This is a genomic window from Methylomonas sp. Kb3, from assembly GCF_002834115.1.
Taxonomy (GTDB): domain Bacteria; phylum Pseudomonadota; class Gammaproteobacteria; order Methylococcales; family Methylomonadaceae; genus Methylomonas; species Methylomonas defluvii.
Genome location: NZ_PIZT01000069.1, coordinates 1 through 56,428, shown reverse-complemented (window position 1 = coordinate 56,428; position 56,428 = coordinate 1). Strand labels below are relative to the sequence as shown.

Sequence of the window (56,428 nt, the reverse complement as noted above, 5' to 3'; positions counted from 1 at the left end):
AGGGAAAGGCCTGCGCACTCTTCTTTAAACACATTCTGTTGATGCAGCGGTACCGGATAGTAAACGGCACAACCAATCTTCTGCTCTTGCAAGGCTTTCATGACCTCGTCGCGGCGGTCGGACAACAAGGTGTATTGATGATAGACATGCACACCAATGCCGTCTTCATAAGGCGTAGTCAAGGGCAAATCGGCCATCAGATCAGAATACAAATGCGCGGCATGGCGACGAGCGGCATTGTATTGATCGATGCGTTTTAACTTAGCGCGCAACACCACGGCCTGTAGCTCGTCCAGCCGGCTGTTGTAGCCTATCACGTCGTGGTAGTAGCGCACGTCCGACCCGTGATTGCGGTATTGCTTGATCTTGGCCGCCGTCGCGTCGGAATCGGTCGTCACCAAGCCGCCGTCGCCGAAGCAGCCCAGGTTCTTGCTGGGAAAGAAACTAAAACCGGCTGCATTGCCGAAACTACCGGTTTGCTTGTTGTAGACGGTCGCGCCGAAGGATTGCGCGCAATCCTCGATCAGTTTCAAATCATGTTTTTCGCAAATGGCTTTGATGGCCGGCAAATCGGCAGGTTGGCCGAACAGATGCACCGGCATCACCGCCTTAGTTTTGGCTGTGATGGCTTTTTCGATATTTTCCGGGGTGATATTGAACGTGCCCGGATCGATGTCGACAAACACCGGCTTGGCGCCGACGTATTTGATTGCTTCTGCGGTGGCGATAAAAGTAAATGCGCTGGTAATGACTTCGTCGCCCGCGCCTATGCCTTCCGCCAATAAGGCTAAATGCAATGCATCGGTACCGGACGCGCAACCGATGGCATGTTTAACGCCCAGGTAGGCAGCGGCTTCTTTTTCAAAAGCCTGCACATTCGGCCCCAGGATAAACGCGCAATTGTTAAGGGTTTCGGTGAAACCGCCGACGATTTCATCTTGAATTTCCGCATACTGCGCTTGCAGATTGACCATGGGGATCATAGTGTCAGCCCTTTATCGATGGGTTAAAAATTTGGTGATTTCTATTGCGGTAGCCAGGGCTTTGCGGCCCGCTTCGCCGGGAACCAGCGGATTTTCGCCGGTCTTGATGCAATTGACAAAATGTTTAATCTCATCAAGCAAGGCATCGCCGCTTTCGAATACCGATTCCTCGGTGACGATTTCCGGAATACCGGGGAACATTTCTTTATCGCCGGTTCTATGTTTAATCAAAACCCGATTCTGAAAATCCACGGAAATATAGGAACAAGGACGGAACATGCGCATCTTGCGTTCCATTTTCATGCTGATGCGGCTGGCGGTGACGTTCGCCACGCAACCGTTTTTAAAGGTTATGCGGGCATTGGCGATGTCGGTACCTTGGGTTAATACGGCGGTGCCGCTGGCATCGATTTTTTCCACTTCCGAATCGACCAGCGCCATGATGATGTCGATGTCGTGAATCATTAAATCCAGCACCACGCTCACGTCATTAGCGCGCGGATTGAACGGCGACAAGCGGTGCGACTCGATAAACAGCGGTTTGTCTTCCATTTTCTCCAAACCGCGTACGGCCGGGTTGAAGCGTTCCAAATGCCCGACCTGCAGAATGACGTTCTTTTCCTTGGCAATCGCGATCAGCTCATCGGCTTCTTCCACGGTAACGGTGATCGGCTTTTCCACCAGTACATGCGCACCGGCATTCAGAAAGTCTTTGGACACGCTGTGATGGTAGCTGGTGGGCACCACAACACTCACCGCATCGACTTTGCCGAGTAAATCATGGTAATTCGTCAACGCTTGAGCGCCGTTTTTTTCGGCAACTTGTTGCGCCGCCTCGGCATTGATGTCAACCACCGCCACCAACTCGCAATCCTTTAACGATGCGTATTTTTCCGCATGAAATTTTCCTAAATATCCGGCACCTATCACGGCACATTTCAGTTTATTCATAAACGACCTAAGCTTGATTCGCGGTTTCCCAGCCTTTGACAGACGCGCGCCGGGCATAAAACCGTTCATTGTAACATCAGATTCTGTGTTGAATAAGCCGCACCAGCATTCGCAAACGGATCGGCGAATGGTTAACCCGGCCCTTAGATACCATTCGCCTTTATGCCCTTGAGAGTACTGAGTCTATCGAAGGACAAACCACTCCAGGCTTTGACGACCTCAGCTCAAACGAGGCGCCAGGGATAAGTTGAGCCCGTTGAATAAGGCCAGCCCCATGCATCAACTTGAAATGCCTACAAAAGCAACTAACCTTGCCTCGATACGAAGATTCTGAAAAAAATGTAGTCCTAAGCTTACACACAGAGACAGTTATGCATCCAAGAAACCAGCGAATAGCTATCGCCCTGCTCAGCCTGGCAGCCCACGCCAACGCGCATGCCACCGCTGCGGAAGACGAACATATCCGCCAGATTGTGCAAGGCGTGCTGAAGGAAAAGGACCAGAAAATCGAACAACTGGAAGCCCGTATCAAACAACTGGAACAAGAAAGAAGCGGCGCTGTAGCGGCAGCGCCGAGCCCGGCAGTCGCTAAGGCCGGCGAACCCGCCCCGGCACCGGTGAAAACGGCTGCGAACGGCAAACCTGAGCCAACCGTGGACACCAAACTCCAGGCCCTGGACAAAAAAATTGCCGCATTAAAAGAAGCGGCCGAAGCCAACGGCCTGCAAATGAGCGGTTTTTTCGACATCAACGCCAAAACCGGCAACTCTACTGACCAGACCTTTAGCGTCGGCTCGGTGGAGTTGGACCTGGACTATGTACACGACGACCATTTCGGCGCCAGCTCGGCTTTAGTGTTATGCGGCAACTCATCCAACGCCGACTATGGTGCGCCCGGTGCGGTATTCTGCGGTAACAGCGGCCCCGGCGCGCTGAGTGGCGGCAGCACAATGGCCGGTATCGCCGTCGCGCTGGTCGACTACCATATGTTTAATGATCGTATTCCGCCGCGCGGCCGGATTTTCAATAACAAAGGCCTGCACATCCAGGCCGGCCGTTTCGACTTACCGTTCGGCAACGATTACCAAAACTTCGCTAACAAAGACCGCATCACTGTTACCGCACCGTTGACCACCTCCCGCATGCAGCTGGGCGGTTACAATGCCGACGGCATTCGTTCCTACGGTGCCTGGGATATATTCAACTACTCGGTATTCTGGACCGACGCACTGTACGCCAATGACGGCCATACCGTCGGCGGCCGGGTGGGCCTGGCTATGGGGCAAAATACCTACAAAATCCACAACACCAATCCGGAAGGTATCGAAATCGGTGTCTCCCATCTGAGCGAGTTCGATGGCGAAAACCGCATCCGCAATACCGTTTACGGCGCGGACCTGAGTATCGGCTACGGCATGTGGCGTTTACAAAACGAATTCATGCTGCTGAATGCGCATCAACAGGTGTTTTTGGAACAAGACGCGGATGGCAACCCACTGCCTGTCATCATCCCAGATCCAAACACCAGCCCGTTCGGCAAGGGCCACCAATTGGGCTACCACTCCACGCTGACCGTGGATTTGGAAAGCCTGAGCAAACAGCCCATTGTGGTGTTCGCCCGCTACAGCCGCTGGCAGCCTTCGCAAGACCTTGGCTTGGACTTTGATGGCAGCACCGTGGCGATCAACGATCTCTCCATGCTTAGCCTCGGGTTTAACTACAAATTCAGCGATCATTTACGGGTCAAATTTGAATACAACGATTCGCTGGGCACCGAAACCGCCGAGCGTTATTTCGACAGAAAACTGGGCATAGCCCAAATCGTCATGTCTTTCTAATCATGAACAAGCTCCTATACAAATGCTTATTGGCCGGCGGCACCGGCGCACTTTTGCTGTTGTTCGTCAGTGGCGCGCATACCGCCGACGACAATCCGCACCTCATTTCCAAGCAATCGCCGCAAGCCGGGTGTAGTAATTGCCATACGACGACGCCGGAAATCAAAGAGGACGGCATTTTACACAGCAAAAATATATCAGCCGATCAAACCACCTTTAGCAAGGACGGCGTGGCCATGTGCTCCTCGTGCCATAATCCGAACCAAGGCCACAAAGTGGGTTTGAATATCGACTTTCCGGTACCCGCCGACTTGCCGCTTAACGAGGAAAACGACATTACCTGTCTGACCTGCCACTACACGCACGGCAAGCTGGATAGCGACCGGCCGCAAGCCAGCCACAGCTTCATGGATAAACTGATGAACGCCGAAAGGCTGAAAAAAAGCTTTTTACTCCGCCGTAACAACAGCGACGGCGAGCTCTGTTTAACTTGTCACAACGTCAACTAAGGTTCCTGAAAATGAACAATACCGTTACCAAACGTCGCCAAATTTTTATCAAAAGGGATTTTCAAGGCCGTTTCATCCTCGGCGCTTTTGCACTGATATTGCTGGCCGGATTATGTTCGGCCCTACTGATTTATTGGATGACCGGCGGCGATCTGCAGGCTCAATCCCAGTCGGCGCACGCCAATATCGTTAATGCGGCGGAACGCCTGGGCGTATCGATTTTAATCGGCAACTTGGTGGCTATTTTGGTTGCCGGCGGCATTGCGGTGAGCACCGTTCTTTACGCCTCGCATAAAATCGCCGGGCCCTTATATCGCTTCGAAACACTCTGCCAAGAGGTCGGCGACGGCAAGCTTGATACCGTCACGCACTTGCGAGAAAACGATCAGCTACAGGATTTGGCGCTGTCGTTTTCGAATATGGTTGCCAAACTACGCAACCGCCGCGAGCATCGCGCACGCTTAATTGCCGAACTCAACCGGCAGATCGGTTTGTACGCCTTAAACAACGGCGACGCCCTGTCAGAAGCCCAACACCATGCCGTTGCGGCAATGACGGCGTTGGTGACTGATTTAGAAAAACTTGAAAAATAATTACCCAAAAACCTCATGTTTAAAAATATCTCAATCAAATCTTCGCTGATCTTAATTGCTTCCGCTTTGGCATTTGCCAATCTGCTGTTTGTGTTGTCGCTGTGGCATGCATTTCAGTCCATAGACGACAACTTGCAAGCAGCAGCGCAAAAACAAAACACCTCGGACTATTTGTCTCATGTGCGTTTTCATGTCGTGCAGATTCAACAATTTCTGACCGACGTCGGCGCGACGCATGATGATGGCGGCTTTGCCGAAGCCAAAGAAAACCTGGACGCCGCATTGTTAAATCTGGACAAAGCCGAACAATCTCACCCGGCATTGCACGCGCAAGTCGAAACATTGAAGCGGAAAATTCAAGTAATGCACGATGCCGGCGTAAAGATGGCTTGGGATTACATTAAGTTGGGCACCGAGGCGGGCACCGTTACCATGAAGGCGCCGGGCTCAGGTCTTGACGACACAGCTGCCACGCTGACCGAAGAATTAATCAGAATTACCGAGCAACTTGATCGGGAGCTTGCCCTCGCCAAACAACAATTAAGTTCGTCTTTGCACGATTACAGCCTATCGCGTATTGCGTTTTCCATCGGGTTGCTACTGTTTGTGACGGTCTGTTTGAGCATGCTTTATTTCAAAATAGAGCCGCCACTGACCGAGCTGCAAAAATCGCTGTATCTGCTTAGACAGGGCGGCGGCGATTTGACCCGGCGCATTCCGCACGAAGGCAATGACGAAGTCGGCATTATCGTCACCCAGTTCAACGAATTTTTAAGCGTGTTACATAGCCTGATGCGGCAAGTGGCGACGGAATCCAAACAGTTGAACACTGCCTCGAACCGCTTGAGCCAAATGTCCGAGCGGGTACAAGAGGATATTTTGAAACAGCAGATGGGCACGGATCAGGTCGCGGCAACGGTAACGGAACTATCCGCGACAGTGACGGAAGTGTCCAACAACACGGCTAACGCCGCGCAAACGGCGCAGAAAAGCAGCGTGGCCGCCAACCACGGCAAGGCGGTGGTGACCAATACGGTGCAATCGATTCATGCGCTGTCTAACAATATCGACAGGGCCAGCACCGTAATCGGTAATGTCGAGCAAAACTGCGTGAATGTCAGCTCGGTGCTGGATGTGATTCAGAGCATCGCCGATCAGACTAATTTATTGGCGCTCAATGCGGCGATTGAGGCCGCCAGAGCCGGCGAACAAGGCCGTGGTTTTGCGGTAGTGGCGGACGAGGTGCGGACACTGGCCAGCCGAACCCAGGATTCCACGCATGAAATTCAAGCGATGATAGAGCGCTTGCAGCAAGGCTCGCGGGAAGCGGTGAAAGCCATGTCGGAAAGCCGAAATCAGGCTAAGGAGACCGTTGAAGTCATCGAAAGTACCGGCGAGTTGCTGGATAATATCTCAAGCATGGTGGCGCAAATTTCCACGATGAATACGCATATTTCCGACGCGGTGAAAGAACAAAAAATCGTCGTCGAGCACATTAATCAAAACATCAATTCGATTAATGACGTCACCATCAACAACTCGAAGGACGCCGAGCAAACCGCGCAAGAAGCCCATCATTTGCAAAAAATCGCCGGTAATTTACACACCACGATTTCCCAATTCAAACTATAAGCCACCCAGCGCGCTATTCGGTTTGCCTGCAAGCCAATAGCGCCTTACAACTCAAAAACCTCCGCCAAGGGCAAAATCAACTCCGACAAACTCAACAGGGGCAAATCTTCCTCAACCCCAAAAACGTCGGCATTGGCATAGCGACCGTCTGCGCCCAGAAAAAAACGCTGAACATAATTTTCCAACGGGTCGATGACCACATATTCCCTCACGCCGGCACGCTCGTAGAGCGCTTTTTTTTCCCGCATATCCTTCAGCGCCGTGCTGGGGGATAAAACCTCTACCACCAAATCCGGCGCCCCGTGTATGGCTTTTTCGCCGATCTTTTCCGGGTTGCAGACCACTAACAAATCCGGTTGCACCACGTCATGCTCGGAGAGAATGACGTCCACAGGGGCGATGAAAGGCTTGCAGGGCTTACCTTTTAAAAATTGTTCCATCCGGCTAAAAACACGTCCAGCAACCGTCTGATGTTTGATGCTGGGTGCGGGACTCATATTGTAAGGAACGCCGTCGATTAACTCCCAGCGCTCGTCGTCCGGCCATCCCGTATAGTCGGCGATACTGAAGGTTTGTACCGACGCTTTAGGCACGCTATTCATTCTTCGCCCCTACTGAACATCCAGCTTAATCCAGCGCAAACGATTGGCGTTACTGACGACCGTGACCGATGACATGGCCATGGCCGCGCCGGCAATCATTGGGTTGAGTAACAAGCCAAATAACGGATACAGCAAACCGGCCGCGACCGGAATGCCGATAGTGTTGTAGAAAAATGCACCCAACAGGTTTTGCTTGATATTGGCAACCGTCAATGTCGACAGCGCCATTGCCTCGGACACCTTCAATAAGGAGCCTTGCAGCAACACAATGTCGGCGCTTTCGATAGCCACGTCGGTGCCGGTGCCAATCGCAAAACCGACATCCGCTTGCGCCAGGGCCGGCGCGTCGTTGATACCGTCACCGACCATGCCGACAATTTCGCCTTGCTGTTGCAAGGCTTTTACCACGGCGGCTTTGTCTTGTGGCAAGACTTGCGCTCGGACTTCGCTGATTCCGGCTTGCGCCGCTATCGCTTGCGCGGTGATCTCGTTGTCGCCCGTCACCATCAGCACGCGGATACCCTGCTTCCGTAATTGCCGTACCGCTGCGGCGGAATCGGGTTTAATCGGGTCTGCGACCGACACGATGCCAACCACCGAATTTTCGACGGCCAAAAACATTGGTGTCTGGCCTTTTGCCGCCAACTCGGCCATTTTATCGCGATGCTTGCTATCGTCGATGCCATGTTCCGCTAGCAACGCGGCATTGCCGAACAAACATTGCCGATCCGCGATGCGGCCGGCGATACCGTGCCCGGCCACGGCCTGAAATTTTCTGACCTTCTCCAACTTAAGCTGTTTTTGTTCGGCAGCCGCCAGTATCGCTGCGGCCAAGGGATGTTCGGACCCCGATTCCAGACTGGCGGCATACTGCAACACCTGGACTTCGTCGACATCGCCAAAAGCGATCACTTCAGCCAGACTGGGCTTACCGGCAGTGACGGTGCCGGTCTTATCCAGAATCAGGCAAGTCAACTTGCCGGCGCTTTGCAAGGCTTCGCCTTTGCGGATCAATATACCGATTTGCGCGGCACGACCGACCGCGACCATCACCGAAATCGGCGTAGCCAAACCCAATGCGCACGGGCAAGCAATTACCAACACCGTCATCGATGTGACAAACGCATAACCCAGAGCCGGGTCTGGGCCAATACTCAACCAGATTAAAAAAGTCAGTACCGATATGCCCACCACGGTGGGGACAAATACCGCGGAAATCTTGTCCGCCAGTTTGGCAATCGCCGGTTTGCTGTTCTGCGCTTGCCGCACGCTTTGAATAATCTGCGCCAAAGCGGTATCGCGGCCAATGCGGGTCGCGCTAAATAAAAAACTGCCTTGCTGATTGATGGTGCCGGCGGCGACACTGGCACCTTCCATTTTCTCAACCGGCATCGATTCGCCGGTCAGCATGGATTCGTCGATAGTGGAATGTCCTTCCAACACCACACCGTCCACGGCGATTTTTTCGCCGGGTCTAACCCGCAAGGTTTCACCAAGACCGACTTGCTCAATAGGAATATCGATCTCTTGTCCCTCTCGCACCACCCGAGCGGTACGGGGTTGCAAACCGATCAGCGCGCGTATCGCCGCCGAGGTTTTACCCCGCGCCCGAGTTTCCAGCGCACTGCCCAGATTGATGAACGCCAAGATCACCGCCGAGGCCTCGAAGTAGGCATGAGCGGACAGTGAAGGCAGCTGGCCGGAGTAATCAATGACGATACAGGAGTACAACCACGCCGAGCCGGTACCCAGCGCGATCAAGGTATCCATATTGGCCTGCTTGACCAGCAGCAATTTAAGCGCGCTATGAAAAAAATGTCCGCCGGAATAAAACATCACCGCCAGCGTCAGCAAGGCCACTTCGGACCAAAACACCGTGCCGGCGGCACTACCCATCGCCGGAAACAAGTCCAGATGCGCGCCCGCCATTAAGGGCAGGCCCAATACACCGGCCACGCCTGCCTTGCGCAGCAAATCGCGATAACGCTCTTCTTCCTGCTTTTCCTCTTCGCTCGGGTCTTCCAACCCTTCCATCACCGCCGCATCGTAGCCGGCGGATTTCAAGGCCTGCTTCATGGCTTGATGGTCCGGATTGCCGCCGACAGTGGCGGAGTGATCGGCAAAATTGACGGCAACGGACTCGACCCCCGGTACCGATTGCAAGGCTGTTTCCACCGCGCTGACGCAACCGGCGCAACGCATGCCGAGTATGGAAAGGCGTATTTCCTGTTGCTGATTAGTCGATTGCTCTAAAGTCATGATGAGGATTCCCGAGTAATACCGTTTTGATCTGCGCCCAAAAGCGGACGGCCGCCGATGCGGGCTTTATTCGACCTTGAAACCGGCGTCGGTGATAACGTCTTCGATTTCATCCAAGTCGGTTTGCGCCGGATCAAATTCGACTTCAACCCGCTTGTCTTTGTGCGAAGCCTGCACCGTTACCACACCGGCGATGGCCGACACTTTACTGACGATGCTGTTCTCGCAACCGCCGCATTTCATACCGCTTACTGTCAATGACGCTGATTCGGACATATAAATCTCCATATGATTGAAATTGAGACTGGCCGGCCATTCTCGACTTAAACTATTTGAACATGGTATAAGGCGCGACCTATTCTCATGATAGTGCAATGATCGGGAGCCCGTAAATAAATGACAGATTTTCTGATTGGCAGACAGCAAATCCTGGACCGCCATCTGGACACTTTCGCCTACGAGATTTTATTCAGAGGCAAGGATTTCGATCTCAGTTTGAAAGATGGTGCCGCCAACGCCACTAATCAAGTCATCACCGATACGCTGTTGGAAATCGGCCTGAACGAACTGGTCGGCCCGCACAAAGCCTTCATTAATTTCACCACGCAAAACATACTCGACAAAACGCCGCTGCATTTGCCCAAAGAGCGCATCGTCATTGAAGTGCTGGAAAGCGTGGCTATCGATGACAACATCGTCGCCAACCTGAAAGAATTATCGCAACTGGGCTACACCATCGCTCTGGACGACTTCGTCTTGTCACCGGAGTGGCTGCCCTTGCTGGAATTTGCCGACATTATCAAGCTGGATGTGATGGCCGACGGCCTGGAGGGCACCCGGCAACTGATCGAACAGCTAAAACCCTACAAACTCAAATTGCTGGCGGAAAAAGTCGAAACACATCAGGAATTTGAAACCTTGCGCGAATGGGGCTGCGAGCTGTTTCAAGGGTTTTTCTTCAGCAAACCGAATATCGTGGAGGGCAAGCGGTTAGGGGTCAGCCAAACGGCAGCCATCCAATTGTTGTCCACCGTGAATAAAGCGGATGCCAGTTTCGCGGAAATAGGCAAGATTATCTCGCAAGACGTCGGGATGAGTTTTAAGTTGCTGCATTATTTAAATTCCGCATTTTTTAGCCTCCCGCAAAAAATAGAATCCATTCAGCATGCCATTGCCTGCCTGGGGCTGGTCGAGATCAAGCGCTGGGTCAATATTCTGGCCTTATCGTCTATGTCCGGCAAACCGTCCTCGGTGCTGCAAAACGTGCTGATCCGCGCCAAAATGTGCGAATTGATAGCGCGAGAACTTAAAGACGATCAGGAGCATTATTTTTTAATTGGTATGCTGTCGGGTTTGGACAGCTTGCTGGACATGCCGGCGACCAAAGTATTGGAACAATTGCCGCTGGCGGAAGATGTCGACGATGCCATTTTGAAATATCGCGGCAACGCCGGCGAAGCGTTACAATTCTGCATCGCCTACGAGCGCTGGGAGCCGGGCCTTAGCACCTTTCGTGATATAAATCCCGAGCGTATCGCCAACATCTATCTGGAGAGCATAGATTGGTGGGCGACGCGCATTTTACCTTTCTTGGCAGCTTGAGCCATCTACCCTACCGACATCATCATGAAATTGAGACTGACTTTATTCTGGCTAGGCTGTCTGTTCGCGGCCCATCTTTACGCCACCGAACTAGGCGTGGTCACGGCGGAACAACTGCTAAGCATGCAGCAAAACCACAATGCGCTGGTCGTGGATGTACGTACCGCGCCGGAATGGCAAGCCACCGGCGTCATCGCCAACAGCCAGAAACTGGAATCGTTTGACAGCAACGGCCACTTCGACCAAGAGAAATGGTTAGCCAACCTGGAAAAACTGAAATCGTCGCCGGACCAACCCGTTATTTTGGTCTGTCGTTCCGGGAATCGTAGCGGCAAGATCGGCCAAATCCTCACCGAGCAACTGGGCATGAAAAATGTCTATCATTTATCCAATGGTATCCAGTCATGGATCAAAGACGGCCACCCGGTTAAAGCCGATTGTTTGACTACAGCTTGTAAGTAATATGTCCCTGAACACGCTCAGTAACCAAACCATCGCGCTGGCCGGCATCGCCCAGGCCTGCTCCTTGGTGCATCAGCTTGCCGGCACCGGCACTTGCCCAAACGCGGCGCTGGAAGCCAGCATCGCCAGTCTGCTGAAAATCGACGCAGACAGCGTGGTCGATGTCTACGGCGGCTTGATCGGTGTCGAACACGGCTTACAACAGCTTACGACGCAACTCGGCAGCCGGGTGCTGGCCAGCCCGGAGCAAGCCCGTTACGCCGCGCAGATCGTCTATTTGCAAAAACAACTGATCAAGCAGCCGGATATGCAAAACACCATACAGGCTGGTGTCAGTAAGGCCCAGGCTCAAGCCGAACATTTCGGCATACTGCATGAAAATGTGCTGGCCAATCTGGCCGACGTGTATCACAGCACGATCAGTACCCTGCAGCCACGAATCATGGTACAAGGCGACCAGCAATATCTGGGTAATCAAAGTACTGTAAACAAAATTCGCGCTTTGCTGTTGGCAGGCATTCGCGCCACTTTATTGTGGCGGCAATGCGGCGGCAGCCGTTGGAAGTTATTGTTCTTCCGCAAAAAAATCCAGGACGAAGCCAAGTTTCTACTCACCCAAATCTGAGCAATCATGCCGGAATTACCCGAGGTTGAAACCAGTCGGCGCGGCATCGCCCCGCATATTACCGGCAAAACCTTTAAAGCCGTGATTGTGCGTCACCCGCAGTTGCGTTGGCCGGTTCCCGAGTCCCTGACCATCGATTTGCCGGGCCAGCGTCTGGACGCTGTCGAACGGCGCGGCAAATATTTATTACTCGGTACGGGGCGCGGCACGCTGATCCTGCATCTGGGCATGTCGGGGAATCTGCGCATCACCACACCCGAGCAAACGCTGCGCAAGCACGACCACATCGACTTCATTTTTGCCGACGATACGGTACTGCGCTTTAACGATCAGCGGCGCTTCGGCGCGGCCTTGTGGACTGCCGAAGATCCGATGTTGCATCCCTTGCTGGCCACGCTGGGGCCTGAACCGCTCTCCGCGGCATTCGACGCTAACTATTTGCGGCAGCGGGCGGTAAACCGCGCGGTGCCGATCAAATCATTGATTATGGACAGCCATGTCGTGGTGGGCGTGGGGAATATTTATGCCAGCGAAGCCTTGTTCTTAGCAGGCGTACAGCCGATGCGCTGCGCCGGAGAACTGGATACGCCGGCGTGCGAAGCGTTGGTGGCGGCGATCAAAACCGTATTGCAACAAGCCATCGATAAAGGCGGCACCACGTTGCGCGACTTTAGCAATGCCGAGGGCAAACCCGGTTATTTCAAACAATCGTTAAATGTGTACGGTCGTGGCGGACAAGCCTGCCTGCGCTGCGAGGAACCAATTCAGCAACTCAAAATCGGCCAACGCGCCAGCTACTATTGCCGCAATTGCCAACACTAAGCCCGTTAATGCCGCCAATCGAAAACCGCGGTTACGCGATTGCCGCAACCGTGGTAGCTCAGGCTGCTGCATAAAGTCTCCAGCATGATAATGCCGCGGCCGCAGTAAGCCTCATCACTCTTCCGCAAACCGATGCGCCGTCGCCAATCGAAGCCGTTGCCGCTATCGACGACTTTAACGATCAAGCGGCCACCGTACTCGGTCGCATGATGGATAAACGATAAGCGGATTTTGCCGCGCTGGAGCTGTTGCAAGCGTTCGTCCTTCATCGCATAAAAGCGCATAAAGCCCTCCGGACTGCTCTTCAGAGCCGAATCCAAGCCCAGCACGCCATGGTCCAGCGCATTCGCGAACAATTCACTGACTATCATGAAAATATCCTGGCGATAATTCTGTAAACCCTGGATTTCCATGACGGTGTTGACCATGACCGGCACCGGATTGATCAGGCGCAAACTATCGATGTCAAATTCCAGTACCTGCTTCCAGGTCGTCGCGGCGACCCGCTGCCGGGGAAGCCGGATTTCTCGCCGCCCCCAGGGCACGCTATCGACCGCACAGCTCAAAATAACCAGGGTATTGTCATCTTTCTGAATCGCACCGCCGGTGTGTGCTTCAAGGCTGGCCTGCAAATTTTTGATGGCGTCGGATTTACTTTGCCGGATAGCATTAAGAATGCGTTCCCCGCCGAAAAGCTCACCTTCAGCATTTTCCGCCTCAAAAATACCATCCGTGAGCAGATATAAACACTGACTCTCGCTTACCCGATGCAGTTGCTCTTCGATGTCAATCGAAGGCTGAATACCCAGCGGAATATTCAAAGAGCGTATCGCCAAAAAACTGTTGTCGGCATGATTGACTAAAAAATGCTCGGGTAGCCCGCAGGTAATGCTTTTCATCGACGACGACTCGGGATACAGCGCCACCACCGTCGCCGCCAAAAAGCGGTTGGCCGGCAACACCCGATACAGTTTGGCGTTAATTTCGGTAACGATTTCGTTAATATCGAAACCTTTCCGCGTCATGCCATAGAAAATGTCCGCCAGCGGCGTAGCGGCTATCGATGCCGACAAACCGTGGCCGGTAAAATCGCCCAACAGCACATGCAAATGATTTTCCGGGGTTTTGGCAATCAACACCAAATCGCCGTTAAACAAGGCCATCGGCGACATCACCACTTCCACGGCTTCAGTTTCCAGAAAGTCGGCTTTTAACACGTCATTGAACAGTTTGGCCGCGACTTCATGTTCCAGGTCGGAAGTCTGCCAATAATCGAGCAGCAGCGTTTTTTGCGCGTGCTCGTGCTGATACAACATGCGCAGTTTTAACGACGACCGTATTTTTAACAGCAATAAATGCTGATTGACCGGTCGACAAATGACAGCGTCGATCTCAACAGCGGCGCAATGGTCCAGCAGCGTGTCGGTTAAATCATCGGCAATCAATATGATAGGCAGGTAGGAGTCGGCCGCATCGCGCATATCGGCAACCTGCCGCCAAGGCCAATCTCGACAGGCAATAATCAGTAAATCCACCGGCGCATTTGTCAGCAGCTCCATCACCTCTTCCGCACTCGACGCCACCGCACAGCGAAAATCCTGCGCGCGCAGCACGCCTTGCAAACTATCTGCACTTGGGTTTGCTCCAGCATCCTCCAGCAAAACAATAGAGGTCTGAGCGGGCAGTGGAAATGGGCTGGGATGATTCATTCTGAAGAGTTTGCCCGGCGCTCGATGCACGCTTATTGATTTATAATTTGCGCTTCTTACACCATGCGGCTGGCTATGACGATTTTATTTTTCTCGCTAAGAGGCGTACCCACGGACGAAGCGGACGATGTTCGGCAGTTACTGGCCGACAACGATATTGAATTTTACGAAACGTCAGCAGGCAACTGGGGCATTTCCATGCCGGCTATCTGGCTTTATCAACGCGATGACGTCGATAAAGCCAGACAATTATTCAACGAATACCAACAAGAACGCGCCCTAAACCAACGCGCACTGTACCGGCAATTGAAGGCGCAAGGCGAATACCAAGGCTTTTTCCGCCACAATCTGAACAAGCCCATCCGATTTCTCGGCTATAGCCTGCTCATAGTCCTGATTTTTTACGTCTCTTTGAAATGGTTGTTCGAGCTGGGCCTAGGCCTTTGAATCGTCGTTAGTTAGACTGCAATATCGTCAGCATCCGTTGGGCGTGTTCCGCCACTTCTATACCCAGGTCGGTCAAATACCCGCCGTCATGTTGTGTGACCAAACCTTTGTCGAATAGCCGTTGCGCCGCAGCAATCAACACCGGATCGGCATTGCCATGCACCTTGACACCTTCTTGTACGGACTCCAGATTGAACAAGGATAAAAATTTAATTTCCGCGACCAATTCGTCGGTTAAAAGCATGTGTTGCACCCTTTGTAATAATTATTAATCTTGGCTGACCGTCGTGGTCAGCCAACTGTATACGCGCTTTACAAGCAATTCGTAATCTTGTTGATAGCCGTGATCCTCGCCATCCATTCTTATTTGCCGATACACCGGATTATCTTTACCGGCCATACGCCGTTGCCGGGCGCTATCGAGCACTGCCGGTAAATCAAACTCGGCATAGACATCCAAAAAAGGCAATTGCACTTTTTTAATCAAATCCAGACTTTGCGCCTGTGTTGCAGTCGTTTGCGGCACCGGCAAACTAATCGATACCAGCGCCGCCACGTCATTGGGTTTATCGGCAAGGCGGGATGCGGCCATCAAAGCGCCCATGCCGTAGCCGACAATCGCGATATGTTTCGCACCGTTTTTCAGCAGATGTTCCACAGCCGCATCAATGCGTCCACGCGCCTCCTCAAACAGAGGGTAATACTCTTCAGCCTGGGCGCTGCTTTCCCTGATAGGCATTTGTAAGGCAAGCGTAGCCCAATTATGCATCGGCAACGTGGTTCGCAAGCGATGGATCAAGGGCTTGGCATCGGGATGTTCGCCCATATCGTGCAGTACGATTGCCACTTGGCTGTTGTCGGTCTTTTCGGCTTCCGTGAAGAGCGCCAGAAAAGTTTTGTCGGCGGATTTCAACCAAATCGCCTGCCCCATGGACAATTGTTGCTGAATAGCCGCAGCAAAGTCCTGCTCTCTGCGGCTATCGGTCGCAAACACCAATGTCGAAACTAGCAATAATGCCGTAAATAACGACGCATTGCGCATAGTGAACACTAACCTTTGCTGTAAAAACCGCTAAAGGTATAACGCTCATGGATATGCCGCAACAGCACCATAATCACCGACGCCACCGGCAAGGCCAACAAGACGCCTAAAAACCCGAACAGCTGACCACCCGCCAGTACAGCAAACATCACTGCTACGGGATGTAAACCGATTTTGTTTCCGACCAACCACGGCGTCAACAGCATGCCTTCCATACTCTGACCCACCGCAAAAACGATCAACACCGGCAATAAATGCATCGCATCCTGAAATTGTAGCAAGGCCGCGATGCAGGCAAAGACGATACCGGTGATGGCCCCCATATACGGTACGAAACTGACCAAACCAGCCAGCATACCGATCACCAGGGCCAGTTCCAGATCCACCAACCACAAGCCGACGCTGTAAATCACGCCAAGCGCCAGCATCACATAAAACTGGCCGCGCATGAAAGCACCCAACACCACGTCGGCCTCGCCGGCCAGTTTGGCGACAGTACCGGCAACGCGGCGTGGAAACAAATCGTGGATCCGCGCCACTAAGTCGTCCCAATCGCGCAGTAAATAGAAGGTAATCACCGGAATCAACACCAGATTCATCACCCAACCAACGATCACCGCACCGGAATGGGAGACCGATTGAATCAGGTTCTCGGCAACGCCGTCGCCGTCTTGCCAATGACTCTTGATCAGATTAATCAATTGATCTTCGCGCAACGGTCTAATCGTGCGTCCCAGATATTTTTGCAAAACCGGCACGACCGATTTGTTTATCCAGTTTAAATAAGACGGCAGTTTGTCGATGAATTCGCTGATTTGATATTCCAGGGCAGGAATGATGACGATCAGCAGCGCCGCTATTGAAAAAATGATACCGGAAAACACCACCATGACTGCCAGCGTCCGATTTAAACGCCAACCACGGAATTGCAAAGTTTCCAGCCTATCCACAACTGGATCGCCGAGGTAAGCGAGAATGGCCGCAAACGCAAAAGGCATCAGCACCGGCGCCAACACATACAATAGGCCGCCGAAAGCCAGTATAAAGGCCAGTACAAACCATTTTTGCGAATCGTTCATCTCTACCATCATGCGACCTTATTGCTTGGCTTGTTTACGGGCTTTCCAAACTTCCAGCACTATCGGCAAGACCGAAATCAGCACGATGCCTAACACCACTAACTCAAAGTTTTTCTTCACCAACGGAATATTGCCGAAGAAATAGCCGGCAAACACGCAAATCAACACCCATGCCACTCCGCCGATAATGTTATACAAAATGAAAGTGCTGTAAGGCATTTTCCCTATCCCCGCCACGAACGGCGCAAAGGTTCGCACGATAGGCACAAAGCGCGCCAGTACGATAGTTTTACCGCCGTAGGTATCGTAGAACGCCTGGGCGCGTTCAAGATGTTCGCGGTTTACCCAACTGAGCGAATAGGCGCGTTGACCAATGCTGCGACCTATCCAATAGTTGACGGTATCGCCCAGCACCGCCGCAGCTCCCAAGACGCCGAGCAATATCGGCAGATTGAAAGCATCCATCGCCACGAAGGCACCGGCGGCAAACAACAGGGAGTCACCGGGCAAAAACGGCATCACCACGAAACCCGTCTCGACAAAAATCACCAAAAACAAAATGGCATAGGTCAGCGTGCCATAGTCGCTGATGATATTGGCCAAATGTTTATCGATGTGCAGCAGAATGTCGGTCAAATAGTGTAGCCAGTCCATGTTTTACTCGTTTGGTTGAAAAATCTCGGTCAATAATATCTGCTACCGATGACAGCTTTTCGGCGCGCTAGAAGAAATAAGCCGCTACTGCCCCGCTTATTAGAGCAAGTGCCGCCGCCAGCAACCATACCCACAGTTTAGGCTTACCGGATTTTTGCTCGTAAGGCACACCTTCGATGCGCGCATTCACTGCTTTCAATTTACCGCCGGTATCACGGGCGACTTCATAAAACAACACATCGCCGCGCACCGGACGGCGGGCCATGCCTTTTAAAGAGGAAATATGTACAAAAATATCTTTGTCGCCGTTATCCGGCTGAATAAAGCCAAAACCTCTATCGTCTTTCCAGGTTTTTAAAACACCTTTCAGGATGGTCGTATCCGCCATCTTTTCACCTCTAGTTAATTATTATTTTTGTGTATTTTGTCTGAAAAATCCCGAAAACATAAAACCCGGCCTGGGCGCTTTTGATCGATTACGCCGCCTGACTTTGCGATTCCCGGTAAACCTGGCATCCGCTACTACGATGCGTTAGCTGTTTTACCAGCCAACGTGCCTGGCAAACGGCAGACGGTATTGCCGGTTCTGTTTGGATGGTTAATTTGCGAAGAAGACGACGACCACACCCGGCGTCGATATTCATAAAAGCACTGACAAATCGGCTAACGAAATCTTTCACCGCTAACCGATCAATGGGAGACAAGACGGCGTTTCCAGCTATCGCGCAAAACGCCGCCTTTGATTAAAATTTCTTGTCAATCAAAACCTTATCATCGATAACCAGCTTCGACACGCCTCCCAATGCCAAATGCAGGGTACAGGATGCGGTTTTGAAGTTAGAGTCTTTCTCGCCTACCCATTCCATCGTGACATAGGTCGTTTTATCGGTATCGGTTTTGGACGGGAAATACACTTGGGTACCGGTTTTGTTTTCGATCAACTTCGGACATTTTTGGTTAGCCATTTCCTGCATGGCTACCAACGTGCGGATTTGCGCAGCGGCCTCTTTTTCCTCGTTGGATTGATCCTTGCTGACACCCACCAAGATAAAACCGGCTACAAACACCCCCACCACAGCGATCATCAATTTCTGTGTTTCACCCATTGTTGCTCTCCTCTGTTTTGTAGTTATTTTTTCGGCGAATCCGAATTGTTACCCTTCGGATTCTATGCCAATCGACCGGTATCGGCAATGCGCCTGACAAAAGCCTTACTGCGGATCCACCTGCGCAATCCAATCGCCTAAATTATAGTAGTTGGTGATGCGCGCGACTTTACCGTCGCGAATATCGAAAAACGCGCCGGCCGGCAAGCGATAGGTTTGACCATTGGCTTCCGGCAGACCTTCGTCGGTATTCAGATATTCGCCCAATACCACAAACTCCGCTGCGCCGCGGGTGCCGTCCTCGTTAGCCATGATCACCATATCCACCAACTGTTCTTTGTAGTGGTGATTCATTTTTTTCATGAACTCAGCGAAAGCAGCCTTGCCTTGCTCGCGGTCGCCCTGGTTGATGTCATGTACCACATCGTCGGTCAACAAGCTCAGAAAGGTATCCATGTCGCCGCTGTTGAATGCTTGATAGTACTGTTCGATAAGTTTTTTTGCTTGTCGCATAGTGGTATTGGTGCCTGGATTAAAAACCGGCAATTCTGCCAGAAGCCCGGTTTTTTTTCAGCTTAAAATTCCACGCCCTGCTCGGCTTTGATGCCGGCGGCAAAAGCATGTTTGATTCGGGTCATCTCGGTGACCGTGTCTGCTGCTTCGATGACTTCCGGTGCCGCATTGCGGCCGGTCATCACCAAGTGTAGCCAGGTGGGTTTATCGTTTTTGATGAAATCGGCGATTTCCTGGCCGCTGATCCAACCATAGCCGCAGCAGTAATTGATTTCGTCGAGGATCACCAAATCAAACTCTTCGGAGAGAATTTTTTGTTTAGCAAACTCCCAAATTTCCCGGCTGGTTTTAATATCTTGTTCCGGATTCTTGGTATCCCAGGTAAAACCATCGCCCAAGGCATGCCACTCGATTTCTTCGAATCGCGTCGCCGCCCGTTGCTCGCCGGTTTGCCACTGGCCTTTGATGAATTGAATCACGCAGACCTTCATGCCCCACCCGGCGGCGCGGAATACCATGCCAAACGCACTTGAGGACTTACCCTTACCTTCGCCGGTGTGTACCAGTACGACACCGTGCCTTCTATCTCTGGTTTTCATTAATTATGTTTCTCTGGCCGATTTAGCAGCCGCTCGTTCAAGTTGGCCGGACATTGTAACAACTTAGTAGCTGCTAAGAGACAGAAGCAGGAATGCCGCACCGCAACCGGTCAGGCGAAGGGCAAAAGCCGCAGTGAAGAATACTTTTGCCGCGCCTGCTTAAAGGCAATGGCGTGTCGATCTAGCCCAGGCACGACTTGCGCCGTACGGAATAGCCCAACGTATACAATCCGGCAACAAAAGTCCAAAACGCGGCAGGTAACGGCACGGGGGCGTAGCTAAAACCGCTGCCGCTCAGCAGCTGATAACGGCTATCGGCAATACCGAGATACACCAAACCGGTGTTCCCGAAATTAGCGGACGACTGGGTCAGAGTAGATTTGAAATAGCTACTGGCGCCCGCGCCGACTTCCAGAAAAGCATCCAGTGAAATCAAGGTATTGACCGGCAGCGAAAATGTCGCCACACCGGTACACGACGCCAGCCATGAACAACTGAAGCTGCGCGGTGTATAACCATTTTCCGTGAAAGAAATACTGTCACCCGTACTTAGTTGCACAGCACCGCTGGCGGCCGCGGTGCCGGACAATGCTCCCGACACCAAATAAGTCAAAGTCAGATCGATATTTCGACCGCTGGGGCCCACCAACTTGAAGTTATCGGCAAATGACACCCTGCTGCTGGCGCTGGCGACATTCGCGGCATAGGCTGTCGCACTGGCACTGGCACTGGCTTTCATTACGCCGGGAGTGACAAAACCGCCGGCGGCGGAGCGGTACGTCTCAACGTAACTACCCGGCCCGCCCGCATTGGGTACTTGATACAACGCATCGACCGTAGACGATGAAGGGCTATTGATGTTGTTTAACACCTTGGAATCCGCATCGTAGGACTGACTGCCATAAGCGGCGTTCGCACTGGCGATCACGGTCAACGATGTGGTGTACGCAGCTGCTGTTGGTGCATAAGCCAACACTGCACAAAGCGCCAGCAAAGACGGGAAGCGATTCATAAAAGCCCTCTAATTGATTAACGTTGTTAAAAATGGTGGATGTCACAACTACCGGCCAAGCTCAAAACGAGTGCCGGTGCGCTTAAACGCTACTTGGGAAATCAGAAAAGTTTCAGATACCGGCCGCAGCGGCTCATTGCCGACGCACCGCTCCGATTAGCGCCAATAATGCCGATCCGAAAAGCCAAGCCGAGGCTGGCAACGGCACTTGAGAAATCCCTGAAACGTTTGCGTAAGCATGAGTGGTAACCTTGAAGGATACCCGCCCTGTACTCGTGGTAGGCAGCGTGACCGATAAAGTGCCAGCGGCCTGGTTCGGCAAACTACCGACGAAACTGGCATTAAGGAACAGATCCTTACGGCTGGACAAAGATCGGTTGGGATCACCGAAATCGTTTACCACCAGCAACACCCAGGCCGCCGCCACATCATTGGTCCCGCTGCCAGGCACCAAACCGATATTCATGCTGTAGTCGACCGAGAAGGTTGTCGCACCGCTTCCGGAACCGGTGAAGCTGCCGGTGCGATAACTTTCGGTGGTCACCGCGTCGCCGAATGCTGGATCTATATCCTGGGAATAGCTGTGCAAAATATTTGAATCGACATCGGCTTTCGAGGTAAGCGAGCGTATCCCACTCCCCGTTTGTAAGCTGGCCAACGGCGTCACCCAATCCGATGAATAGGTGCCTTCGCCGTAAGGCGTGTCCATGCGCGTATCCACGCGCGAAGATTTATCGTACCAAGCAATTCCCGCATTGGTGCTGGTTCCCGAAGTCACTCTCAAGGTATTCCAGTCAACGGTAACCTCGGCAGTTGCATTCGCACTCGCGACGGCATTTGTATTGAAGGCCATCAGATTGAGGATGGACAGGGTTAGTAAAGCAGTTTTGACTTTCATAATATTTCCTTTGGAAATGCGAAGCGTGGCTTTACCGGTCAGTTCGAATTTCTAAACGAACTGAAATCGGTAGCATAAATTAATGGCTACTCACTTGGACCAATGGCCAGATAACTGCAGACTACATCGACATCGGTTTCCAAACCTGTTTCGGTATTGGCTGCCGAAATGGCTATCAGGTCTCGGCCACCAGCCGCGCCGCCCGGAACGTACTCGATAGACCAAGGAACAAACGTGGTACCCGCGTTAGACATACCTTCGGCCGAATAAATACTAACGGTTACATCAGGTCTGGCCGAAAAAGGTGGCACACTGGCCCAGAGCAATCGGGTATGCGCGCCGCCTTCGCCTGGTGTCATGTTTTCCGTACCGCTAACGATTTGGGTGTTATTGATATTCAGAACTTGCTGGGTCATGGCTAATACTCCATTTTTTGGTATTAAAATAAGTAACCATATAGATACCATTTAGATTTTTTTGCGTCAATCGTAAATTATTGGTTTTATTTCGGTACTATTTCACAGACTTTTTCCTAAAACGGAGATTTCGTGTCCATCCTAGTATTAGCCAGCTATGTCCATGCTCATTGCCTGAACGTTGAGCGCTTGCCTTGCTCGGGCGAATCCTTGCAAGCAACCGGCAGGATCGAGGAACACGGCGGCAAGGGCTTGAATGCTGGCTTAGCCGCGCATAGGCTTGGCGCTGAGGTGGCAATGCTATTGCCGCTGGGAATGGATTCGGCGGCGGATGAAGTAATTGAGCTCATCAAGAACACAGGCATGGACAGCCGCTGGCTGCTGAAAACAGGACCGCAATCCGGTTTTGGTGTCGGTTTTATCAGCCCGACCGGCGAGAATTTCCTGGCAGTCCATCCGGGAGCCAACACACTGCTGAAAGAGAAACACGTCGAACAAGCCCTGGCCTCCCTGCCCCATCTCAATCTGATTTACGCCCAATTCGAAATCCCGGAAGCACCGATCCGCAGAGCCTTCCAGATCGCTGGTCAGCGCGGCATCCGCACTATGCTGAACCCTTCGCCCTGGCGGCAACCTGATCCCGGCTTATTAAAGCTGACCGATATTTTGGTGGTAAACGAAACCGAAGCCGCTGCATTATTCGGCCTAGGCAACAATGCGATCAGCCTGGCGCAGTGGCTGAGTAACTTATGCAAGTGGGCGGAAAAAATTGCCTGGTCCGGAGAGCTGCTGGTGGTCACACTGGGTGAGGCGGGATGCGTGGCGTTAACGAAAGGCATGGTTCTTCACCAACCGGCTTGGCCGGTAACCGCACTGGACGCCACCGGCGCCGGCGACGCGTTCAGCGCCGGCCTGGCGACTGCCTTGCTGAATAATCTGAGTTTAACCGAGGCTTTGAGCCTAGCCAGTGCCAGCGGTGCCTGGGTCGCCAAACATCATGGCGTATTGAGGTGCTTGCCGACGCCAGCCGAGATCGACCACTTTATGAAAACCAATCCAACACCAAAATCAGTCTAGTTCGGCCGGATTTTCAGGTTAACCCGGTAGGTATAGGCGTCGCCGCGAAACGTGCCTTCGACATACTCCACGATCTGCCCGTTGTCGGCGTAGGTCTTGCGCTTCAACAACAAGCAGGGACCCGGCTGGTCAAAACCGAATACGCCGGCTTCCACGTCATCGCTGAGCACCGCTTCGATGGATTGTTCGGCATGCACCAAGCCTAAGCCGCATTGGGCCTCAAGGTATTGATAGGCAGAGCCTTCGCCGTTCCAATCAGCCAAAGCCGGCGCTACCGTTAGATCGTACCAAGCCAGTTCTCGCGACAGCGGCATGCCATCGCCCAAGCGCACCCTTACCAAACGTAGAAATCGCGTCGATGCCGGGCGATTAAAAATGGAGGCGATAGTTCTATCGACGACAATCTGGTGATCGAGAATTTGCGTGGATGGCGTGATACCCAGCTCGCGCATTTCTTCGGTAAAGCCTTTCAGCTTACCCATCTCCGGATTGATCCGCGACGGCGGCGCCTTAACGGTAACGCCGGCCCGGCCATGGGTGGCAATACAATCCTGAGCTCGCAATTCTTCGTAACAACGCCGCACCGTGGTGCGGCTCAGATCCAACGCTTCCGCTAATGCCCGTTCGGATGGCAGGCTAATCCCGTCACCAAGCTCGCCGGACTGAATCATATCGGTAATACGTCTTTGCAGTTGCTTGTAGACAGGCTCGGAAATCGCGGTATTCGGGCGAATCTTCTCAATGAAAGCACTGCTGTCATTGGCGGCGAAACTATCGGGTTTTATTTCGATATGGCTGGAAGCACTGGAAGACATTGTGATTGACCCGGCATATTCATTTACGCAGCAGATTGTGAATCTTAAAGCCCAAGATAGCCGCTGCCAGCAAAAAGGTAATAGCGTTGGCTACTATGATAGCTATATTCACCAAATAGATACCATAAATTAACCACAGCAACACCCCCAACGTAAACATGCTGTACATGCCTAGCGACAGGGATTCGGTGTCGCGGGTTTTGAAAGTCTTAATTGCTTGCGGCAGAAAAGAAGCGGTCGTCAAGGTCGCCGCCAGATAACCGATTAGCTCGGGAATTAGGTTCATATCAGAAAAATCAAACCAAGAAATGTTGCCAGCCAAAGTAGCCCAAGGCGATCAGCAGGAATTGCACAAAAGCCAGCAGCCAGAAATAACCAACAAACATCATGATTCTGACCGGGGTTTCCTGGCTTTGTTTGGAACTAAGCAACCAGCCGCCGATGCCGGAAATAGCTGCGACGGCCAGTAAGCCAATGATAACGATATTCATCGCAATCAGCGCGGCGGCGGCGCCAACACCTCGCGGGAGCCGTTGGTTTCCGGCATGCTGACCACGCCGGCGTTTTCCATGTCTTCGATGATGCGCGCCGCCCGGTTGTAACCGATTTTGAAACGGCGTTGCACGCTGGAAATGGAGGCCTTGCGCGACTCGGTGACGAAAGCCACCGCTTCGTCGTAAAGCGCGTCGGATTCGCTGTCTTCGCTATCCAAGCCGGCGACTTCACCGCTATCGGTACGTTCCTGGGTGATTTCGTCCAGATAGTTGGTCGGACCGGTTTTTTTCAAGAACTCCACTACGCGATGGACTTCGTGGTCGTCCACAAACGCACCATGAGCTCTCAGCGGGATACTGGTACCGGACGGCAGGAACAGCATATCGCCATTACCCAGCAAGGCTTCCGCACCGCCTTGGTCGATGATGGTCCGGGAGTCGATCCGCGACGATACCTGGAAAGAAATTCGGGTCGGCACATTGGCTTTGATCAAACCGGTCAACACGTCCACGGACGGCCGTTGCGTCGCTAACACCAGGTGGATGCCGGCCGCGCGGGCTTTTTGCGCCAAACGGGCGATCAGTTCCTCGACCTTTTTACCGACCACCATCATCATGTCGGCCAACTCGTCGATGACGATGACGATGCTAGGCAGCGTATCCAACAGCGGATAATCTTCCAGGGCTACCGGCGTTTCCGGCCGGAATAAAGGATCGCGAATCGGCTGACCGGCGGCTTCCGCTTCCCTGACCGCCTGGTTATAGCCGGCCAGATTCCGCACGCCCACTTTAGACATTAATTTGTAACGGCGCTCCATCTCGGCGACGGCCCAACGCAAAGCGTTTTGCGCATCCTTCATGTCGGTAACGACCGGCGTCAGCAAATGCGGGATGCCTTCGTACACCGACAATTCCAGCATTTTCGGGTCTATCATGATCATTCGCACATCTTCCGGCTTGGCTTTGTACAGCAAGCTCAGAATCATGGTGTTGATCGCTACAGACTTACCGGAACCCGTGGTACCGGCCACCAGCGCATGCGGCATTTTGCCCAGATCGGCGACGACCGGCGTACCGGATATATCCTTGCCCATCGCGATGCTGAGCTTGGATTTAGCCCGCTCAAACTCATCCGATACCAGCAAGTCGCGCAGCGAAACCATTTCCCGTTCTTGGTTCGGAATCTCCAAACCAATCACCGATTTGCCTTCGATAATCTCGACAATACGCACGCTGGTTACGGACAATCCGCGCGCCAAGTCCTTGGCCAGGCTGCTGATGCGGCTGACTTTGACGCCGGCCGCCAAGCGTAATTCGAATCGGGTAATCACCGGCCCAGGCAATACCGCTTCCACTTCGGCGGCGATACCGTAATCCTGCAATACATCCTCGACTTGGCGGGAAATTTCTTCCAGCTCGGCTTTGGAATAGCGCTTCACCTTGATTTCACGCTTGTCCAGCAAAGACAAGGTAGGCAAGGCGTTGATGTAGGCGCCGGGCTCCATATCGTCCACTGGCTTGCTGTCTTTTCGACGCAAGGGTCTAACTGCAGCAGTGGCGGAAGGTTGTGCGGTTTCCAGTACTTGAATCTGCGACTTTTTCGCGCGTTCTTCGGTTTTAACGTCCGGCTGCTGATTACGCGGCTTTTTGGTTTCTTTTGCAGGTTCAGGTCGTGCCGGTCTATCCGCGCGGTAACGCTCTGGCACCTCAACCGCCTGCCGACCCACCACCGAACAAGCCGTCATCGCGCATTTGCCGATAAATGCCATCATCGTCAGCCAGGACAAGCCGGTGAATAAGGTCACGCCAGTCATAAAAATGGCCAGTAGCAACAAGGTGGAACCGGAGTTGCCCAACAGATGCACCAAGGCGTCGCCTATCTCTCGCCCCAAAATGCCGCCCGGGCTCTCAGGCAAATCTACCTTGGTCCGTAAAAAGTGCAGATGTAAGAACAAAATAGCCGATCCGGAAATCATCGTGGCGAGAAACCCCGCCGAACGAGCGGCCACCAACCACTGGCTGCCCGTTTGCTGATTAGCGCCGCGATACAGCATGTAGCCGTACCAGAAAATCATGATCGGAATCAAATAAGCCATCAACCCCAGGAAACTCAGCACAAAATCCGCCAGCCAGGCACCGAATAAGCCGCAGGCATTACTGATGGATTGATAGGACGTGCTATGACTCCAACCCGGATCGTTGGAATTAAAAGTGACTAGGGCAATTAAAAAAAACAGCGCACAACTTGAAAGTCCTAGTAGTGCGATTTCGCGATAACCTCGCGCGGCTCTTTCTTCCACAACAGCAACCATAGTTGTCGGCTCACAATAAAAGCGTCACAAAACATGATTATAGCGCAATCTCTATCCTTCAAAGCCCTATAATTTTCAACAACTTCAACACCGCATTTAATGCGGGGGATTAACAAGACCATCACTATATAAGATATTGTTTTTACTAGACCAACCTTCAAACCCACATAGAATGCGGGATTGGAACTCTATCGAATTTCTATCTCACTCTATCGTTAAATAATAGCTTATCAACCTACATTAATTAAATGGCATTTAATTAACCTACTAGTCTTAAACGAACCCTCTGGACATCTTTATTGGTTCTGTCCATGATTTCTTTAGCCTTACTAGTTGTTTGCTCTTGACACAAATGGGAATAGCCCATCGTCGTGTTAATACTGGAATGACCAAGTAGTTCCTTAACCTCATATAACGAGGCTCCGTTTTGTATCATCCTAGAAGCAAAAGTGTGTCTCAATGTATGTATCGTACAATCAACTAAACCAGCACGATCAATAGCTTTACGAACAGACATATCCCTACGTTTGGTCGTGCAGCTCAAATCGAATGGGAGTTTAGACCCACAGTATCTTCAAACAACTCTTTAGTAGCTGCTGTTAAACAATTGCTTGGCTGGACTGATGAGCAAATGAAGTCGATGTTCGATTACGGTAAGACTCTATAAGGTTATTGATATGATTGACTATTTTAGAGATTGGCTATCAGAAAAATCAACATGGTTTGGAATATTTGCATTATTGGCTGCATTTAATCTTACAAATTTGACTGAAGAGCAACAAGCGGCTATTGCTGTTGTTGGTATCACTTTTGTAGCACGTCACGACAAAACACGTGGGGGTTAATAGTGGATACAAGAGCAACCGACTCGGATACTGTTCGAGAGTATTATGCTTTGGAGCACCGTGTCGTTAAATTAGAAACTCAACTAGAAGCTCAAACAGAACTAGTTAAAGAATTAAGACAAGCAATGAAAGATGATAAAGCTGAAGTTAATCAGGCAATGAAAGATTTAGCTGCTGCCCAACAAAGTCAAGCAACTAGTTTAGTAAAGATTGAAAGCGGTATTTCCAGTATGTCAAAAATCTTGATTTATGGCTTTCCAATACTTGCAGCTGTTCTATCAGCGTTTTGGATATATAACATGGATATACAAAAGAAATTGATTCCAAGTCTTCAAAAAGAATCTGTTACGCATGAACACAATACTCAATTGGTGCAAAGATAAAATTGGCATAATTTGTAAGTAGATTTGTAGGCGCAACCAAAGTAACTTTGACGCATAGAACACAGACTCTCCTTAGCTACTTATTTCTAGCTTTCCAGTATTCTGACTCTAACCATGAACATAACAGTTCTACTTGAGAAATCGCCTCAAGTACCTTTTCCTCAGTTGGTGATATTGTAGGAGGCATTAGCCAAGAATGTTCGTCTTCCTCCAAAGCAAGAGTTAACTCTGAATCATGTATAAAATATGGACTGGGATATTTTTTTAAATCATCTTCAGTGTGAGATACATTGATTATCGTAAGATATTTTGGATGTTGAATACTATTTCTGGCAAGGGTAATTTGTTCGACAATACTTAAATCAGCAGGACAAGTTGACATATCTAGGTCGATTTCATTGAAGATATCGAGGTATCCATTTAACCAACCATTTTTTTTGAAATTTACGCTAAATTTCATTCCATGATATTTATCTAGCCGATCAACCCATGCTTTTAGAAATAACTGAAGAGAGGAAGAAAGCATAGATATTGCATGATGCCCACACGCCTCAAATCCTAATTTAGCATCTAACCATTCCACCATAAACGGTGGCTCCCCATCTTCACTATAGGGTGGTATATAGGGAGCTCTTCCATTCTCAATGTCGCTTGTAATATTAGAGAACGTCGCGGAGGCATTTTTATAAAAAAAACGAATAAATTTTGTACGTTCTATGAGAAAAAACTTAATATCCAATTTTGGCTCCTATTAAACCACCTCAAAATCACCATCCATTCGAGAACCAATTCTATGGGCCTTTTTCATGTTCAAGTCATTGAATTGATTGATAGAAAACCTGTATTTCACGAGTTGAAACTCGTCAGGATTGGCGAAATGAATACTTGGGTTGACCAATGATTCAATAAGACATTTATTGATCGCCCTGAACTTTAGGCAACAAGCATCCGACATATGGTTGGCGTCTGTTCAAAGTAATTTGAAATACTGATCAAATATCCCAACTAGAAGGGTATAGAAAGCCGTTTTTAGTAAACAACTTTTCTTTTACAGCTTGGGTAGCCGCTTTGTCTTTAGCAATTCCCGAAAGCTCTAGCTCTTTTGCATATTGCGCGGCTTCTTGGAAAAACTGCCCATCCACTCCATCACGCGACACAATCTCTACGCATAGGCGAGCAATATAGTTTTTACGTTCGTTTGTCTGTTTGATGATATGCGACATTTGTTGCGTTTCCCATGGTGAGGACCGCATTTTCTCTATCCAATCAGCCTGTCCAGCTATAGCTGAAACTAGGTGCTGCATCTCCATTGTTGTTGGGTCATCAAATCCTCGCGCACGATCCAATACAAATTGGAGTAGCTTAAAAACTATAAACGCGGTAACTAACATGGTTATTACGAAAACCAAGCTTGTCATACAGACCCCTTATTTATTTCCATATTGTTGATTTTATTGATAGAAAACCTGCATTTCACGAGTTGAAACTCGTCCGAATTTCTATCACTACGATAGAGGGACACGTTAGACCCCACGAATGATGCGGTGTAGTCGTATGTCGTTGATATATCATGATTATAGATGATGTAAATCGATTTCACATTAGCTTTACCGGCCACGCCATTAAAAACCAGTCGGTAAATCGGTTTTATCGCGGGGGGAATGCCCTTATAATTTTACTACCCTAACCCGCATGGAGACTCGACATAATGGCTGCCGCAAAACATTGCAAACTCTTAATCCTAGGTTCCGGCCCGGCCGGTTACACAGCAGCCGTTTACGCCGCGCGCGCTAACTTGAATCCGGTGATGATCACCGGTATGCAACAAGGCGGCCAATTGACCACCACCACCGAGGTGGACAACTGGCCAGGCGACGTGGAAGGCCTGCAAGGTCCGGATTTGATGGAACGGATGCGTCTGCACGCGGAACGTTTCAATACCGAAATCATATTCGACCACATTCACACTGCCGATCTATCGCAAAAACCGTTTACCTTGACCGGCGATGCCGGCGTCTATACCTGCGATGCGTTAATCATTGCCACCGGCGCTTCCGCGAAATATCTGGGTCTGCCGTCCGAAGAAGCCTTCAAGGGTAAAGGCGTTTCCGCCTGCGCTACTTGCGACGGCTTCTTTTACCGCAATAAGCCGGTCGCGGTGATCGGCGGCGGTAATACTGCCGTGGAAGAAGCACTGTATTTGTCCAACATCGCCTCCGAGGTGATCGTGGTGCACCGGCGCGATAAATTCCGCTCCGAAAAAATCTTGTCGGACAAGCTGATCGAAAAATCAAAATCCGGCAATGTGCGTATCGAATGGAATCACGAGCTGGACGAAGTACTGGGCGACGACATGGGCGTGACCGGTCTGCGTATCAAGAGCACGCAGGACGGTAACACCAGAGATTTGGACGTGTACGGCGTGTTTATCGCCATCGGCCACACCCCCAACACCGACATTTTTGCCGGCCAGCTGGAGATGGACCACGGCTATATCGTCGTTAAAAGCGGCATCCACGGCAATGCCACGGCCACCAGTGTGCCCGGCGTATTCGCGGCTGGCGACGTGATGGATTCACATTACAAACAAGCTATCACCTCAGCCGGCGCCGGCTGTATGGCGGCTTTGGATGTGGAAAAATATTTGGATGAATTGACCGGCTAGGTCTATCCGCTATTGGGGCGGTTAAAACCGCCCCAATATGCTTTCAATATATCCAAGGCAATAGCCGCCAGGTCGATAAGCAAAAATCGGCATAAACCGCACCGAACTCAGCCAGCAACATCCGCTCTTCTATCTCAATGCGCCGGGTAAACGCCCAAACCGTCGGCCCTAGCAACATCGCCAACGCCAAAATATCGCCCATCGCTACCCCAGCAGCGAATAACGCGATCAGCAAGCCGGTGTAGGCCGGATGCCGTAGCCAACGGTACGGCCCTTCTTTGATTAATCTGTGTTCTTGCTGTATCAGCACGTTAGTCGTGAAAAATCGGCCCAATTTCATCACCGCCACGTAACGCAAATAAAGCCCCGAGACAAACAACAGCATGGCCAGCGCTTGCCTGGGTAGATAATCAATCCTTATAGGCGCCCAAGCCAGACTTTTAAACCACAAGGCCAGCGCCAGACTTGCCAAAATACTGATCCACAAAATACGTTGCGAACGTCGCTCCGTATTCACGACCGGCCCGGCTTGCAGCGCAGTACGGCGGGCCAAAGCAATTTCCGCCGCTATCCAAACCATGCAAAGCATTAGCCACAAAATCCGTACCGATGTCATTGATCGCCCTCCGGCGCAGTGTGCGTGAGATGACGGGTATGCCAGGATCCCCGCGCCTCGTGTAACATACCGCAATTTGCCGGCTGTTATGAAAAAGATCATCGAACTGAAACAGGTTTATAAGGACTATCCGCAAGCCGGCACGCTGCAAACTGTCTTGCATGACATCAACCTGGATATTTATCCCGGCGAATTCGTCGCCATCGTCGGCCCGTCCGGCAACGGCAAATCCACCTTATTAAATCTGCTGACCGGCATCGACCATCCCAGCCAAGGCCAAGTCAGCGTCAACGGCACCGAGCTGCAAACACTCAGTAACGAAAAACTCAGCATCTGGCGCGGCGCCAATGTCGGCATCGTGTTTCAATTCTTCCAGTTATTGCCTACTTTGAATCTGCTGCAAAACATCGTGCTACCCATGGACTTTCTCGGCTCGTTAAACAAGCAACAGCGCCGCGACCGGGCCATGTATTTGCTGGAACTGGTCGGATTGGCCGATGCCGCGGAGCGCTTGCCCAGCCAGGTTTCCGGCGGCCAGCAACAACGGGCGGCGATTGCCCGCGCGCTGGCCAACGATCCCCCGCTGATCGTCGCCGACGAACCCACCGGCAATCTGGATGCGGCCACCGCCGATTCGGTGTTCGATTTGTTTGCGCATCTGCGCGATCAAGGCAAAACCCTGGTAATGGTCACCCACAACGAAACCCTGGCCGACGCCGCCAGCCGCAAACTGGAAATCCGCTCCGGACGAATCCACGCCGACAGCCAGCCGGTAGGCAGCAGGTGAATACGCTGTGGCATAAAGTCTGGGCCGACTTATGGCTGACTAAAAGCCGCACTGCCTTGGCGATTATCAGCATCGCTGTCGGCGTCTGCTGTGTCGGCACATTGTTCGGCATGATCGATTTGCTGCTGGGCAAAATGGATGCCGCGCATCGGCAATCGCAACCGTCACACATCAATCTGATTTTGAGACAGGATGCAGACATCGGTTTGCTGGAGCAAATCAAGGCCCTACCCGGCGTAGCCGGCGTCGATACGCTGACGCCGCTGAGCGTGCATTTCCGCCAACCTGGCGAGACCGACTGGCAATTGGGAACTCTGATCATCCGGACCGACTATGGCAAGCAACATTTCGACAAAACCGCATTACAATCCGGCGATTGGCCGGGCGTAAATCAAGTAGCGATAGAAAACCTGTCCGCCCTGTCCAGCGGCATGCAAAGCGGCGACATAGAATTCGAAACCGCCCAAGGCCCGCAGACCTGGCCTATAGGCGGTATCGTCCGCCATCCCTTCGTTAAACCGCCCAAATTCGGCGGCCAAATACATTTTTTTGCCGGCACCGCACAAGCCACCCAATTCGGCATTCCGGCACACAGTTTCCGGCAGTTGCTGGTGCAAATCGCCGAACCTTACAGCAGTGAATCCGTCCGCAACGTTGCCGGGCAAATTCGCAGCCTGCTGAGCGCGCAGCATATCGGCGTCAACGTCACCTTGTTACAAGACCCGGAACAACATTGGGGCCGGCCGTTTTTAGCCGGGATCAACGGCGTCCTGCAAATCATGGCCTTGGTCTCGTTAGCCCTAGCTAGCGTATTGATTTTAAACACAGTATCGGCCCACATTACCCAGGAAACCGACCAGATCGGCGTCATGAAAGCGCTGGGCGCCAAGACCATCACGATTGCCAAACTGTATCTGCTGGAAATCCTGTTTTTATCGTTGACGGCGATAGTTTTCGCCGTACCACCCGCCCTGGCTACCGCTTATTTCAGTGCCTGCCGACTGCTGGCTTTATTCAACATCGATTGCGGCGCATTTGCCATTTCCGTGCCAGCCATTAATTACATGTTACTCGGCGGCCTGCTGGCGCCCTTGCTGGCGGGTTTGCCGCCGATTCTGCGCGGCGCTGCGCTGACGGTGCGTGCAGCAATCGCCAGTTACGGCGTGGGCGCGGATTTTGGCTACAACCGTTTCGATCTACTAATTGAGAAGTTCGGCGCGCGCTTTCTGCCGACTTTATCCGCCGCAGCCTTAGGGAATTTGTTCCGCCGTAAAGCCAGGCTGGTCTTGACACAAGGCGTATTGGTCTGTGCCGGCGTGATGTTTTTGGTGTTGACCAGCTTGATCGCCTCGCTGAATTTAACACTGGACCGGGAAATGGCCCGCAGCCGTTATGCCGTGCGGCTCGGCTTTACCCAAGACCAATCCGAACAAACAATTCGCGACATCGCCGCAGCGGTGCCCGGCACGGAACAAATAGAATTCTGGCAACGATCCAGCATACAAATTGCCAAGGACGGCCTGGCCTTGCCGCAAAAAGGCAGCCTGGGTCTGCAGATGCTGGCATTGCCGGCCAACTCGACGATGTACCAACCGCTGATTGAATCCGGACGCTGGTTCCAAGCCAGCGACGCCGGCCAGCGCGTACTGGTGCTGAGTGCGGATACGGCCGCATTGAACGCTGTCCGAGCCGGCGACATGCTGGACGTCGCGCTAGGCGCCGATCACCAGAAATGGCAAGTGATAGGCATCTATCGTTGGTTGGCCGGCAATAGTTATGCAGTGGAACCGGTCTATGCGCCGTTGGAAACCCTACGGCAGATTACTCAAAACCGGAAAATGGCGTCGTTTGCACTGCTCGATGCGCCGGTCGCCGACCTACATCAGGAGGCCGACTACCTACGCAACTTGCAACAACAGTTTCAGGACCATGATGTACAACTGGATGTTTACACCACGCTTGCCAAACTGGAACAACGCCAGTTTACCCGCAACCAGTTCAAATCAGTGCTCAACACCCTGCTGGGCCTGGCCTGCATGATTGCAGCGGTCGGCGGTATCGGTTTATCAGGCACATTAGCCATTAGCGTATTGCAGCGCATTCGCGAAATTGGCGTGTTGCGCGCCATCGGCGCCCCGTCCAAAAAAATATTCCGCATGTTTTTACTGGAAGGCCTGCTGCATGGCGGCATGGCTTGGTTACTGAGTATTCCGCTCGCCTATCTGGCCGCCGAACCGCTAGCGAAACAACTCGGACGAACTATGCTTGGCATACAACTGGATTTCCGCTTCGACTGGTGGGCTGTTCTGTACTGGTTGATGATCATGTTAATCGTGGCCTGGATAGCCGCCTTCTGGCCGGCGCGCAAGGCAACCCGCCTGAACATTAGAGAATGTTTGGGACATTGAACAGCTGAGTATTGGGTTTTACCTAAATGAGCCGTGGCCATTTATTAATGATTACAAACGCTTTGCTTAACCGGATTAAATTTCTGTTACTGGGCTGTTGCGTGCTGGTCAGCTTTTCAGCGCTGGCCGACGCACCAGTGCGGATCGGTGTATTAGCCTATCGGCCCAAGCCGCAAACCCTGGAACAATGGCAAGCACTGAGTAAAGTCTTGCACCAGGCTATACCGGAGCGCGAATTCATCGTCGAAGCTTTGAACTACGACGAACTGGAGGCCGGTGTGGACAGTAGCCAATTGGACTTTGTGCTGACCAATCCCGGCCACTATGTCCATATCAGCTATCAACACGGCTTTTCAGCACCGCTGGCCACATTGCTCAGACACGAGGACGGCGGCTCTCAGGATAAGTTCGGCGGCGTCATCTTTGCGAAAGCCGAGCGTTTGGATCTCAACGCACTCGGCGACCTGCGCGGCAAAAAAATCGCCGCTACCAGTCAAGACTCCCTGGGCGGCTTTCAAATGCAAGCCTACGAAGCCGCCCAAGCCGGCATAGACATAGTCAAGGCATCCCAATTGGTCATCACAGGTATGCCGCACGATGCGGTAACGGAAGCGGTATTGTCCGGACATGCCGATATAGGCTTTGTCCGCACCGGAGTTCTGGAGGATTTGGCCAAAAATGGCAAGCTCGATCTGCGGCAAATCAAAATCCTCAACGCTCAACCCTCTACTGAATTCAAGCTGCTATCGACTGCGCTTTATCCCGAGTGGCCGTTTTTAGCCATGCCCAACGTAGACCGCGCGCTGGCCAAAAAAGTCGCCGGCTGTTTGCTGCTGATGAGCCCCGACCTCATTCCGGGGATTGAAGGCTTTACCATCCCGGCCGATTACAATTCGGTGGAACAACTACTGCGGAACGTGCGCGCCAAGCCGTTCGACGCTGTTCCGTCATTCACGTTGACGGATATTTGGCAACGCTACCCGACACCGATACTGGCACTCAGCGCCGGCGTATTCCTGGTGGTGTTGCTCAGTTTGAGTTTATTCTCGGTGAACCGCTATCTGGCGGCGGAACGGCGCCGAGTCCGCGAACAGAATATTCGGCTGGCGGATAGCGAATATCGCTGGAAATTTGCTCTGGAAGGCGCCGACGAAGGGGTATGGGATTGGGACATTGTCAGCGGCGAGGTGTTTTTCTCGCCGCGCTGGAAATCGATGGTGGGTTATCAACCGGAAGAATTCGCCAATAACTTCGATGCCTGGCGCGACAGCCTGCATCCTGACGATACCGACCGGGTGCTGCAAACCCTGTCCGACTACTTTGACGGCAGGAATAAATTGTATTGGGTGGAGTTTCGCATGCGCTGCAAGGATGGACGCTACAAGTGGATACTCGCCAAGGGCATGGTGGTGGCGCACACGCCGGAAGGCAAACCGCAACGGATGTTGGGTACACATGTCGATATCGACAAGCATAAACAGATAGAACAAGAATTAAGGCAAAGCCACGACGCCTTGTTGCGTTCCAATGTCGATCTGGAACAGTTCGCTTACAGCGTCTCCCACGACATGCGCCAGCCTTTGCGCATGGTCTCCGGCCATTTGCAATTTTTGGAACGCAATCTCAGGGAATCACTGGATGAAGACGCGCGGCAAAATCTGAATTTTGCCTTGGAAGGCGCCAAACGGATGGATGCGATGATCGTCTCGCTGCTCGAGTATTCGCGCGTCGGCCGCAAGACTCAACAAAAATCCTGGATTGCCAGCGACGCGGTCCGCGACGAAGTGTTGCAATTCGTCGAACCCCTGGCAACACAATGCCAAGCCAACATCCGTTGCCAAGGCGACTGGCCTATCCTGTATGCCAGCCGCGACGAGCTCAGCCGCTTACTGCAAAACCTGTTGGTTAACGCCCTGCACTATCGGCAAGAATACCAAGCTCCCATTATCGATGTTAACTCCGAGGTCATTGACGGCTGTTGGCGGCTCAGCGTGCGCGACAACGGCATCGGTATAGACCCCGGACAATTTGATAGGCTGTTTCAGTTCTTTAGCCGCCTGCAAGCCCGCACGCGCTTCGAAGGCACCGGTATGGGCCTGGCTTTGTGCCGGCGCATAATAGAACATCACAACGGCAAAATATGGGTGGATTCCGCCGGCGAAGGCCTGGGTTCCTGTTTTACGTTTGAAATTCCCTTGGGCTATACCCCCGCAACCGACAGCCAGCCGACATGAATAAGCACCCTGAAACTTCGGTCGGCGCCCAGCCACGCTCAAGCCTGAGCAAACCGCGGTATTACAGCCACTGGCTGACGGTGGCAGTCCTGCTGATTACATTACTCACCAGCTACCAGGCTTGGCGGATTGCGGTTGAAGACTTGGCACACGAACGCCAGCTCTATTTCGATTTCCGCGTCCGGCAATTGGTGCAAAGTATTGAGCAACGATTACAAACTTACGAGCAAATGCTATATGGCGCCAGGGGGTTGTTTGCCGCATCAGGACTGGTAGAACGCAGCGAATATAGGGAATATGTCTCCGCACTGAACCTTGACCAACGCTTTCCCGGCATCCAGGGCGTGGGCTTTTCGCTGTGGATACCAAAAACCGAGAAAGACCGGCATGTTGCCCAGATGCGCAAACAAGGCTTTGCCGATTACGACATCCATCCCGTCGGCGAGCGGGATTTTTACACATCGATAATTTATCTGGAACCATTTTTAGGTCGCAATCTACGCGCATTCAGTTTCGACATGTTCTCTGAGCCAACTCGAAACCGCGCGATGAGCTATGCCCGCGACAACAACAGCCTGGGCATCAGCGGCAAAGTGATCTTATTGCAGGAAACCGAACAAGACGTGCAAGCCGGCTTTTTAATGTACCTGCCGGTGTATAAAAAGGACGTGCCGCACGACACGCTGGAGCAACGCCGCATCGATCTGCTGGGTTGGGTTTACGCACCATTCCGCACCAAGGACTTAATGGCCGGAATTGGCGGCGAACTAGAAAGCGATTTGGGATTGGAAATATTCGACGGGGAAACCTTAAACGAAGAAAGCCGCATGTACGGCTCGGCACCGCCGGCAAACATTCAACCACTATTGACCTCCAAACAACAGATTGTTTTGGCTTGCCACCCATGGACCTTATTGATTCATGCCGAACCGAATTTTCAAGCGCGGGTCGATCAAGACAAGCCACTCATTATCGCCGGCAGTGGCATGAGCCTCAGCCTGCTGCTAAGTTTGCTAACCTGGCAATTAGTGAACAGCCGCAGCCGCGCGCAGGCCCTGGCAGAAAACATGACCGCCGAATTGCGCGAGAGCGAAAGCCGGTTCCGGGCCATGGCGGACTCGGCGCCAGTGATGATTTGGCTCTCGGACTCAGCCAAGCGCTGTTACTGGTTCAACAAAGTCTGGTTAGACTTTACCGGGCGCAGTATTGAACAAGAACTAGATAATGGCTGGACAGAAACAGTGCATCCGGATGATCTGGAGTATTGTCTAAACTACTACACCGGACACTTTGAAAAACGCCTGCCTTTCAGCATGGAATATCGTATGAGACGCCACGATGGTGAATATCGCTGGTTGTTCGACACCGGTATTCCCCGTTACGACGACCACGGCGAATTCGTCGGTTATATCGGCTCTTGCATCGATATTACCGAGCGTAGACGAATCAGCATGGCTCTGGAATCCAGCAACGCCGACCTGAGCCGTTTCGCAGAAATTTCCGCCCATCATTTGATGGAGCCGACTCGCCGCTTCAGCAGTTTTACTCAACGCTTACGCAACTCATTAAAGGCGTATCCGGAGGCCTTGGGCGACGAAGACATTAATAGTAGCCTGGATTATCTGGAACACGACGCACTGCGTTTAATCGGTCTGGTACGTGACATTCAACTTTACGTGACCGCCAATCAAGCCCGCGACAAAATGACTCATGTGGACGCCAAAACCGCTGCCCAAGCGGCTATCCACGCTTTAGCGGACGCGATAGCGATTGCAGGCGCAAGTGTCAGCGTCGGCGAACTACCGCATGCCTATATCGATCTCCCCCGCATGGCCGAGCTATTTAGATTGCTTTTGGACAATGCACTCAAACACGGCCGGCCAGCCAATTCTGAACAACCCTTACGGATCGAAATTGGCGGCGTATCCGATCTGGACGTAAATCGTTATTATGTGCGCGATAACGGCGATGGGATAGATGCGGAATACCGGCAACGGGTCTTCGAAATTTTTGAGCGCCTGCATTATCGCGACAACGAGGCCGGCACCGGCATTGGTCTGTCGATAGCCCGCCGCATCGTCAGCAGTTGTCGCGGCAAAATTTGGATTGAAAGCACAGCGCAGAACGGTACGGCAGTGGTGTTCGAGCTACCCAATATAGAAGGAAATAAGCATGACGGATAAATCAACGCCGCTGTTCGATGTGTTGCTGGTGGAAGACGAACCCGCCGACGCCCATCTGGTGAAAATGAGTTTCAAGGAAAACCGGGTGCGTTGCAATCTGCATCATGTCTGGGACGGTGTCGAAGCGCTGGCGTTTTTACGGCGGCAAGGCGCCGACTATGCCGACGTGCCGCGCCCGGATTTGATCTTACTGGATCTGAATATGCCGCGCATGAACGGCCGCGAGTTTCTGGCTAAAATCAAGTCGGAACCGGACTTTTCCAGCATTCCGGCTATTGTCCTGACCACTTCCGATATTGAGCGCGACGTGGTCGCAACCTATCAACTAGGCGCCAATAGCTACATTACCAAACCGGTGGATGTCGAACAATTTATCGCGGCGGTTCGGCAAATCGAAGGCTATTGGTTCAATGTAGTGCGCTTACCCAGCAAGCAATAATTATGACCGAAGCGACAAATTGCTGCGTTTTATTAATCGAAGACGAACCGGGCGATGCCAGCCTGGTTCGTCAATATTTGCGCGCCTCGCCTACTCTGCGTTTCGAATTGATCTGGCGCGAGAATTTGGCGGATGGCGAACAAATTATTGCCCAACAAAAAATCGACGTGGTGCTGGTGGATTTAAGCCTACCGGATTCGCGCGGCCTGGATACCGTCAGACGCATTCGCAAAGCGACCCGACTACTGCCGATTATCGTGCTGACCGGGCACGACGATACCGAGTTTTCTCTGAAGGCTCTGGACTGCGGCGCGCAGGATTATCTGATCAAATCCAGCATAGACACCGACAGCCTGGTCAGGGCAATACGCTACGCGTTGACGCGGATAAGCTTGGAAAAACGGCTTCACGAGTCCGAGCAACGGATGGGTATGGCCTTACAGAGCGCAAGCTTAGGCTTATGGGATTGGCATATTCCCAGCGGGAAAGTGATTTTCAACGACCTATGGGCCTCTATGCTGGGCTACACGCTTGACGAGGTGGGATCCGATATCGACATTTGGAAACGCTTGGTGCATCCGGATGATTGGCATTTAATCACAGCCTCTCTGGAGCCGCATTTGCGCGGCGAAACCGAGCTTTACTCTGCTGAACATCGCTTACTGCACAAGCAAGGCCATTGGGTTTGGGTACACGATACCGGCCGCGTGCTGGAGTGGGATTTTCAGGGCCAACCGATTCGCGCGGTCGGTATCCATCAGGATATCAGCTTGCGCAAGGCGTCGGAGTTGCGCGACCACTTGTTAATATCGGCCCTGGAAACGGTGGAACATGGTGTAGTGATTACCGACATCAATGCCAATATCGAATGGGCCAATAAAGCCTTTGAAACGCTGACCGGCTTTAGTCGCCAAGAAGCCACCGGCATGCGGCCCAACGAGCTGGTTAAATCCGGCAAGCAAGACCAGGCGTTTTATCAGGCTTTATGGGAGACCATACTAGCTGGAAATACCTGGCGCGGCGAAATCGTCAACCGGCGCAAAAATGGCGAACTGTATGACGAAGAACTGGTGATTTCCCCAGTCAAGGACCAGCAAGGCTGCATACGCCATTTCGTCGGCGTTAAACAGGATGTTAGCGAACGCAAAAGGATGCAAACCGAGCTGTGGGAATTGGCAACAACCGACGGTTTGACCGGTTTTTTAAATCGCCGGCACTTTATGGCCCGTCTGGAAAACGAATTTGCCAGAGTAAAGCGCAATAATCACCGGGTAGCGATATTAATGCTGGACCTGGATCATTTCAAGCAGATTAACGACGGTTACGGACACCCCACCGGCGACGCGATGTTGCAGCACTTTGCCGGCATTATGCGCGCGGAATTACGTCAGATTGATGTGGTGGGCCGGATTGGCGGCGAGGAGTTCGCGATATTCATGCCTGAGACCGATGCCGAACCCGCCATGATCATTGCCGAACGCTTACGTAAGGAGCTAGCCGATACACCGCTGATGATAGATAAGCATGTGATTCCAATAACCGTCAGCATCGGGATTGCCTTAATGCATGCCGATAGCGGTACGGCGGATTGCGTCTTGACCAAGGCCGATAAAGCTTTATACACCTCTAAGGAAAATGGCCGGAACTGCGTGCGCGTCTGGCTTTAGCAGCAGTCTAATAGCCAAACGGCATGGCGCCTTTAAAGCGTGATGGGATAGAACACATTGGAAAAATCGACATAAATTTCCACGCTAGCGCCGCGGCGCCGATCCTGAATGCGTTTCTCGATAATCTCACTCGGCACCGGCACCCCATTGCGGCGCCGGTCATTTTTGACGTCGCGCTGTTTGTAAACTCGCACCAAAACCTCGCAACCGTTAAACAACAGGCCGTTCAGATTCTTAATAGCGCGAATACCGGCTTCATCGGAATTCACCGACACCAGGCCGTGATGCTCCAGCTGATTGCTGCGCTTGTCCCGAATCACCATCACATCGACGGTTATCACGTGCTTGGCCTGTTCTATTAAATCTTCACTGACCGCCATCGCCACGTAAGAATACAATTCGTTGGGCCGGGTCGATGCCGGGATATTCCGAAAAAAAAGCAGCATAAAATCTAGCTAACAGTAGGCATACGAAATAAGCCAAAGGCGCGTGAACACTGCACTCCGGCGCGAATGGGTTTATGCCGGGCTAACCCCAAGCCATACAAACGCCGCTTAAGTTTAGGCTTAAATTTAACCGGCTTATGCAAATCCGAATTTTTTGTCTGCCTGGGGCTAAGCCTGCCCCAAATCCGCCAAAATCTTATCCCGCACCAACTGTCCGGACAAGGTCACCATCGGCATACCGCCGCCCGGATTGACGCTGCCGCCGACGAAATACAGATTGCTTAATTGCTTGCTGCGTTGCGGGGCCTTGAAGCCGAGATTTTTCCAACGGTCCGCCACCACGCCGTAAATCGAACCCAGATTGGAATAATACTTGGCCTGAATATCCAGCGGCGTCCAGTATTCCTCGGTAACGATATGCTGGCGTAAATCGGTGAGCCCCATGCGCTCCAGTTTGGCCAATACCCGCTCGCGCAACGCCCAATAATCGTCGGCCGTCAGCGGTTTGTCCGGATTGATATGCGGGATGTGCGGCAGGATTTTGATGATTTCGTAACCGTCCGGCGCCTGGCTCGGATCGGTTTTGCACGGCGCCACCAAATAAATCGTCGGGTCGTCGGACAATTTGCCGCTATGAAACACCGCATCGAAATGCTCGCGCGGATGATCGGAATAAAAGAAATTGTGATGCGCCAATTGCGGATACAACCGGCTCACACCCAAATGCAACACCAGACCGGAACAGGTCGGCTCGAAGCGCTGCATTTTTTTCAGTTCCGCCGGTGAGTTATGCAGCAATTTGTCCATCGCCGGAATCACTTCCATATTCGACACTACGATGTCGGCCGCCAATACTTCGCCGCCTTGCAGTTTGATGCCGGTGGCTTTGCCGGCTTGGTATTGAATTTCCTCAACTTCGCTGTTCAAGCGAATGGATACGCCCAATTCGATCGCCAGCTTTTCCATGGCCTGCGCCAAGCCGTACATACCGCCCTTCACATACCACAAGCCGTATTCATATTGAATGTAAGGCATCAGATTCATCAAAGCCGGCGAATCGTAGGGCGACGAGCCGACGTATTTGATGAAGTAATTGAGGATGTCGATCAATTTGGGATGGGAAATAAAGCGTTTGACGCCCTGATCCATCGACCGAAATACGTCGAAATTCAAGGCGCGGATGGGGCCGTAAAACTTCAGCAATTCCCAGAAGGTATCCAAGCCCTTGGCAAAGTAACCGGCTTCGGTTTCCGTACCCAGCTTTCTGGAATAGGCCATAAAGTTGGCGAATTCGGCGGCAGTATTCGGGCCCAGTTTGTCCAGCTCGCGGCGCTGATTTTCCGGGTCTTCACACAAATCAATGGTCGTGCCGTCTTCAAAGAAATTGCGCCAATGCGGCTCGACTTTTTCGATGCCGACATAATCGGCCATGTTTTTACCGACTTTGGTAAACAGTGCTTCGAAGATGTGCGGCATGGTCAGGATCGACGGTCCCAAATCAAAGGTAAAACCGTCTTTAGTCATAATGTTCAGCTTGCCGCCGACCTTATCGTTCTTTTCGACCAACTCCACCGCGAAACCTTCACTAGCCAGCGAAATGGCCGCCGACAAACCGCCCAGACCGGCGCCGATCACGACGACACGTTTATTGTTATTGTTTTGCTTCATCAGTAGTCCCGTTTCCATGACAACAGTAATTTAAGATTTTGCCAGCGCTGGGTTAAATCGAACGCTGAATATTGCCGAAAAGCTTGTAGCGCCGGCCAGTTGCGTTTGATGCGTTGTATCAACGAACCTTCGCCGTAGACAAAGTCCATATAGCCTTTAAAGTCCTGGTAGCGCTGTTCCGAATACGGAAACCAGTTCGGTTCCTTGGGTAAATGGCTGCGGCTGGTCATGCCGGCCACCGGATAGGTAAAACTGCGCAAACCTTCCGCGCCGTGATAACGGCCAAAGCCGCTTTTTTTCACGCCGCCGAACGGCAAGCCGGGATGGCCGATGTTCTTGATCACGTCGTTGACTGCCCAGTTACCTACTTCGAGTTGGCCGGCGACCCGCTCGGCTTTAGCAATATCCTGGCTCCAGATACCGGCATTCAAACCAAATTCGCTGTCGTTCGCCAGACGGATGGCTTCGGCTTCATCGGCAAAGGCCATCACCGGCAACAGCGGCCCAAAGCTTTCCTCGCGCATTACCCGCATGCCGTGATGGACATTCCATAGCATGACGGGTTTAAGGTAATTACCCTGCCGTTCCAGCGGCCCGGAGGCTTGCGCGCCTTGGGCAATGGCGTCCTGGTAATGCGCCTCGACAACTGCAATTTGCCTTTCGCTGGTCATTGCACCCAAGTCGCCGTGCGGGCCGTGCCCGACCTGCAATTGCGAAACGCCCTGTTGCAACAAGCTTAAAAATTCATCGTGACAGTCCTGCTGGACATACAATCGCTCGACCGACACGCAGACCTGGCCACTATTGCAGAACGCACCGTACAAAGCTGCATCGGCGGCGCGCTGCAGTTGAGCATCATTAAATACCAGCATCGGGTCCTTGCCGCCCAACTCCAGCAACACCGGAATGGGGTGTTGCGCGGCGCGCTGCATGACGGCTTTACCGCTGTTCAGACCACCGGTGAAAAATACCAAATCCGGGCGGGCGTCGATCAGCCGCGCCCCCGTTTCGCCGTCGCCAACCAACCATTGCACCAAACTATCAGGTAAATCCAATTGCTTGAATAAATCGAAAACCAACTGGCCAATCGGCAAACTTAACTCGGAAGGTTTCAAGAGCACCGCATTGCCGGCAAACAAAGCCGTCAGCATTGGCCCGACCGACAGTTGAAACGGATAATTCCACGGCGAAATCACCGCAACCACACCGTAGGGCCGCCGCTCGATGCCGGCAGTGGCGCCGGGAAAAGCGAAGGGTGACGTGGGAATGCCTTGATAGCCCAAGATATTGGCGGCGTACTTTTGGTAATAACGGGCCAAATCCAAAACCGGGTAAATCTCGCCCAGCAGGGCTTCGGTGCGGACTTTACCGGTAGTCAGACTGATTTGCTCGCAAATCGCGTCTAATTCGGCCATCAATAAAGGCACCAGCTTGGCTAGAATTTTCGCCCTTTCGGCTACCGGCCGCTTGCCCCAGATTTGTGCCGCAGCGCGCGCTCCCAGCATCTGCTGCTGAATCGCCGCTGCATCGCTAACCGGAAAATCGCCCAACACCCGGCCATCGACCGGCGATACGGCCTGCATAGTCGCCACCGCTTAGGCCTTGGCTTTTTTCAGCCAGGTACTTTGTTGAATTTCCTTGAAATGCACCCGGTGCTTGCGGGAAATCAGATTCGAGGAAATCCGCGCCGATTCGTAAATCGTCGGCAAACCGCTGCCGGGATGGGTGCCGCCGCCGACCAGATAGCAGTTATCCAGCTCTTCAAAGCGGTTATGCGGCCGCCAGTACAGCATCTGGCTGAACTTGTGCGACAGGCTGAAGGTCGCGCCTTTATAAACGTGTTCGTCGCTTTCCCAGGTGCCGGGGGTGATGATCTTTTCGCATTCGATATGCTCTCGTAAATCGCTCAAACCCAGACGCGCACCCAGCGTATCCAGCACTTGCTCGCGCACATCGGCGCAATGGGTTTGCCAATCGACGCCGCTGTCGTTATTCGGCATCGGCACCAGCACGTATAGCGCCGACTTGCCGGCCGGCGCCAGGCTGGCATCGCTGACCGAAGCGTTTTGCACGTAAAACGAAAAGTCCTCGGTCAAAGTTTTATTGCTGAAGATATTGCGGATATTGGTACGGTAATCCTTGGCAAACACAATGGTGTGATGCGGCAGATCGTATTGTTTATCCAGGCCCAGATAGAGCATGAAGGTCGAGCAGGAATACTCGCGCTTTTGCAATTGCTGATGATCGTATTTGCGCAAGGTACCGGGCTCCAGCAAATGCGTCATAGCGTGGGCAAAATCGGCATTGACGATCACTTCGTCGCCGCGCACTTCCTCGCCGTTTTGCAGTCTCACACCCTTGGTCGCGCCGTCTTCAACGATCAGCGAGGCCACTTCGGCATTCAGATGAATATCGCCGCCGGACTCGGTCACCACTTGCGCCATCGCCGTCGCAATCTTATTTAAACCGCCGGCCACATGGTAAATTCCGTATTCATGCTCAAGGTACGGCAACATGGTAAACAGTGCCGGACACTCCCATGGCGACATGCCCAGATACTTGGATTGGAAACAAAACGCCAGGCGCATTTTTTCCTTATCAAAATACTGGCCCAGGTTGTTGAATACGCTTTTCGGAAAGGCCAGCCAGGGCAAGGCCTTGATCAAATCCAGCGAGAAGAACGAAGACCAATTGGAGTAATCGCGGGTAATGCACGGGTACAAACGATTGAAGCGGCTGCGCTCGTTATCCATGAAACGCTCGTAGCCGGCGCTGCCTTCATCGAAAACTCGCTCCAGTTCGGCGCGCATGTTTTCCCTGTCGGAAAACACATTGATCTCGCGGTCGTCATACAACAGCCGGTACATCGGACTGAGCGGCATGAACTGCATATAGTCCTCGCTGCGCCGGCCGCATAATTCAAACATTTCATCCAAAACACCCTTCATCAATAAAAAGGTCGGACCGGTATCGAAGGTAAACCCGTCCATCGTAATGGCCCGATTGCGGCCACCAACATGGGGATGTTTATCGAATATGGACACTTTAAAGCCGCGATGGCTGAGTAACATGCCGGCGCACAAGCCGCCAGGGCCGGCGCCAACGATGATGATATGTTTTGAATCTGCCATGATATGAGATGAGCGGTGCTTGCCGAGTCGTTTTATAAAAGCGCTAATGTAACAGCAAAATGTCAAAAAGCGACCTATTCACCAACACCAAAGTAAAACCAAGCGCACTAGCAGAGGCTACGCGAACCCGGCAAACCCGATTTTATCTAAGGGTGCGCCACCGAGAAATCAACGGCGATTCAGTGTATCGGCTTTACGCGCCGATTATTGATTTGAGCCTGCGCGAACCCTAAGGATTGTTCTCGCGGCTAAAAGTGCATCGATTGGCAGAAGTTTTGCGCGATATTCCTGCGAGCGCGGCATAATAGGCAGCATGAAAACACCGAAAAGACTTGAACCCCTAATCGATAGCGGCTTGATCGACGAGGTCATAGGCTCGCTGAAGAGCGGCAAGGAAGCCGCCGTGTATGTGGTGCGTTGCGGCGCGGAAATCTGCTGCGCCAAAGTTTACAAGGAGGCCGACCAGCGCAGCTTTAAAAAAAGTGTGCTTTACCAGGAAGGCCGCAAAGTGCGCAATAGCCGCCGCGCCCGCGCGATGGAAAAAGGCAGTAGCTATGGCCGTAAAGAACAGGAATCGGCTTGGCAAAACGCCGAGGTGACGGCTTTATACCGCTTGGCGGATGCCGGCGTGCGAGTACCGAAACCCTACAACTTCATCGACGGCGTGCTACTGATGGAATTGGTCGCAGATGCCGACGGCCACCCGGCGCCTAGACTCAACGACCTGGAAATGCCGGCCGAGCTGGCCCGCGAATACCATGCGTTTCTGATTGACCAGATCGTGCGCATGCTCTGCGATGGCTTGGTACATGGCGATTTGTCCGAATACAATGTGCTGGTCGGCAGCGACGGGCCAGTGATTATCGATTTACCGCAAGCGGTGGACGCTGCCGGCAATAACAACGCCCGCGCGATGTTGGAGCGCGACGTTGCTAATATGGCCGCCTACTTCGGCCAGTTCGCCCCGGAATTGTTGACGACACGCTTTGGTAAGGAAATGTGGAAGCTATACCAAAGCGGCGATTTGCACCCGGAAACTCAGCTGACCGGGCATTTCGCAGACAGTAATAAACCAGCCGATCTACGCAGTGTGATCCGCGAAATAGACGCCGCACGCGAAGACAACGAAGCCAAGCAGCGTTTTCTCCAAACTCCATAGCCCTGAGCCCTAAAAAAGAAAAAGCCGGTGTTACCCGGCTTTTTCTTACTGCTTGGCACCGCTGGCCTATCAGGCATAGGTGTCGATTTTGCTGCCTATTCTTGCATCATTATCGCCATCTGTGTCTTTCACAACCGCTTGCACGGGCGGCGTTGCTGCTTGCTGATTGGCTGCGGGCTGTTTCGCTTGGTTGGTGATAGGGAAATACGGTGTTGAACCTACTCCCGATACGGATGACATGATTTATCTCCTCTGGATTGAATAGTACCCGCCATGTTTCGGCTGGCATCCATTTATCGACCGGTTTTACCAAAGCTTTAAACGGGTGCGGCAAGCTAATTCAGCTCACCGCCATGCCCATAAATTCTCAGTCTTTCAGCAGCTGATCGCCTATCGGTAACTGCCGGATCCGCTGCCCGGTGGCGGCAAAAATCGCATTACACAGTGCCGGCGCAATCGGAGGCACGCCCGGTTCGCCCACCCCGCCCAGGGGCGTATCGAATTCGGCGGGCGGCAGCAGATGCACTTTGATTTCGCGTGGCGCGTCATCGATGCGCGTGAGTTGATAAGCATGAAAATTGTCTTGCTGCACGGCGCCGTTTTTAAAACTGATTTCACCGAGCGTCGCCAAGCTGACACCCATGACACAAGCCCCCTCGATCTGCGCACGAATCCGCTCCGGATTGACTTGCGGTCCGCAATCCACCGCCACATCGACTCTAGGGATGCTTAATTTGCCGGCCTCATCCACCGCCACTTCCACGACGACAGCCACATAAGTCACAAAGCTGTAATGCGCGGCCAACCCCAAGCCATGGCCTTTGGGCAACTGCCGGCCCCAGCCGGCTTCGCGAGTGGCCGTCTCGATCACGCGGCGCAGACGGCCGGTATCGACCGGGTAAAGCGCCGGCGATTCGCCGTGGTTCCAGGTGTCATTTAAACTGGTCGGATCGATCCGCCGGGCCGGACCGATTAAATCCAGCAGAAAATCCCGATGATCGCGGCCGGCCGCGGTCGCCATTTCCGCCACAAAGGACTGCACGGCAAACGCATGCGGAATATTGGATACCGAGCGAAACCAGCCGATACGGGTATGCGCGGCGGCCGGCGGATTTTCGATGCGCAGATTGTCGATGGCAAACGGCACGTTAATCACGCCCATCCCCAATTCCACCGGCATCTGTTGCTTGCTGTCCGGTCCGAAAGTAGATGAAATGCTCGGTGCCGCAGTTCTGTGCAGCCAGGCTATCGGTTTGCCTTGCGCATCCAAACCCGCTTCCAAGCGTTCCAAGGACACGGTATGGAAATAGGCATGATGCAGATCGTCCTCGCGGGTCCAGGTCACTTTCACCGGTTTGCCTTGCATCGCTTGCGATAACAAGGCCGCTTCGATGACGTAATCGGGCTTGGATTTACGGCCGAATCCACCACCCAGCAGCGTAACATTCACTGTCACCTTGTCTTCCGGCAGTTTTAGCCATTTCGCGACCTTATCCCGGGTTAACTGCGGCGCCTGGGTACAAGTCCAGATTTCGCAATGGCCCTTGACGATACGTGCCGTCGCTGCCGGCGGTTCCATCGGCGCTTGCGCCAGATGCGGTAAATAATATTCCGCTTCCAGGCGTTTGGCCGCGCCTTGCAAGGCAGCATCGACATCACCTTGTTGGCGCACCACTTTGCCTGGTTGACGGACTGCGGCTTCCAGTTCGGCTTTGTAAGCTAGAGAATCGTAGCTGGCGTGTTCGCCATTGTCCCACTCGATTTTTAAGGCGTTGCGGCCCTGAATAGCCGCCCAGGTGTTGCTGGCAATCACCGCGACGCCACCAAGCGGATTAAATTCGGCCGGTAGCGGACTGCTAGGTAGTTCCACGACCTTTACCACACCCGGCACCTTCAGTGCGGCGCTGGCATCAAATTTTAAAACTGTGCCGCCCAATACCGATGGCCGCGCCACGACGGCGTAGAGCAGGCCCTTCAGTTGGGTATCGATGCCATACATGGCACGTCCGGACACAATATCCCGGCCATCATAAATGCCTTGCCGGCCTTTACCGATGTAACGAAATTCCGCAGAATTCTTCAAACGCAAGCTATCGCGGTCTGGCACCTGCAATTTCGCCGCTGCTTTGGCCAATTCGCCGTAGCCCAAGGCTTTGCCGCTGGGGACGTGCAGTATCCGGTGTTGCTCGGCGCGGACTTCTGTTACCGGCACGCGCCAACGGGCTGCCGCCGCAGCTTCCAGCATTTGTCTGGCGGCCGCGCCGACCCGGCGCATCGGCATGAAAAAGTGGCGCATGCTGCGTGAACCGTCGGTGTCTTGATTACCAAAGCGCTTTTCGTCGCCGGGCGCCTGCACGACATGCACCCTGGACCAGTCGGCTTCCAGCTCGTCAGCCACCACCATCGGCAAGCTGGTGCGTATGCCCTGCCCCATCTCGGAACGGTGGCAGATGATATTGACCGCACCGTCGGCGGCAATGGCCACAAACACCAAAGGATTATCGACCCAACCGTGCGGCATCGCATCGGCGCCAAACTTGCCGGCGGCTGCGGGCGCTGCGGCTTCGTCCGCCTTAAGCAAAGTAGGCAGGCCAACGGCCAACACAAAGCCGCTCAGAGCAAACTGCTTGATAAAGGTCCGGCGGCTGACGTTGTCAATCAAATAACCGTCGTCGGTATCGCTTTGCTCGGCATTGGCTTGCAGAAATTCGGCTGAGTTTTTCATGATTGCACCTCTGGTAAACCGGCGGCCTGCTTGATCGCGGCGCGAATCCGCGGATAAGTGCCGCAACGGCATAGATTGCCGCTCATGGCTTTATCGATGTCGGCATCGCTGGGTTGCGGATGATTTTTGAGCAAAGCCGTAGCCGCCATCACTTGCCCGGCCTGGCAGTATCCGCATTGCGGCACGCCCAAATTCAACCAAGCGTCCTGGACTTTTTTACCGGTCTGATCCTGTTCTATCGCTTCGATAGTGACAATTTTTTTGCCCACCGCAGCCGAAATAGGCGTGACACAAGCGCGCGTTGGCTCACCGTCGATATGCACCGTACAGGCGCCGCAGACTGCCATGCCGCAACCGTACTTGGTGCCGGTCAACCCTAATTGGTCGCGCAGCGCCCAAAGCAGTGGTGTGTCAGCGGGCAGATTTATCTTGCGGCTTTTACCGTTGATATTGAGCGTTGTCATGAGTTTTCTCGCTTCGGTCGGCGGTTGATAACGGCGCCGGCACATCCATCAGCAATATCGGCGCGATAGTTCGCAGCATGGTACACGGGCGGGATTGGGCAGTAAAGGCACTTGGCGTTGGAACAAACTAAAACGCTGGTACATGGCGTTTTAGTCATTTGGGGATAAAGAAACTACCAGGAATGATACTGATGACGGGCCTCTAGCTATCTCCCGACCTAGAGGCTTGCGTCACCAGCACCACCCATGATTTGCACCAATCTCCGACAAGCTTGCGATACAAGAAGTCAGAAAATTAGCTTTTACTACATATGGAAAATATGAGGCTGCCGACTATCTTGTCTGATTGCTCTCACGGAAAAAATAAATTTTTCACTGCCCGCAACCTCATGAACTTAGGTTACCGCGGGTAATTTCATAGTCAAGGTGACTTGGAAACAGAATTTATCGAAGGTAAAAAATATTAGCGCTACTTGAAAAAACTCTTGTTTTACCGTCTTCAATAACAAGGTTTTCTGTCCTGAAGCGCCATCGCTCAAGTAACTTTCGATTTAGCAAATAAAGCCGCGCCGACAATACCGGCCTGGTTTAAAAATGCCGCCGGCTTGACCGGCGTTTTTATGCCTATCTGCTCTTTGAATTTATCGAATTTTTTACTCGCACCGCCGCCCAAAATGATCAGATCGGGCCAGAACAGTTTTTCCATCGTATTCAAATAAATGTTGAAGCGATTGCCCCAAGCCTTCCAACCCAAATCTTGCAGTTTACGGGCGGCATCGGATGCGAAACGCTCTGCCTCCAGACCATTTTCCAGATACACGTGACCCAGCTCCGTGTTGGGCAGCAGATGGCCATCGGTAAATAGCGCGGTTCCCAAACCGGTGCCGATGGTAATCAACAGAACTACGCCTTTTTGGTCGGCACCCTCGCCGAAATGCATTTCCGCAATACCTGCCGCGTCCGCATCGTTTAAGTTGTGACACTCGCAGTTAGTGGCTTCTGAAAACAATTTATCGATATTGGTGCCGATAAAGGCCTTGGAGATGTTAGCGGCCGTGCGCACAACGCCCTGTTGAATCGCTGCCGGAAAACCGCAGCCTATGGGTCCAGTCCAGCCAAAGTGCAATACCAATTGCGCCAGCACTGCGGCTACCGCCTCGGGTGTTGCCGGCTGCGGCGTATCGATCCGATGCCGTTCGGAAACCAGTTCGCCCGTCAAGGTATCGACAATCGCACCTTTGATACCCGAACCGCCAATATCCACACCAAGAATTTGCATAAAATATCCTGAAAGTTTGCCATGCAGATTAGACATTCTAGGCGAAGAGCAGCTAAGAGCTTAGAAAATTTTCCGTCAAAATGATCGGCAAACAAAGGTTGCAGATATCGATTTCCGGTGTTGAGTAATTGATGAATCAGGTAACCGTGGTCAATTATTAGCCAATTTACGAGCGCCTACTTAAATACAGCAACTTGCGCTAACTTTTACCAGCCTACCAACAAGCTTATCCACAGTTTTTGTGGAAAACCCCGATCAGCGCCGACAACACTAACACGCAAAAGCTGTTGCCAAAGCAATTACCGGATTATGTACCCGGATTTCTGTTATAAATGCCGTACAACAATAAAGATAACCAGGAGTACAAAATGATTACAGTGACAATTTACCTTTTAACCATGTTTTTTGCCGGCTACGCGATTTACCACGTACGGAGCAAATAGCCCGTCATGTAGATAAAAAAAAGCCTCTACCGAATACCACGATAGAGGCTATAGAGTGTGCAGTGCCGGAGTCACTGCTTACGAGGGAGGTCACACATAAAACATAAAGCACTAGCGGGTCCAACAAAAATCAAAGTTCTGAAAATTCGCAGCAGCGAACCACAGCGTAGATATAACCAACTCATCCATCGAAAAGTTCCAAATACCCACAGTAAACTGAGGATAGGCAATACTGTTTTTCCTAAGCTTACCTGAAGCGTTTATCTGCTCTGCATCAAGCGTTTGCAGTGGCTCTAAACTACGGCTTCACTATAATCCCCTGTCGAAAATTTACAATTAGCCATTTAAGTTATTCATAATTCCCTTTTCATAAACAATAAAACGGGAACTATCGCTGGAATAGCCTATCAACATCGTTTTTGTCCCTGCCGCCCAGAAAGCGGGAATGTGGCGAGATCACCCTACCTTTTTTAGCATTCGCCCCCTTGCTTCCGCCACATCCGCTGGTAGATTGCGGAGTGCTAAATTTGTTGATTCCTGACACACGTTCCGTCCTCAGAGGGGTGCTTGATAGCCCGTAATCCCCTTCGATGCGAGTTTCTCGCCTACTGCGCGAGTCCCGCATCGCGAGGGGACTTTTTTGCCGGAGCGAATGTAAGCCGCGCAAACATTGTGAAAATAAAAATCAAATCAATACAGACCTGCAGGGCTATTGAGTCGCCAGCCGGGATAAAACAAACTCGCTAACACCACTTCCCGGAACAGCCTCATGAATAGCCAACACGAATTCACGCTACTTTACGACGGTCGCTGCCCCATTTGCCGGAGGGAAGTGACCTGGTTGCAGTCGCGAAACAAGCAAAACAAGCTGGGTTTGCAAGATATTCATGCCGAGGGGTTTAATCCGGCGCACTATGGCAAATCGCTGGACGAATTGATGGCGGAAATCCATGGCGTGGATGCCGATGGCCGCTTAATCAAGGGCATGCCGGTATTTTACGCTGCATACAGCGCTGTCGGCTTGGGATGGCTGATGGCTCCCACCCGCTGGCCTCTGATAAAACCGCTATTTGACCGTCTGTATGCATGGTTTGCCCGGCACCGTTTACGCTTAGGTACTTTGTTTGGCGCCAAACCCTGCCAAGATGCCAGTTGCAGCATTCGCTCCGGCCATGGAAAAACATGACCCTATTTGACAAGACTCGTTTACATGAAAAACCCCTTAGCACTACTCGACAGCCTGATTTTGACTGGATGTACGGTGATGGGCATTAGAAGCAGCGCAGAGCCGCAATACCAATTGCTCTCGGAACAAGGAGACGTGCAAATCAGGCAATATCCCCCCTTATTGATTGCCGAAACCGTGATCGACGCCGATTACGCGGAAGCCGGCAATATCGGTTTCAATCGCTTGGCTGGCTATATTTTTGGTGGGAATCAGCAAAAGCAACAGATGGCCATGACCGCCCCGGTGTTTCGGGAAAATGCCGGCGAACACATCGCGATGACCGCGCCAGTGTTACAGCAGGCAGTCGATAATAAATGGACGATGGCTTTTGTGATGCCGGACGGTTACAGTCTCGAAACCTTACCAACGCCAATCGATCCCCAAGTGACTATCAAAGCTTTACCCACGAAAAAAGTCGCGGTGTTGCGCTACTCGGGCAGTCTGACTTTGGAAAAAATTAACGAAAAAAGCCGCCTATTGATGGCCTGGATCGAACAACAACAGCTCACTGCCCTATCTGCCGCGCGTTCGGCGGCCTATGATCCGCCTTGGACTTTACCTGCCTTACGCCGCAATGAAATTCATATCGACATCGAATAAGGCTGTCCGGTGACACATTTACTAGTGGTAGCGCACGGCAGCCGCCGGGAGGATTCCAATGTTCAGATTCGCGAGCTGATAGAACAACTGCGGCTGGCGCCTACCCGCTTCGCCGCAATAGACTATGCTTTTCTAGAAATCGCCGAACCGACTATTGCCCAAGGCTTACGCCAACAAATAGCCCACGGCGCGCGGCAGATTGTCGTGATGCCTTATTTCCTGTCGGCGGGACGCCACGTCAGCATCGATATTCCCGAACAAGTGCAAAGAATACGTGACGTGAATCCGCAAATAGATATACGTATTGCCAATCATTTGGGCGCGGCGGAAAAAATCCGCGAGATACTGATCGATCTGGCCAGTTTGGCAATTTGAACACGGCTTTTGCACATCAATTTCGCCGCAACGAACAAGCGTCAGATCAAGCTAACACGGGTTTCCTAACATTAAACCAGTAACCGTGATAGACTGCAGCCTGAAAGTTCATCTTCAATATGTAATTCCCTTAGTCCCCGGGCGGACATCGCGACAGCAGCGCTGCCGAACACAGATTTCTCCCCTTATTTTCCCCTTATTTTCCCCTTATTTTCCCCTTTGAGACCCTTAATGCCATTTTCCAATCTCGGTTTATCCGAGGCTTTAATTAAAGCAATCGCCGATTCGGGCTACACCACCCCTACCCCTATTCAAAGTAAAGCCATACCCGCCGTATTAACCGGCCGCGATTTACTCGCCGCCGCGCAAACCGGCACCGGCAAAACCGCCGGCTTCACCTTGCCGATCTTGCAGCGCTTGGCGCAGACCAGCCATGGCCGCAATCGCCCGGTCCGCGCACTGATTCTGACACCGACCCGCGAACTCGCCGCGCAAGTGGGCGAATCTGTTAATAAATACGGCGCGCATCAGCAACCGCGTTTAAAGTCGGAAGTGGTTTTCGGCGGCGTGAAGATCAATCCGCAAATGATGCGTTTACGCGGCGGCGTGGACATCTTGACCGCCACACCGGGTCGTCTGCTGGACCTAGTGAGTCAAAACGCCGTCAAACTGGATAAGGTGGAAATGTTGGTGCTGGATGAAGCCGACCGCATGCTGGACATGGGCTTTATCAAAGACATTCGCAAAATCCTAGCGATGCTGCCGAAAAAACGCCAGAACCTGTTGTTTTCCGCGACTTTTTCTGCCGACATCCGCAAGCTAACCGGCGATTTGCTGGTCAACCCGGTCAAAATCGAAGTGGCCGTGGAAAACGCCGCTGCCGAGACCATCGAGCAGCGGGTTTATACGGTCAGTAAAACCGCCAAAACTGCGCTGTTAACCCACTTGGTCAAAACCAAAGACTGGCAACAAGTATTGGTGTTTACCAGCACCAAGCACGGCGCGAATAAACTCACCGAAAAACTCAACACCGCCAATATCAAAGCCGCTGCGATACACGGCAACAAAAGCCAGGGCGCCAGAACCAGCGCTTTGGCCGGTTTCAAAGCCGGCGAGATTCGCGTATTGGTCGCCACTGATGTGGCAGCGCGCGGCATCGACATCGCCCAATTACCGCATGTGGTCAATTTCGAATTACCGCGCTCTTCTGCCGATTATGTGCACCGCATCGGTAGAACCGGCCGGGCCGGACAAAACGGTCAGGCGGTTTCGCTGGTGTCGCAAGACGAATATCAGGCCTTGCGCCTGGTGGAAAAACTGATAGGCCTGCAAATCCCCCGCGAGCAGGTAGACGGCTTCGCGGCCGCTTAACTTATGTCAATCCCCGCTCGCCAGCCTGTCATTTGGTTGAGCGTGCAAAAACCTAGGATGCATCGCTGTTCCGTCAGTCACTTTATCGACAGAACGACGAGGCAGATTGGACCGTATTTCATCGCAGTAAAATCTTACCCGCACTTGCCTGTCGGCTTTTCGCTGGTAGATTCTCCCTCGCAGTGGATCAGTTTCAATATTTCCTAGTGCTTAGTTGCGTTATTAAGCGCTAATAATGTAATCTTGGAGGGATGTCACGAG

General features: G+C 52.4%; 57 protein-coding genes (1 of these 57 cut by a window edge). 25 read left to right on the top strand and 32 right to left on the bottom strand.

Going from position 1 to position 56,428, the window contains the following annotated elements; all coding sequences use genetic code 11:
- Positions 1 to 983: the 5' portion of a DegT/DnrJ/EryC1/StrS family aminotransferase gene (locus CWO84_RS21480; protein ID WP_101055134.1), read on the bottom strand. It extends 115 nt beyond the left edge of the window; the window shows 983 of its 1,098 coding nt (coding positions 1-983); it begins with the start codon at positions 981 to 983; its stop codon lies beyond the left edge, outside the window.
- Between the two features lie 12 nt (positions 984 to 995).
- Complete coding sequence (locus CWO84_RS21475; protein ID WP_101055132.1) at positions 996 to 1,934, bottom strand: Gfo/Idh/MocA family oxidoreductase; 939 nt, start codon at positions 1,932 to 1,934, stop codon at positions 996 to 998.
- A gap of 371 nt (positions 1,935 to 2,305) precedes the next feature.
- Here CWO84_RS21475 and CWO84_RS21470 point away from each other — a divergent pair, with 371 nt between their 5' ends.
- From CWO84_RS21470 to CWO84_RS21455, 4 genes are read left to right on the top strand one after another with little or no spacing between them, the layout of a single operon-like run.
- A complete protein-coding gene (locus tag CWO84_RS21470) occupies positions 2,306 to 3,772 on the top strand; it encodes a hypothetical protein (protein ID WP_101055130.1) in 1,467 nt (488 codons plus the stop codon).
- A gap of 2 nt (positions 3,773 to 3,774) precedes the next feature.
- On the top strand, positions 3,775 to 4,281 hold the full coding sequence (locus CWO84_RS21465) for a cytochrome c3 family protein (protein ID WP_033155403.1): 507 nt from the start codon (positions 3,775 to 3,777) through the stop codon (positions 4,279 to 4,281).
- 11 nt (positions 4,282 to 4,292) lie between these two features.
- A complete protein-coding gene (locus CWO84_RS21460) occupies positions 4,293 to 4,874 on the top strand; it encodes a hypothetical protein (RefSeq protein ID WP_101055128.1) in 582 nt (193 codons plus the stop codon).
- A gap of 15 nt (positions 4,875 to 4,889) precedes the next feature.
- On the top strand, positions 4,890 to 6,506 hold the full coding sequence (locus tag CWO84_RS21455) for a methyl-accepting chemotaxis protein (protein WP_101055126.1): 1,617 nt from the start codon (positions 4,890 to 4,892) through the stop codon (positions 6,504 to 6,506).
- A gap of 44 nt (positions 6,507 to 6,550) precedes the next feature.
- Here CWO84_RS21455 and CWO84_RS21450 read toward each other — a convergent pair whose 3' ends face one another.
- From CWO84_RS21450 to CWO84_RS21440, 3 genes are all read right to left on the bottom strand, one after another.
- On the bottom strand, positions 6,551 to 7,108 hold the full coding sequence (locus tag CWO84_RS21450; RefSeq protein WP_101055124.1) for a Uma2 family endonuclease: 558 nt from the start codon (positions 7,106 to 7,108) through the stop codon (positions 6,551 to 6,553).
- Between the two features lie 9 nt (positions 7,109 to 7,117).
- Entirely contained in the window at positions 7,118 to 9,367 is a 2,250-nt protein-coding gene (locus CWO84_RS21445; protein ID WP_101055122.1) for a heavy metal translocating P-type ATPase, read from the bottom strand.
- Positions 9,368 to 9,433: 66 nt separating this feature from the next.
- A complete protein-coding gene (locus tag CWO84_RS21440; RefSeq protein WP_033155407.1) occupies positions 9,434 to 9,643 on the bottom strand; it encodes a heavy-metal-associated domain-containing protein in 210 nt (69 codons plus the stop codon).
- A gap of 120 nt (positions 9,644 to 9,763) precedes the next feature.
- On the opposite strand from CWO84_RS21440, the gene CWO84_RS21435 reads away from it, so the two are divergent.
- The 4 genes from CWO84_RS21435 to mutM are packed head-to-tail and all read left to right on the top strand — an operon-like array spanning position 9,764 to position 12,878.
- Positions 9,764 to 10,969 carry an HDOD domain-containing protein gene (locus CWO84_RS21435; RefSeq protein ID WP_020485445.1) on the top strand — a complete coding sequence of 402 codons (1,206 nt, stop codon included), beginning with the start codon at positions 9,764 to 9,766 and terminating at the stop codon, positions 10,967 to 10,969.
- Between the two features lie 24 nt (positions 10,970 to 10,993).
- Positions 10,994 to 11,431 carry a rhodanese-like domain-containing protein gene (locus tag CWO84_RS21430; protein ID WP_033155408.1) on the top strand — a complete coding sequence of 146 codons (438 nt, stop codon included), beginning with the start codon at positions 10,994 to 10,996 and terminating at the stop codon, positions 11,429 to 11,431.
- Position 11,432: 1 nt separating this feature from the next.
- A complete protein-coding gene (gene hflD, locus CWO84_RS21425) occupies positions 11,433 to 12,056 on the top strand; it encodes a high frequency lysogenization protein HflD (RefSeq protein WP_020485443.1) in 624 nt (207 codons plus the stop codon).
- Positions 12,057 to 12,062: 6 nt separating this feature from the next.
- Positions 12,063 to 12,878: a bifunctional DNA-formamidopyrimidine glycosylase/DNA-(apurinic or apyrimidinic site) lyase gene (mutM, locus tag CWO84_RS21420; RefSeq protein WP_033155409.1), complete on the top strand. Its 816-nt coding sequence runs from the start codon at positions 12,063 to 12,065 to the stop codon at positions 12,876 to 12,878.
- Between the two features lie 5 nt (positions 12,879 to 12,883).
- Here the strand turns inward: mutM and CWO84_RS21415 are convergent, their stop codons facing one another.
- Positions 12,884 to 14,587, bottom strand: a complete 1,704-nt coding sequence (locus CWO84_RS21415; protein ID WP_101055119.1) for a fused response regulator/phosphatase — start codon at positions 14,585 to 14,587, stop codon at positions 12,884 to 12,886.
- A gap of 75 nt (positions 14,588 to 14,662) precedes the next feature.
- On the opposite strand from CWO84_RS21415, the gene CWO84_RS21410 reads away from it, so the two are divergent.
- Positions 14,663 to 15,034: a DUF6164 family protein gene (locus CWO84_RS21410; protein ID WP_033155411.1), complete on the top strand. Its 372-nt coding sequence runs from the start codon at positions 14,663 to 14,665 to the stop codon at positions 15,032 to 15,034.
- A 7-nt stretch (positions 15,035 to 15,041) separates the two neighbouring features.
- Here CWO84_RS21410 and CWO84_RS21405 read toward each other — a convergent pair whose 3' ends face one another.
- From CWO84_RS21405 to CWO84_RS21355, 11 genes are all read right to left on the bottom strand, one after another.
- Entirely contained in the window at positions 15,042 to 15,278 is a 237-nt protein-coding gene (locus tag CWO84_RS21405) for a TIGR02647 family protein (protein ID WP_033155412.1), read from the bottom strand.
- 24 nt (positions 15,279 to 15,302) lie between these two features.
- On the bottom strand, positions 15,303 to 16,076 hold the full coding sequence (locus CWO84_RS21400; RefSeq protein WP_033155413.1) for a DUF3530 family protein: 774 nt from the start codon (positions 16,074 to 16,076) through the stop codon (positions 15,303 to 15,305).
- A gap of 8 nt (positions 16,077 to 16,084) precedes the next feature.
- Positions 16,085 to 17,155, bottom strand: a complete 1,071-nt coding sequence (locus CWO84_RS21395) for an AI-2E family transporter (protein ID WP_033155782.1) — start codon at positions 17,153 to 17,155, stop codon at positions 16,085 to 16,087.
- 18 nt (positions 17,156 to 17,173) lie between these two features.
- On the bottom strand, positions 17,174 to 17,809 hold the full coding sequence (locus tag CWO84_RS21390; protein WP_101055117.1) for a DedA family protein: 636 nt from the start codon (positions 17,807 to 17,809) through the stop codon (positions 17,174 to 17,176).
- A gap of 67 nt (positions 17,810 to 17,876) precedes the next feature.
- A complete protein-coding gene (locus CWO84_RS21385) occupies positions 17,877 to 18,197 on the bottom strand; it encodes a cold shock domain-containing protein (protein ID WP_051669653.1) in 321 nt (106 codons plus the stop codon).
- Positions 18,198 to 18,552: 355 nt separating this feature from the next.
- On the bottom strand, positions 18,553 to 18,915 hold the full coding sequence (locus CWO84_RS21380) for a hypothetical protein (protein WP_033155415.1): 363 nt from the start codon (positions 18,913 to 18,915) through the stop codon (positions 18,553 to 18,555).
- Positions 18,916 to 19,020: 105 nt separating this feature from the next.
- Positions 19,021 to 19,428 (bottom strand): ketosteroid isomerase-related protein, encoded by a 408-nt coding sequence (locus tag CWO84_RS21375; protein ID WP_101055115.1) that lies wholly within the window; start codon positions 19,426 to 19,428, stop codon positions 19,021 to 19,023.
- A gap of 62 nt (positions 19,429 to 19,490) precedes the next feature.
- Complete coding sequence (cobO, locus tag CWO84_RS21370) at positions 19,491 to 20,027, bottom strand: cob(I)yrinic acid a,c-diamide adenosyltransferase (protein WP_033155417.1); 537 nt, start codon at positions 20,025 to 20,027, stop codon at positions 19,491 to 19,493.
- A gap of 181 nt (positions 20,028 to 20,208) precedes the next feature.
- Positions 20,209 to 21,039 (bottom strand): hypothetical protein, encoded by an 831-nt coding sequence (locus tag CWO84_RS21365; protein ID WP_101055113.1) that lies wholly within the window; start codon positions 21,037 to 21,039, stop codon positions 20,209 to 20,211.
- A gap of 133 nt (positions 21,040 to 21,172) precedes the next feature.
- Positions 21,173 to 21,937, bottom strand: coding sequence for a VPLPA-CTERM sorting domain-containing protein (locus CWO84_RS21360; RefSeq protein ID WP_101055111.1), 765 nt, complete (start codon positions 21,935 to 21,937; stop codon positions 21,173 to 21,175).
- A gap of 86 nt (positions 21,938 to 22,023) precedes the next feature.
- Positions 22,024 to 22,353 carry a hypothetical protein gene (locus CWO84_RS21355; protein WP_101055109.1) on the bottom strand — a complete coding sequence of 110 codons (330 nt, stop codon included), beginning with the start codon at positions 22,351 to 22,353 and terminating at the stop codon, positions 22,024 to 22,026.
- A gap of 132 nt (positions 22,354 to 22,485) precedes the next feature.
- Here CWO84_RS21355 and CWO84_RS21350 point away from each other — a divergent pair, with 132 nt between their 5' ends.
- Entirely contained in the window at positions 22,486 to 23,430 is a 945-nt protein-coding gene (locus CWO84_RS21350) for a ribokinase (RefSeq protein ID WP_101055107.1), read from the top strand.
- Here the strand turns inward: CWO84_RS21350 and CWO84_RS21345 are convergent.
- Genes CWO84_RS21345 through CWO84_RS21330 form a run of 4 tightly spaced genes read right to left on the bottom strand, consistent with a single transcriptional unit; the run spans position 23,427 to position 27,051 of the window.
- Positions 23,427 to 24,245: a GntR family transcriptional regulator gene (locus CWO84_RS21345; RefSeq protein ID WP_205800437.1), complete on the bottom strand. Its 819-nt coding sequence runs from the start codon at positions 24,243 to 24,245 to the stop codon at positions 23,427 to 23,429. The two genes, CWO84_RS21350 and CWO84_RS21345, sit on opposite strands and share 4 nt — an antisense overlap.
- A 19-nt stretch (positions 24,246 to 24,264) precedes the next feature.
- Positions 24,265 to 24,531: a SemiSWEET transporter gene (locus tag CWO84_RS21340; RefSeq protein ID WP_033155423.1), complete on the bottom strand. Its 267-nt coding sequence runs from the start codon at positions 24,529 to 24,531 to the stop codon at positions 24,265 to 24,267.
- A 10-nt stretch (positions 24,532 to 24,541) separates the two neighbouring features.
- Positions 24,542 to 24,736 (bottom strand): hypothetical protein, encoded by a 195-nt coding sequence (locus CWO84_RS21335; protein WP_101055105.1) that lies wholly within the window; start codon positions 24,734 to 24,736, stop codon positions 24,542 to 24,544.
- A 5-nt stretch (positions 24,737 to 24,741) separates the two neighbouring features.
- Positions 24,742 to 27,051, bottom strand: coding sequence for a DNA translocase FtsK (locus CWO84_RS21330; protein ID WP_101055103.1), 2,310 nt, complete (start codon positions 27,049 to 27,051; stop codon positions 24,742 to 24,744).
- Between the two features lie 677 nt (positions 27,052 to 27,728).
- Between CWO84_RS21330 and CWO84_RS24555 the strand changes: the two genes are divergently transcribed.
- Both CWO84_RS24555 and CWO84_RS21320 read left to right on the top strand, forming a co-directional pair.
- Entirely contained in the window at positions 27,729 to 27,896 is a 168-nt protein-coding gene (locus CWO84_RS24555) for a hypothetical protein (protein ID WP_165786400.1), read from the top strand.
- A gap of 2 nt (positions 27,897 to 27,898) precedes the next feature.
- Positions 27,899 to 28,279, top strand: coding sequence for a hypothetical protein (locus CWO84_RS21320; RefSeq protein WP_101055099.1), 381 nt, complete (start codon positions 27,899 to 27,901; stop codon positions 28,277 to 28,279).
- Between the two features lie 76 nt (positions 28,280 to 28,355).
- On the opposite strand, the gene CWO84_RS21315 is transcribed toward CWO84_RS21320, so the two are convergent.
- Entirely contained in the window at positions 28,356 to 29,018 is a 663-nt protein-coding gene (locus CWO84_RS21315) for a hypothetical protein (protein WP_101055097.1), read from the bottom strand.
- Between the two features lie 253 nt (positions 29,019 to 29,271).
- Positions 29,272 to 29,697, bottom strand: a complete 426-nt coding sequence (locus CWO84_RS21305) for a hypothetical protein (protein WP_101055093.1) — start codon at positions 29,695 to 29,697, stop codon at positions 29,272 to 29,274.
- A gap of 290 nt (positions 29,698 to 29,987) precedes the next feature.
- On the opposite strand from CWO84_RS21305, the gene trxB reads away from it, so the two are divergent.
- Entirely contained in the window at positions 29,988 to 30,944 is a 957-nt protein-coding gene (gene trxB / locus CWO84_RS21300) for a thioredoxin-disulfide reductase (RefSeq protein ID WP_101055091.1), read from the top strand.
- 43 nt (positions 30,945 to 30,987) lie between these two features.
- Here the strand turns inward: trxB and CWO84_RS21295 are convergent, their stop codons facing one another.
- The gene (locus CWO84_RS21295; protein ID WP_240618117.1) at positions 30,988 to 31,560 is read right to left on the bottom strand and encodes an isoprenylcysteine carboxylmethyltransferase family protein; all 573 of its coding nucleotides are present in this window, start codon (positions 31,558 to 31,560) and stop codon (positions 30,988 to 30,990) included.
- An 88-nt stretch (positions 31,561 to 31,648) separates the two neighbouring features.
- On the opposite strand from CWO84_RS21295, the gene CWO84_RS21290 reads away from it, so the two are divergent.
- Genes CWO84_RS21290 through CWO84_RS21265 form a run of 6 tightly spaced genes read left to right on the top strand, consistent with a single transcriptional unit; the run spans position 31,649 to position 41,278 of the window.
- A complete protein-coding gene (locus CWO84_RS21290) occupies positions 31,649 to 32,347 on the top strand; it encodes an ABC transporter ATP-binding protein (RefSeq protein WP_101055087.1) in 699 nt (232 codons plus the stop codon).
- Positions 32,344 to 34,755, top strand: coding sequence for an ABC transporter permease (locus tag CWO84_RS21285; protein WP_101055085.1), 2,412 nt, complete (start codon positions 32,344 to 32,346; stop codon positions 34,753 to 34,755). The genes CWO84_RS21290 and CWO84_RS21285 overlap by 4 nt, the downstream gene beginning before the upstream one ends.
- A 47-nt stretch (positions 34,756 to 34,802) precedes the next feature.
- Entirely contained in the window at positions 34,803 to 36,989 is a 2,187-nt protein-coding gene (locus CWO84_RS21280; protein ID WP_165786397.1) for a PhnD/SsuA/transferrin family substrate-binding protein, read from the top strand.
- A complete protein-coding gene (locus tag CWO84_RS21275) occupies positions 36,986 to 39,172 on the top strand; it encodes a CHASE domain-containing protein (protein WP_101055081.1) in 2,187 nt (728 codons plus the stop codon). Before CWO84_RS21280 ends, CWO84_RS21275 begins: the two co-directional genes overlap by 4 nt.
- Positions 39,162 to 39,611, top strand: a complete 450-nt coding sequence (locus CWO84_RS21270) for a response regulator (RefSeq protein WP_033155432.1) — start codon at positions 39,162 to 39,164, stop codon at positions 39,609 to 39,611. The genes CWO84_RS21275 and CWO84_RS21270 overlap by 11 nt, the downstream gene beginning before the upstream one ends.
- Before the next feature lie 2 nt (positions 39,612 to 39,613).
- Positions 39,614 to 41,278 (top strand): diguanylate cyclase, encoded by a 1,665-nt coding sequence (locus CWO84_RS21265; RefSeq protein WP_033155433.1) that lies wholly within the window; start codon positions 39,614 to 39,616, stop codon positions 41,276 to 41,278.
- Between the two features lie 32 nt (positions 41,279 to 41,310).
- Here the strand turns inward: CWO84_RS21265 and CWO84_RS21260 are convergent, their stop codons facing one another.
- The 4 genes from CWO84_RS21260 to crtI (CWO84_RS21245) all read right to left on the bottom strand — a co-directional run bounded on the left by CWO84_RS21260 (position 41,311) and on the right by crtI (CWO84_RS21245) (position 46,523).
- On the bottom strand, positions 41,311 to 41,724 hold the full coding sequence (locus CWO84_RS21260) for an RNA-binding protein (RefSeq protein WP_101055079.1): 414 nt from the start codon (positions 41,722 to 41,724) through the stop codon (positions 41,311 to 41,313).
- A gap of 168 nt (positions 41,725 to 41,892) precedes the next feature.
- Positions 41,893 to 43,392 (bottom strand): phytoene desaturase family protein, encoded by a 1,500-nt coding sequence (gene crtI, locus CWO84_RS21255; RefSeq protein ID WP_033155435.1) that lies wholly within the window; start codon positions 43,390 to 43,392, stop codon positions 41,893 to 41,895.
- Positions 43,392 to 44,975, bottom strand: a complete 1,584-nt coding sequence (locus tag CWO84_RS21250) for an aldehyde dehydrogenase family protein (protein WP_240618116.1) — start codon at positions 44,973 to 44,975, stop codon at positions 43,392 to 43,394. Before CWO84_RS21250 ends, crtI (CWO84_RS21255) begins: the two co-directional genes overlap by 1 nt.
- 12 nt (positions 44,976 to 44,987) lie before the next feature.
- Entirely contained in the window at positions 44,988 to 46,523 is a 1,536-nt protein-coding gene (crtI, locus tag CWO84_RS21245; protein ID WP_033155437.1) for a phytoene desaturase family protein, read from the bottom strand.
- A 59-nt stretch (positions 46,524 to 46,582) separates the two neighbouring features.
- Between crtI (CWO84_RS21245) and CWO84_RS24550 the strand changes: the two genes are divergently transcribed.
- Positions 46,583 to 46,756, top strand: a complete 174-nt coding sequence (locus tag CWO84_RS24550; RefSeq protein WP_165786396.1) for a hypothetical protein — start codon at positions 46,583 to 46,585, stop codon at positions 46,754 to 46,756.
- Positions 46,757 to 46,836: 80 nt separating this feature from the next.
- Positions 46,837 to 47,682 (top strand): PA4780 family RIO1-like protein kinase, encoded by an 846-nt coding sequence (locus CWO84_RS21240; RefSeq protein ID WP_033155438.1) that lies wholly within the window; start codon positions 46,837 to 46,839, stop codon positions 47,680 to 47,682.
- A gap of 69 nt (positions 47,683 to 47,751) precedes the next feature.
- On the opposite strand, the gene CWO84_RS24545 is transcribed toward CWO84_RS21240, so the two are convergent.
- The 4 genes from CWO84_RS24545 to CWO84_RS21225 all read right to left on the bottom strand — a co-directional run bounded on the left by CWO84_RS24545 (position 47,752) and on the right by CWO84_RS21225 (position 52,150).
- Positions 47,752 to 47,922 carry a hypothetical protein gene (locus CWO84_RS24545; protein ID WP_165385976.1) on the bottom strand — a complete coding sequence of 57 codons (171 nt, stop codon included), beginning with the start codon at positions 47,920 to 47,922 and terminating at the stop codon, positions 47,752 to 47,754.
- 127 nt (positions 47,923 to 48,049) lie between these two features.
- Positions 48,050 to 50,407: a xanthine dehydrogenase family protein molybdopterin-binding subunit gene (locus tag CWO84_RS21235; protein ID WP_101055076.1), complete on the bottom strand. Its 2,358-nt coding sequence runs from the start codon at positions 50,405 to 50,407 to the stop codon at positions 48,050 to 48,052.
- On the bottom strand, positions 50,404 to 50,871 hold the full coding sequence (locus CWO84_RS21230) for a (2Fe-2S)-binding protein (protein ID WP_033155785.1): 468 nt from the start codon (positions 50,869 to 50,871) through the stop codon (positions 50,404 to 50,406). Before CWO84_RS21230 ends, CWO84_RS21235 begins: the two co-directional genes overlap by 4 nt.
- Before the next feature lie 535 nt (positions 50,872 to 51,406).
- On the bottom strand, positions 51,407 to 52,150 hold the full coding sequence (locus CWO84_RS21225) for a polyphosphate--glucose phosphotransferase (RefSeq protein WP_101055074.1): 744 nt from the start codon (positions 52,148 to 52,150) through the stop codon (positions 51,407 to 51,409).
- 1,212 nt (positions 52,151 to 53,362) lie between these two features.
- Between CWO84_RS21225 and CWO84_RS21220 the strand changes: the two genes are divergently transcribed.
- The 4 genes from CWO84_RS21220 (at position 53,363) to CWO84_RS21205 (ending at position 56,167) form a co-directional block, all read left to right on the top strand.
- The gene (locus tag CWO84_RS21220) at positions 53,363 to 53,779 is read left to right on the top strand and encodes a DUF393 domain-containing protein (protein ID WP_101055072.1); all 417 of its coding nucleotides are present in this window, start codon (positions 53,363 to 53,365) and stop codon (positions 53,777 to 53,779) included.
- 24 nt (positions 53,780 to 53,803) lie between these two features.
- Entirely contained in the window at positions 53,804 to 54,421 is a 618-nt protein-coding gene (locus CWO84_RS21215; protein ID WP_101055070.1) for a heme-binding protein, read from the top strand.
- A gap of 9 nt (positions 54,422 to 54,430) precedes the next feature.
- A complete protein-coding gene (locus CWO84_RS21210) occupies positions 54,431 to 54,796 on the top strand; it encodes a CbiX/SirB N-terminal domain-containing protein (RefSeq protein WP_101055068.1) in 366 nt (121 codons plus the stop codon).
- Positions 54,797 to 55,027: 231 nt separating this feature from the next.
- Positions 55,028 to 56,167 carry a DEAD/DEAH box helicase gene (locus tag CWO84_RS21205; protein WP_101055066.1) on the top strand — a complete coding sequence of 380 codons (1,140 nt, stop codon included), beginning with the start codon at positions 55,028 to 55,030 and terminating at the stop codon, positions 56,165 to 56,167.
- Positions 56,168 to 56,428 lie beyond the last annotated feature (261 nt).

What these genes read in the sequence shown, in the direction of transcription:
- CWO84_RS21475 (WP_101055132.1), bottom strand. Translation starts at nt 1,934, where the DNA reads ATGAATAAACTGAAATGTGCCGTGATAGGTGCCGGATATTTAGGAAAA.
- CWO84_RS21470 (WP_101055130.1), top strand. Translation starts at nt 2,306, where the DNA reads ATGCATCCAAGAAACCAGCGAATAGCTATCGCCCTGCTCAGCCTGGCA.
- CWO84_RS21465 (WP_033155403.1), top strand. Translation starts at nt 3,775, where the DNA reads ATGAACAAGCTCCTATACAAATGCTTATTGGCCGGCGGCACCGGCGCA.
- CWO84_RS21460 (WP_101055128.1), top strand. Translation starts at nt 4,293, where the DNA reads ATGAACAATACCGTTACCAAACGTCGCCAAATTTTTATCAAAAGGGAT.
- CWO84_RS21455 (WP_101055126.1), top strand. Translation starts at nt 4,890, where the DNA reads ATGTTTAAAAATATCTCAATCAAATCTTCGCTGATCTTAATTGCTTCC.
- CWO84_RS21450 (WP_101055124.1), bottom strand. Translation starts at nt 7,108, where the DNA reads ATGAATAGCGTGCCTAAAGCGTCGGTACAAACCTTCAGTATCGCCGAC.
- CWO84_RS21445 (WP_101055122.1), bottom strand. Translation starts at nt 9,367, where the DNA reads ATGACTTTAGAGCAATCGACTAATCAGCAACAGGAAATACGCCTTTCC.
- CWO84_RS21440 (WP_033155407.1), bottom strand. Translation starts at nt 9,643, where the DNA reads ATGTCCGAATCAGCGTCATTGACAGTAAGCGGTATGAAATGCGGCGGT.
- CWO84_RS21435 (WP_020485445.1), top strand. Translation starts at nt 9,764, where the DNA reads ATGACAGATTTTCTGATTGGCAGACAGCAAATCCTGGACCGCCATCTG.
- CWO84_RS21430 (WP_033155408.1), top strand. Translation starts at nt 10,994, where the DNA reads ATGAAATTGAGACTGACTTTATTCTGGCTAGGCTGTCTGTTCGCGGCC.
- hflD (WP_020485443.1), top strand. Translation starts at nt 11,433, where the DNA reads ATGTCCCTGAACACGCTCAGTAACCAAACCATCGCGCTGGCCGGCATC.
- mutM (WP_033155409.1), top strand. Translation starts at nt 12,063, where the DNA reads ATGCCGGAATTACCCGAGGTTGAAACCAGTCGGCGCGGCATCGCCCCG.
- CWO84_RS21415 (WP_101055119.1), bottom strand. Translation starts at nt 14,587, where the DNA reads ATGAATCATCCCAGCCCATTTCCACTGCCCGCTCAGACCTCTATTGTT.
- CWO84_RS21410 (WP_033155411.1), top strand. Translation starts at nt 14,663, where the DNA reads ATGACGATTTTATTTTTCTCGCTAAGAGGCGTACCCACGGACGAAGCG.
- CWO84_RS21405 (WP_033155412.1), bottom strand. Translation starts at nt 15,278, where the DNA reads ATGCTTTTAACCGACGAATTGGTCGCGGAAATTAAATTTTTATCCTTG.
- CWO84_RS21400 (WP_033155413.1), bottom strand. Translation starts at nt 16,076, where the DNA reads ATGCGCAATGCGTCGTTATTTACGGCATTATTGCTAGTTTCGACATTG.
- CWO84_RS21395 (WP_033155782.1), bottom strand. Translation starts at nt 17,155, where the DNA reads ATGAACGATTCGCAAAAATGGTTTGTACTGGCCTTTATACTGGCTTTC.
- CWO84_RS21390 (WP_101055117.1), bottom strand. Translation starts at nt 17,809, where the DNA reads ATGGACTGGCTACACTATTTGACCGACATTCTGCTGCACATCGATAAA.
- CWO84_RS21385 (WP_051669653.1), bottom strand. Translation starts at nt 18,197, where the DNA reads ATGGCGGATACGACCATCCTGAAAGGTGTTTTAAAAACCTGGAAAGAC.
- CWO84_RS21380 (WP_033155415.1), bottom strand. Translation starts at nt 18,915, where the DNA reads ATGGGTGAAACACAGAAATTGATGATCGCTGTGGTGGGGGTGTTTGTA.
- CWO84_RS21375 (WP_101055115.1), bottom strand. Translation starts at nt 19,428, where the DNA reads ATGCGACAAGCAAAAAAACTTATCGAACAGTACTATCAAGCATTCAAC.
- cobO (WP_033155417.1), bottom strand. Translation starts at nt 20,027, where the DNA reads ATGAAAACCAGAGATAGAAGGCACGGTGTCGTACTGGTACACACCGGC.
- CWO84_RS21365 (WP_101055113.1), bottom strand. Translation starts at nt 21,039, where the DNA reads ATGAATCGCTTCCCGTCTTTGCTGGCGCTTTGTGCAGTGTTGGCTTAT.
- CWO84_RS21360 (WP_101055111.1), bottom strand. Translation starts at nt 21,937, where the DNA reads ATGAAAGTCAAAACTGCTTTACTAACCCTGTCCATCCTCAATCTGATG.
- CWO84_RS21355 (WP_101055109.1), bottom strand. Translation starts at nt 22,353, where the DNA reads ATGACCCAGCAAGTTCTGAATATCAATAACACCCAAATCGTTAGCGGT.
- CWO84_RS21345 (WP_205800437.1), bottom strand. Translation starts at nt 24,245, where the DNA reads ATGTCTTCCAGTGCTTCCAGCCATATCGAAATAAAACCCGATAGTTTC.
- CWO84_RS21340 (WP_033155423.1), bottom strand. Translation starts at nt 24,531, where the DNA reads ATGAACCTAATTCCCGAGCTAATCGGTTATCTGGCGGCGACCTTGACG.
- CWO84_RS21335 (WP_101055105.1), bottom strand. Translation starts at nt 24,736, where the DNA reads ATGAATATCGTTATCATTGGCTTACTGGCCGTCGCAGCTATTTCCGGC.
- CWO84_RS21330 (WP_101055103.1), bottom strand. Translation starts at nt 27,051, where the DNA reads ATGGTTGCTGTTGTGGAAGAAAGAGCCGCGCGAGGTTATCGCGAAATC.
- CWO84_RS24555 (WP_165786400.1), top strand. Translation starts at nt 27,729, where the DNA reads ATGATTGACTATTTTAGAGATTGGCTATCAGAAAAATCAACATGGTTT.
- CWO84_RS21305 (WP_101055093.1), bottom strand. Translation starts at nt 29,697, where the DNA reads ATGACAAGCTTGGTTTTCGTAATAACCATGTTAGTTACCGCGTTTATA.
- trxB (WP_101055091.1), top strand. Translation starts at nt 29,988, where the DNA reads ATGGCTGCCGCAAAACATTGCAAACTCTTAATCCTAGGTTCCGGCCCG.
- CWO84_RS21295 (WP_240618117.1), bottom strand. Translation starts at nt 31,560, where the DNA reads ATGACATCGGTACGGATTTTGTGGCTAATGCTTTGCATGGTTTGGATA.
- CWO84_RS21290 (WP_101055087.1), top strand. Translation starts at nt 31,649, where the DNA reads ATGAAAAAGATCATCGAACTGAAACAGGTTTATAAGGACTATCCGCAA.
- CWO84_RS21280 (WP_165786397.1), top strand. Translation starts at nt 34,803, where the DNA reads ATGATTACAAACGCTTTGCTTAACCGGATTAAATTTCTGTTACTGGGC.
- CWO84_RS21275 (WP_101055081.1), top strand. Translation starts at nt 36,986, where the DNA reads ATGAATAAGCACCCTGAAACTTCGGTCGGCGCCCAGCCACGCTCAAGC.
- CWO84_RS21270 (WP_033155432.1), top strand. Translation starts at nt 39,162, where the DNA reads ATGACGGATAAATCAACGCCGCTGTTCGATGTGTTGCTGGTGGAAGAC.
- CWO84_RS21265 (WP_033155433.1), top strand. Translation starts at nt 39,614, where the DNA reads ATGACCGAAGCGACAAATTGCTGCGTTTTATTAATCGAAGACGAACCG.
- CWO84_RS21260 (WP_101055079.1), bottom strand. Translation starts at nt 41,724, where the DNA reads ATGCTGCTTTTTTTTCGGAATATCCCGGCATCGACCCGGCCCAACGAA.
- crtI (WP_033155435.1), bottom strand. Translation starts at nt 43,392, where the DNA reads ATGAAGCAAAACAATAACAATAAACGTGTCGTCGTGATCGGCGCCGGT.
- CWO84_RS21250 (WP_240618116.1), bottom strand. Translation starts at nt 44,975, where the DNA reads ATGCAGGCCGTATCGCCGGTCGATGGCCGGGTGTTGGGCGATTTTCCG.
- crtI (WP_033155437.1), bottom strand. Translation starts at nt 46,523, where the DNA reads ATGGCAGATTCAAAACATATCATCATCGTTGGCGCCGGCCCTGGCGGC.
- CWO84_RS24550 (WP_165786396.1), top strand. Translation starts at nt 46,583, where the DNA reads ATGTCAAAAAGCGACCTATTCACCAACACCAAAGTAAAACCAAGCGCA.
- CWO84_RS21240 (WP_033155438.1), top strand. Translation starts at nt 46,837, where the DNA reads ATGAAAACACCGAAAAGACTTGAACCCCTAATCGATAGCGGCTTGATC.
- CWO84_RS24545 (WP_165385976.1), bottom strand. Translation starts at nt 47,922, where the DNA reads ATGTCATCCGTATCGGGAGTAGGTTCAACACCGTATTTCCCTATCACC.
- CWO84_RS21235 (WP_101055076.1), bottom strand. Translation starts at nt 50,407, where the DNA reads ATGAAAAACTCAGCCGAATTTCTGCAAGCCAATGCCGAGCAAAGCGAT.
- CWO84_RS21230 (WP_033155785.1), bottom strand. Translation starts at nt 50,871, where the DNA reads ATGACAACGCTCAATATCAACGGTAAAAGCCGCAAGATAAATCTGCCC.
- CWO84_RS21225 (WP_101055074.1), bottom strand. Translation starts at nt 52,150, where the DNA reads ATGCAAATTCTTGGTGTGGATATTGGCGGTTCGGGTATCAAAGGTGCG.
- CWO84_RS21220 (WP_101055072.1), top strand. Translation starts at nt 53,363, where the DNA reads ATGAATAGCCAACACGAATTCACGCTACTTTACGACGGTCGCTGCCCC.
- CWO84_RS21215 (WP_101055070.1), top strand. Translation starts at nt 53,804, where the DNA reads ATGAAAAACCCCTTAGCACTACTCGACAGCCTGATTTTGACTGGATGT.
- CWO84_RS21205 (WP_101055066.1), top strand. Translation starts at nt 55,028, where the DNA reads ATGCCATTTTCCAATCTCGGTTTATCCGAGGCTTTAATTAAAGCAATC.